The following is a 53996-nucleotide window of genomic DNA, read 5'->3' as shown; positions in this document are numbered from 1 at the left end:
CAGCCTGGCGCGCGCTCCACGCCGGGGAGCTGCCGACGGCCACTCGACTGAGCGCATCCGCCGTCGTCTGAGCCTTGCGGTGGCACGCGCTGGCACACCTGGCTGGGAGTCGGCGCGCTTGACGGCTCGGCGCATCCGCGCTTCCGTTGGGCCCATGTCTGTCATCGGCTTCCACTGCTCGCACGAGCAGATCCCGCCCAGCACGCTCCTCCGCGACGTCATCCACGCGCACGAGGCCGGCTTCCAGGCCGCCATGTGCTCCGACCACCTCGCGCCCTGGCTCGACGCGCAGGGCGAGAGCGGGTTCGCGCTGTCGTGGCTCGGCGCCGCGCTCGCCTCGACGCCGCTCACGTTCGGCGTCGTGCACGCGCCCGGCCAGCGCTACCACCCCGTCGTCTCGGCGCAGGCGATCGCGACGCTCGGCGAGATGTTCCCCGACCGCTTCTGGGCGGCGCTGGGCTCGGGCGAGAACATGAACGAGCACGTCACGGGCGACGCCTGGCCCGACAAGCCGACCCGCGAGCGCAGGCTGCTCGAGAGCGTCGACGTCATCCGCCGGCTGCTGGCCGGCGAGGAGGTGTCGCACGAGGGCACCTTCTCGGTCGACCGCGCCCGCGTCTGGTCGCGGCCGGCGACGCCGCCGAAGCTCATCGGCGCGGCCATCACGCCCGAGTCCGCCGCGCGGCACGCGCAGTGGGCGGATGGGTTCATCACCGTCGCAGGCGACATCGCGGCACTGCGCGACGTCGTGGCGGCCTACCGCGACGCCGGCGGTCGCGGCCCGGTGTCGGCGCAGCTGCACCTCTCGTGGGCGGAAGACGAGTCGGAGGCGCTCGCCATCGCCCGCGACCAGTGGCGCAGCGGCACCGTCTCGCCGCCCGAGGCGTGGGACCTCGCGTTCCCCGACGACTTCGACCGGCGCACGAAGGACGTCTCGGAGGAGGCGATCCGCAAGGCGGTCACCGTCTCGAACGACCTCGCCGTGCACGAGGGGCGCATCGCCGAGATCCTCGGCACCGGGGTCGACGCCGTCTACCTGCACCACGTCGGCCAGGAGCAGACCGCCTTCATCGACGCGTTCGGCGAGCGCGTGCTGCCGGCGCTGCAGGTCGCCTCGTGAGTCCCAGGCCGATCGAGGCCGCCGACAGCTGGTGGCGCAACGCCGTCTTCTACTGCCTCGACGTGCAGGTGTTCCAGGACTCCGACGGCGACGGCATCGGCGACCTGCAGGGGCTGGTCTCGCGCATCCACACCCTCGCCGACCTCGGCGTCACGTGCTTGTGGCTCATGCCGTTCTTCCCCACCGCCGACCGCGACGACGGCTACGACATCACCGACTTCTTCGGCGTCGACCCGCGGCTCGGCACGCTCGGCGACCTCGTGGAGGTCATCCGGGTCGCTCGCTCGCAGGGCATGCGCGTCATCATCGACTTCGTCATGAACCACACCTCGGCGGAGCACCCGTGGTTCCGCTCCTCCCGCTCGTCGCGCGAGTCGCCGCACCGCGACTGGTACGTGTGGCGGGATGAGCCGCCGGCGCAGCAGGACGCGCCCGTCTTCCCCGGCGAGGAGGACTCCACCTGGACGCAGGACGAGCGCACAGGCCAGTGGTACCTGCACCACTTCCGGGCGCACCAGCCCGACCTCAACATCGCGCATCCGCCCGTGCAGGTGCAGATCGAGCGCAACCTCGGCCTCTGGCTCGAGCTCGGCGTCTCGGGCTTCCGCGTCGATGCGGTGCCATTCCTGTTCAGCACCGACCCCGCGCACGGCACCGAGACCACCGGGCGGGCGCCCGACTACCGGGGCGCCGATCACCTGCGGGCCATCCAGCGCTTCGTCTCGCGCCGCAACGGCGAGGCGATGCTGCTCGGCGAGGTCAACCTGCCGCACGAGCAGCAGCTGCAGTGGTTCGAGGCCGAGGGCGAGGCGAGCGGACTGCACCTGCAGTTCGACTTCGTCTCGATGCAGGCGCTGTTCCTGTCGCTCGCCCGCAAGGACGCCCGTCCGCTCGCGAAGGCGCTGCGCGACCGGCCCGAGCTGCCGCCGGCGAGCCAGTGGGCGAACTTCGTGCGCAACCACGACGAGCTCACCCTCGACAAGCTCGCGCCCGACGAGCTCGAGGAGGTCTTCGAGGCGTTCGCGCCGGACGAGGGGATGCGGCTGTACGGCCGCGGGATCCGGCGGCGGCTGCCGACGATGCTCGGCGACGACCGCGCCGTGCGGCTCGTCTACACGCTGATGTTCTCGCTGCCGGGCTGCCCGGTGCTGTTCTACGGCGAGGAGATCGGCATGGGCGAGGAGCTCGAGGTACCCGGCCGCTACGCGGTGCGCACGCCGATGCAGTGGGAGCCGGATGCGAGCGGCGGCTTCTCGGCAGCGCCGCAGCGCAGCTGGACGCGGCCGCCGACGCGCGGCGAGCTCGGCCCGCAACGCGTGAACGTCGCCGACCAGCAGCGGGATCCGACGTCGCTGTGGCGCCACATCCAGCAGCTCACCGACCTCTACCGCGACACCCCCGAGCTCGCGTGGGCGGAGCTCGAGGTCGTCGGCGTGCGGCAGCGGTCGGTGCTCGCGCACGTGTGCCGGGGTGACGACTGGACGATGCTCGCGCTCCACAGCCTCGGCGACGAGCGGACGGCGGTGAAGCTCGAGCTCGCCTCGGAGGAGGGGCCGGTGACGCTCGTCGACCGCTTCGACCAGTCGTCGATCACGGTGGACGGCTCGCTCGAGCTCGAGCTCGAGCCCTACGGCTGGCGCTGGCTGCTCGTCTCCCCGGCGGACGCGACCGTCCGGCGGGTCTAGCCGTCGCCGGAGGCGCATCCGCGCCGGAACGACGAAGCCCCCGACCTCGCGGTCGGGGGCTTCGTGCGAATCAGGTGCTTACCAGCTCGACTTGGTCACGCCGGGCAGCTCGCCCCGGTGCGCCATGTCGCGGAAGCGCACTCGCGAGATGCCGAACGCGCCGACGTGGCCGCGGGGGCGGCCGTCGATCGCGTCGCGCTTGCGCACGCGCACCGGCGAAGCGTTGCGGGGCAGCTTCTGCAGCCCGAGTCGAGCGGCCTCGCGCTCGTCATCGGTGCTCTTGGGGTCGACGAGCGCCTTCTTGAGCGCAGCGCGCTTCTCGGCGTAGCGGGCGACGATGATCTTCCGCTGCTCGTTCTTGGCGATCATGCTCTTCTTGGCCATTATCGCTCCTCTCGGAACTCGACGTGCTGACGCACGATGGGGTCGTACTTCTTCAGCACAAGTCGGTCGGGGTTGTTGCGACGGTTCTTCTTCGTCACGTACGTGTAGCCGGTGCCCGCCGTGGAGCGCAGCTTGATGATCGGACGGACGTCCTGGGACTTCTTCGCCATCAGAGCTTCACCCCCCGAGCCTGCATGTCACGGACGACGGCCTCGATGCCACGGGCGTCGATGACCTTCATGCCCTTGGCCGAGACGTTCAGCGTGATGTTGCGACGCAGCGACGGGACGAAATAGGTCTTGCGCTGCACGTTCGGGTCGAAGCGTCGCTTCGTGCGCCTGTGCGAGTGCGAGATGTTGTGTCCGAAGCCGGGAATGGCTCCGGTCACCTGGCATACGGCTGCCATTGGTGCCTCCATGTGGTTACCGTGGGCCGGAGCCCACCCAAGATCACTTGCCTGCGCACGCTGAACCCGATCCTTGCGGGGTTGGGAGGCACGTGCGCTGCGCGGTCGAGACCGCACCAACGAGCAATCCTACGCCATGCGGATGCCTAGCGGCAATACCGAGTCCACCCGCTGGTTGAGCCGGTCCGCGCGCGCAGCGCGCTGAGCGCGTCGAAACCATCGAGGTCAGCGCGGCCCGTCAGCGGCTCGGCGGGAACGCAGGCTGGCCGTCGGGGCCCATGGGCAGCGGTGTGCCGTCGGCGTACGTCGGCCAGGGCAGCAGCCCACCCGTCGGCGGCGCAGGCGGCGGCTGCATGGGATGGCGCTGCATCGACTGTGGGGGCATCGACTGCGGCGGCACCGACTGCGGCGGCACCGACTGCGGGGGCATCGACTGCTGCGGCCACGGCTGCTGGCCCGGCCACGGCCCCGCCGCTGCGGTCGCGACGGGGCGCACGTGCTCGCCGCGAGCCTCCGCCTCCTGCCAGTCGATGTTGCGGCGGTTCCAGTAGAGGAGCACCGTGATCGAGGCGGCGAGGGCCGTCACCACGATCGCGGCGACCGTCGCGCGCCAGTACCACTCCCCCACGTCGAAGCCGAAGGCGTCGATCGCGAAGTGGAGCGTGAGCAGCACACCCACGAGCCCGAGGAGGCTCGCGGCGACGAGCCCGATGACCCGAGCCATGGATGCGCGCCCGCGGTCGCCGAGCCGGATGAGGCCCCACGCGCCCGCGGCGGCCGCGCGCACGACGAGGATCGTCAGCAGCACGACGCCGAACAGCTCGGCGAACAGGAAGTCGTCCTCCCACGGCTCCCGCCCGCCGCCGGCACCGCTCATCCAGATGGCGATCATGAGCACGGCGAGCAGGTAGACGTTCGCGGCGACCCCGATGACGAGCGGTGTCGCGGAGCGGCGAGCGAGCACGAGGTCGAGCGCGAGCAGTGCGGTGAAGGCCAGGAAGACCACGACGGTCCAGACGACGCGCGCGGCCTGGCTCTCGAAGTCGCCGACGAAGATCAGCACCACCGTGATGATCGTGACGATCGCGAGCAGGCAGATGCCGACGAAGAGCACCGGCTGGATCCCGAGGATGCGCCGGGGTCGAGCGCTGGCGGCTGGCACGCTCGCGGGCTGCTGCTCGCTGTAGGCGCTCGGCTGGTTCGTCACGGTGGCCTCCTGAGGTCGTTGCGACATCATCACAGGGTTGCCTGGGTCGCGCCCGCGCGCGAGCCGCGCCTGGGGACGCGTCCGTGCCGACGCGCTGTCACATGCGCCGAGATCGGCAGCCGCTGTCGAGCCTGCGGCGGAGTACCGTGCCGAGCACAGGTCGCTGCAGGAGGGATGCATCATGGCACGAGCCGAGCGTGGCGTCTCCCTGGCTCCGCCGCCTCCGCCCGCTGTACTGCGGGCGATGAACGTCGTCATGAGGCCCCTGCTGGCGTCGCCGTTGGGTCGCCGTCTCCCCGGCGTCATGCTCTTGGCCTTCCAGGGCAGGCGCACCGGTCGCCGGATCACCGTGCCCGTCAACTTCTTGCTCGTCGATGGCGCTCCGGTGGCGATGACGGGCGCCGCTTGGCGCTACAACTTCGAGGGCGGTGCACCCGTCACCGTCACCTACCGGGCCAGAGCGTTCCGCACCCGGGGGACGCTCGTGCCGATGACGCCGGGCGAGATGGGCGAAGCCGTCCGCAAGGCGCTCGACGCAGGCGGGTCTGCGCAGCGCATGGGCATCAGGACTGCGCCCGGCCATCACCCGACGGCGGGCGAGCTCGCCGCACTCGGCCCCGACCTCGGCACATCGGTGATCAGGCTCGACTTCGACCCCTCGGTCAGCTGAGCGGGCGCGAGTCCCTCTCAGGGGCCGCGACCTGCGCGGCGCACTCGCCGCAGAGGCCGAAGATGTCGACGACGTGCTCGGGCTCGACGAAGCCGTGCGCCGCAGCGACCTGCCCGGCCCACCGCTCCACCGCGGCCGCCTCGAGCTCGACGGTGCGACCGCACCGGCGGCAGATGAGGTGATGGTGGTGCGTCGGGGTGCAGGCGCGGTAGAGCGACTCGCCACCGGACTGGAGCGCATCCGCCTCGCCGTCCTCCGCGAGCGCCGCGAGCGCCCGGTAGACGGTGGCGAGCCCCACGGTCGAGCCCGACTGCCGCATCGACTGGTGCAGCGCTTGCGCCGAGACGAACTCCTCGCTCGCGGCGAGCGCCTCGCGCACGGCCTCGCGCTGCTTCGTCGTGCGGCGCGGGGCCGCGTCGGCGGCGTCGGTGGTGGGGTCTGCGTGGGTCATGGTGTCCTCGCCTCGATCGTCCCACGAACCGGCGCGGACCGCCCGGTCGCCTGCCGCGTCCGCCGGCCGCCGACGGCCCAGGCGGCGGCGTACAGCAGCGCCGCGACGAGCGCGATCGCCCCGCCCGCCGCGATGTCGAACCAGCGGGAGGCGAGCAGTCCCGCGACGCCCGACGCGATGCCCATCACGGGCGCGAGCACGAGCATCCACCGCCAGTCGCGCACGACGAGCCGGGCCGCCGCCGCGGGCGCGACGATGAGCGCGACGCCGAGGATCGCGCCGACGACGGGCATGATCGCGACGACGGTCGCGGCGATGAGCCCGAGGGACACGGCCTCGGGCACCCACGGCCGCAGGCCCGCTCGCCGGTAGCCGGCCTCGTCGGCGCTCGAGAAGACCAGGTGCGGTCCGGCGATCGCCCACACGGCCACGGCGACCGCGAGGAGCACCCCGGTGAGCGCGATGTCGGCACCGGTGACGGCCAGCACCTGCCCGATCAGGAACGACTCGACGTCGATCGCGAGCGGCGCGAGCGACTGCAGCAGCGCGCCGAGCGCGAAGCCCGCGGTGAGCATGACGCCGGATGCGACGGCCGGACCCTGGGAGCGGATGCGCCCGATGCCGACCGCGACGGCGATGAGCGCGACGGCGGCGACCGCCGCGCCGAGCGGCACGGAACCGCCGAGCATGGCGGCCGCGACGGCCCCGGGGAACGTCGCGTGCGTGAGCGACATCGTGAAGAAGGCCCGCTCGCGCAGCACGACGAGCACGCCCACGAGACTCGCGAGCGCACCGGCGAGCACCACCTCGAGCATCGCGAGGCCGAAGAAGTCGAGCTGCGGCATCAGCGCGCCCCCGCCGTCGCGATCGCGGCCGAGCCCTGCGAGCGGCCGCGCAGCCCCCGGGCGCGCACCGAACCGGCCGCCAGGGCGAGCAGGTAGCCACCGATCATCGTGAGCGCGACGGTCGCGCCGGGCGCAGCGTCGACGCCGAGCTGGGCCAGCTGCACGACGAGCCACAGCCCGAGCCATCCGGTGACGGCGCCGAACATGATCGCGACCACGACCGCCGTGCGCAGCGAGCGCGTCACCGCGCGCGCCGCGGCGGCGGGCACGATGACGACGGCGAGCGCGAGCAGGGTGCCGACCGAGGCGGAGGCGGCGACCACCACGAGCGCGACCGCGACCGTGCCGACGGTCTCGAGCGCGAGCACCGGCAGCCCGGCGCGACGCGCCCCGGCGGCGTCGAACGCCGCGAACAGCTGCTGGCCCGCGGTCGCGACGACGAGCGCGACGCCGATCGCGATGAGCACGAGCGCGACTCGCAGGTCGCCCCAGGTGATGGTGAGGAGCCTTCCGAAGAAGAAGTCGGAGAGGCTGCCTGCGACGCCCTGCGAGGCGGAGACGAGCACGACGCCGAGCGAGAAGAAGCTCGTGAGCACGATCGCGACCGCCGTGTCGCGCGGCTGGCCGCGGCGCGAGATGAGGGCGAGCACCACTGCGGCGACGAGCGCTGCGCCGATGGCCCCGGGCAGCAGGCCCGCGGCCCCGCCGAGCGCCGCACCGATCGCGAGGCCGGGGAAGACGGCGTGCGTGAGGCCGTCGGCGGAGAACTCGAGCCGGCGCAGGTGCACGAGCACGCCGACCGTGCCTGCTGCCACGGCGAGCGCGATGAGCAGCAGCAGCGGCCGGGCCAGGAAGGGCGCCGCGAACGGCGTGAACGGGTCGAGCAGCGCCGCGATCGCGGGCTGGCTCATCGGGCGTCGCGCGGCTCGCGGGCGCCGTCGGCCTGCAGCAGGTGCTGGTGGCGGTCGGCGTGGTCGGCCTCGTGATGCTCGGTGGTGGCGAGCGTGTGCCCGTCGATCTCCATCACGTGCGACGCGAACGCGGCCTCGACGCGCTCGAGCGTCAGGACGCATCCGGTGTCGTCGAAGGCGATCTGCCGCTGGTTGACGAGCAGCGTGCGGTCGCAGACGGCACGCGCGAGGTCGAGGTCGTGGGTCGTGATGATGAGCGCGACGCCGCGCGCCTTGAGCGCGGCGATCGTGTCGAGCAGCGCGTCGCGCGAGCCCTGGTCGAGCCCATTGAAGGGCTCGTCGAGCAGCAGCAGCCGCGGCTCGCTCGCGAGCGCCCGCGCGAGCAGGCCGCGCTGCCGCTGCCCGCCCGACAGGTCGCCGAAGCGCGTGCGCCGCTGCTCGGTGAGGCCGACGGTCGCGATGGCGTCGGCGACGATGCGCCGGTCGCGGCCGCCGGGCCAGCGCAGCCCGAGCCGCGGCGTGCGGCCCATCGCGACGACCTGCTCGAGCGTCACGGGGAAGGCGGGGTCGATCTCGCTCGACTGCGGCAGGGAGCCGATCTCGCCGCGGCCGGTCGGCACCCGGAAGATGCGAGCGTCGTGCTGCGCGAGTCCGAGCAGTCCGGCGAGCAGCGTCGACTTCCCCGCCCCGTTCGGGCCGATGAGCGCGACCGCCTCACCCGCCTGCACCTCGAAGCTCACGTCGCTGAGCACCGGCGGGCCGCCGTAGTCGAAGGCGGCGTCGGCGATCTCGACGACGGTGCCGGTGCTCGCTGGGTTCACGACAGCGATTCTGGCACCGGCAGCGGCTCGCCGCCCCACGCGCTCACCATCGCGGTGGTGTTGTGGATCTGCGAGCCGATGTAGCTGCCGGTCGGGGTGCCCTCGCGGCCGAGCGCGTCCGCGGCGAGCGCGTCCTCGCCCTGGCGCAGCTCGACGCCGGCCTCGCGGGCGATGGTCGCGGCCAGCTGCGGGTCGATCGCGTTCTCGCTGAAGACGACGGGCGCTCCGCTCTCGCGGATCTCGGCGACGAGCTCGTCGATGTGCGCCGCGCTCGCATCGGCGCTGTCGTCGAGGCTCGGCAGCACCGTGCCCACCACCTGCACGTCGAACGCGCGCTCGAGGTAGCCGAAGGTGTCGTGCGTCGTGACGACGAGGCGCTCCTCGACCGGCACCTGCTCGATCGACGCGCGCATCCATTCCTGCAGGGCGCGCAGCTGCGCGAGGTAGGCATCGGCGGATGCGTCGATGTCGGCATCCGGGTCGGCCGCCACCACGGCGTCGCGCACGGCCTCGGCCTGCAGGATGGCGTTCGCCGGGTCGGTCCAGACGTGCGGGTCGAAGGCGCCGTGGTCGTGGCCCTCGTGGCCCTCCTCGGCGTGGCCATCCGCCTCGTCGGTGTGGGCCGCGTGCTCCTCGGCCGTCTCGCCCTCGTGCGCCGCGTCGTCTCCGGGGTGACCCTCGTGGTCGTGGCCCTCGTGCGGGTCGTCCTCGGCGGCGATGAGGTCGAGCCCCTCGGAGGTGTCGACGAGTGTGCCGGCGAAGCCCGCGGCCTCGACGGTGCCGTCGAGCCACGACTCGAGGCCGGCTCCGCTGATCACGAGCAGGTCTGCCGAGGCGAGGGCCGTGAGCGCGGAGGGACCGGGGTCGAAGGCGTGCGCGGAGCTGCCGGGCTCGAGCAGGCTCGTGACGGTGGCCGCGTCGCCGACGACGCCGCGCGTGATGTCGGCGAGCTGCGTCGTCGTGGCGACGATCTCGAGCCGGTCGTCGGTCGCGTCGGCACCCGTCGCCGTGCTCGCGCATCCGGTCAGGGCCAGGGACATCGCGCCGATCGCGCCGATCGTCCGGAGGTTCCGCATGTGATTCCTTGTCCAGCACCGCGCTCTGCCGTGCGGTGCAACGGTACGCGCTGTTGAGAACGATTGTCAATGTCGGCTCGCACACGGCTGTGAGGCGCCGGGGCTAGGCTTCCCGCCATGGATCGCTCCTCACGCACCTCGCAGTCCGACATCATCGCCGCCCTGGGCGCGCAGCCCTCGATCGACCCGGCGGCGGAGCTCGAGCGCCGCATCGCCTTCCTCGTCGACTATCTCGAGGCCACCGGCGCGAAGGGCTACGTGCTCGGCATCTCCGGCGGGCAGGACTCGACGCTCGCCGGACGCATGGCGCAGCTCGCGGTCGAGCGCCGTCGCGCCGCTGGGCACGAGGCCTCGTTCGTCGGCGTGCGACTGCCCTACGGCGTGCAGCACGACGAGCAGGACGCGCAGCTCGCGCTCAGCTTCTGCAGCGCCGATCGCGAGGTCGTCGTCGACGTGAAGCCGGGCGTCGACGCGCTCGAGCGCGAGGTCGAGGCGGCGATCGGCGAGGTCGTCGACTACCACAAGGGCAACGTCAAGGCACGGGCGCGGATGGTCGTGCAGTACGCGATCGCGGGGCAGCTGGGCATGCTCGTGCTCGGCACCGACCACGCCGCCGAGGGCGTCACCGGCTTCTACACGAAGTACGGCGATGGCGGCGCGGACGTGCTGCCGCTCGCGGGGCTCACGAAGAGCCAGGGCAAGGAGCTGCTGCGGGAGCTCGATGCGCCCGAGCGCCTGTGGCAGAAGGAGCCGACGGCCGACCTGCTCGACGGCAAGCCGGGGCAGGCGGACGAGCACGAGCTCGGCGTCAGCTACGAGGAGATCGACGCGTTCCTGCGGGGCGAGGAGGTGCCCGCCGATGTGGCTGAGGACATCACCACGAAGTACGAGCGCACCGAGCACAAGCGGCGGATGCCGGTGACGCCCGACGACGAGTGGTGGCGCTCCTCGTCCGTCGAGTAGCACGGCGAAGCCGCGCGTATCGAGACGACGCCGGCTCGACGAGAGCAGCCCGATCTCGATACGCGGCCGGGCTGGCGCCCGGCAGCTACTCGATCAGCGGGAGGGGCGGGCCAGGCTCGCGCCGGGCAACTACTCGATCCTCGGGTGCGGCGGCTCGTCGCCAGCACGGCGGCGGCGCCCCTCCCCCGCTCGTCGAGTAGCACGGCGAAGCCGCGCGTATCGAGACGAGATCCGCCGGCCGGGGTAGCCCGATCTCGATACGCGGCCGGGCTGGCGCCCGGCAGCTACTCGATCCACGGAAGGGGCAGGCCGGGCTGGCGCCCGGCAGCTACTCGATCAACGAAACGCGCACGCCGGGCTGCCGCCCGGCAGCTACTCGATCAGCGAAAAATGCACCCTGCCGTCACTCACCGACGGCGCAGCACTGCTCCTCGGTGATCTCGACGACATCGCCGTGCGCGGCGAGCGCGGCGAACCGGGGATCCTCGGGATCCGTCACGCCAGCCGTGATCACGCCGCGCTCGAGGTCGAAGCCGAGGGCCACCAGCATCGGCCCCTCCTCGGGATTGCCCTCCATGAGCGCCCACGCGTCCGTGTAGGCCGCGCACTGCTCGGAGAACGCCCGACCCTCGGGCGCCACGACCTCCACCGATCCGAGCGCCGCCGGCACGTCGACGTCGATCCCTGTCAGCGCGGAGAAGGCGGCGGCGAGCGTCTCGTCGGTGATCTCCTCGCCTGCCGCGGGCACGACCGTGAGCCACGGAACCGTCGCGTCGAACGTGAGGCGGGCGACGCGCTCCGGGACCGCGCTCAGCAGTGACCGCCTCACGTCGGCCACCGCGGCTCGCAGATGGTCGAGCGGCGCTGGCGAGCCGCGACCGAGGAAGAAGCTGCCCGCCGGCTCGACCGAGCGGTCGAGGCAGAGGTCGAGCTGCTCCGGGGTGAGCGTCGTGCCATCCGTGCTCGGCGCGACGATGGGTGCTGTCGAGGCAGGCGCGGGCTCCGAGCCGGGAATGGCGCCCGATGTGGGCGCGGGGCCCTCGTCGCCCGCACACGCGCTGAGCGCCGCGATGATGCAGAGCGCCATGGCAGCACGCACGATCGAACGGGGCCGCGAGCGCATGCGCCCATCCTCCGCGCCTGCGACCGTGCGCGCCATCCCTCAGTCGAGGAGCAGCGCTGGCTCCTCCAGGATCGAGGCCACGTCGGCCACGAAGCGGCTGATGACGTCGCCGTCGATCGCGCGGTGATCGAACGAGCCGCCAACGGTCGTCACCCAGCGCGGCCGCACCTCGCCGTCGACGACCCAGGGCTTCTGCCGGATCGTGCCGAGCGCGATGATGCCCGTCTCGCCCGGGTTGAGGATCGGCGTGCCGGTGTCCATGCCGAAGACGCCGATGTTCGTGATGGTGAAGGTGCCGTGCTGCATGTCGCCGGGCTGTGTCCGGCCCTCACGTGCGGTGGTCGTGAGCTGCTGCAGCGCCTTCGCGAGCTCCAGCAGCGACATGCTCTGCGCGTCCTTGACGTTCGGCACGAGCAAGCCGCGCGGGGTGGCCGCGGCGATGCCGAGGTTGACGTAGTGGTGCACGACGAGCTCGTCGCCCGTAAAGGTGGAGTTCACCTGCGGCGACCTGCGGATCGCCCACAGGATGGCCTTCGCCATGATGAGCAGCGGCGAGACCTTCACCTCGGCGAAGTCGGCCGACCCCTTCAGTCGCTGGACGAACTCCATCGTCCGCGTCGCATCCACGTCGGTGAACACCGACACGTGCGGGGCCGTGAACGCGGAGTCGACCATGCCCTGCGCGATCACCTTGCGCACGCCCTTGACCGGGATGCGCTCCTCGCGGCCGCCCGACCACTCGGGCGCCTCGAGGTTGCGGAACACGCTCGCCTGCTTGGCCGACTGCACGACGTCGTCGCGCGTCACCTCGCCGGCGAGGCCGCTGCCCGACACGAGCGACAGGTCGACGCCCAGGTCCTTCGCGAGCTTGCGGATCGGTGGCTTCGCGATCACCGGAGACGCGGATGCCGCGGGCACCGACGCCGGAGGGTTCGGCCGGCCGCCGCTCGCACGCGCCGGCGCGGGCACGTCGCGCACGGTGTGGGGCTTGCGGCGTCGCGTCTCCGCACCGCCGCGCACGCCGTAGCCGACCAGCACGGCGCCGCCGTCCTCGTCGCGGTCGACGGTCTGCTGCGTGTCGAGCGTCGTCTCGACCGCGTCGGCGTCGCCGCCGGAGACGCGGATGATGGGGGTGCCGACCTCGACGGTCTGCCCCTCCTCGACGAGCAGCGCCTCGACGGTGCCGTCGAAGGGGCTCGGCAGCTCGACGAGCGACTTGGCCGTCTCGACCTCGAGCAGCACGTCGTTGACGTGCACCGTGTCGCCCGGCCGCACCCGCCAGGTCACGATCTCGGCCTCGGTGAGCCCCTCGCCCGGGTCGGGCAGCCTGAACTCCTGCATGGTGCGTCCTTGTCTCAGTAGGCCAGCGAGCGATCGACCGCATCGAGCACGCGGTCGGCGTCGGGCAGGTAGATGTCCTCGAGCTGCGCCGGCGGGAAGGGTGTGTCGAAGCCCGAGACCCGCAGCACCGGTGCCTCGAGCGAGTAGAAGGCGCGCTCGGCGATCGTCGCAGCGACCTCGGAGCCGACCGACACGTGACCCGGCGCCTCCTGCGCGACGATGACGCGACCGGTGCGCTGCGCCGACTCCACGAGCGGCGCCCAGTCGATCGGGGACAGCGAGCGCAGGTCGATGACCTCGCACGAGGTGCCCTCGCCCTCGGCGATGTGCGCCGCCTGCAGCAGCACGTGCACCATCGCGCCGTGGCCGATGAGCGTCACGTCGCTGCCGGGCTTCGCGACGACCGCCTGGTGCAGCGCGGCCGCCGGTGCCGGCAGCACCTCACCCTTCGACCAGTACTTCGACTTCGGCTCGAGGAAGATCACCGGGTCGTCGCTCTCGATGGCCTGCCGCAGCATCCAGTGCGCGTCGTTCGCGGTCGACGGGCTCACGACCCGGAGGCCGGACGTGTGGGCGAAGTACGCCTCGGGGCTCTCCTGATGGTGCTCGACGGCGCCGATGTGGCCGCCGTAGGGGATGCGGATCACGACGGGCATCGACAGGCGCCCGCGGTGGCGGGCGGTCATCTTCGCGAGCTGCGAGACGATCTGGTCGAAGCCGGGATAGACGAAGCCGTCGAACTGGATCTCGATCACCGGCCGGTAGCCGCGCATGGCGAGCCCGATGGCGGTGCCGATGATGCCGGCCTCGGCGAGCGGGGTGTCGAGCACGCGGTCGTCGCCGAACTCGGCGTGCAGGCCGTCGGTGATGCGGAAGACGCCGCCGAGCGGGCCGATGTCCTCGCCCATCAGCAGCACCTTGTCGTCGGCCCGCATGGCCTCGCGCAGCGCCGAGTTCAGCGCCTTCGCGATGGGCATGGTGACGGATGCGGCCGGTTGCGACGGCTGCACCGGCTGCACCGGCCCGGGCTTCGCGGTCTGGGTCTCGCTCGTCATGCATCGCCTCCGAAGCCGGCCTCGAACTCCGCGAGCGCCCGCTTCTGCTCGAGCACGAGCGGGTGGGGCTCGCTGTACACGTGGTCGAAGATGTCGTCGCTCGCGGCGGTGCCGGCCGCGAGCGTGCGGCGTCGCATGTCGGCGGCGAGCTCCGTCGCCTCCCGGTCCTGGTCGACGAGCGTCGCGTCGTCGACGCCGAGCTCGCGCAGGTGCGCTGCCAGGCGCGCGATGGGGTCGCGGCGGCGCCACGACTCCTCCTCGTCGGAGGGCCGGTAGCGGGTGGGGTCGTCGCTCGTCGTGTGCGCGCCCATCCGGTAGGTGTCGGCCTCGACGTAGCCGGGGCGTCCCTGCCTGGCCGCGTCGAGCATCCGCCGGGTGACCGCGAACGACGCGAGCGGGTCGTTGCCGTCGACCCAGGCGGCGTCGAGCCCGAAGCCGCGGGCGCGCTCGTGCAGCGGGAAGCGGCTCTGCCGCGACGACGGCACCGAGATCGCCCACTTGTTGTTCTGCACGAAGAAGACGATCGGCGCGTCGTAGCTGGCCGCGAAGACGAGCCCCTCGCTCGCGTCGCCCTGGCTCGCCGCCCCGTCGCCGTAGAACGCCATCACGGCCTCGTCGGTCGACGCATCCCCGGTGCCGCACTTGCCGTCGAAGCGGATGCCCATCGCGTACCCGGTCGAGTGCAGCGCGTGCGTGGCGATCACGAGCGAGTAGATGCGCATGCCGCGCGTCTCGAGCGGGTCCCAGCCGCCGTGCACGGCGCCGCGGAAGATGTCGATGATCTGCAGCATGTCGACGCCGCGGTGCAGCGCGATGAGGTGCTCGCGGTAGGAGGGGAAGAGCGTGTCCTGCTCGCGCGAGGCCCAGGCGGCGCCGACCTGCGCGCCCTCCTGGCCGATCGACGGCACCCACAGGCCGAGCTTGCCCTGCCGCTGCAGGTGGCCGGCCTCGATGTCGAAGCGGCGCGTGCGCAGCATCTCGCCGTGCATCGCGAGCCGGTCCTCGGTCGTCAGCTGCGCCGCGAGCTCGCGCCACTCGGCGTTCGCGTCGGACTCGACGAGCGAGCCGTCCGCGTCGAGCAGACGGATGGGCTCGGTCGCGACCTCGGCCGGGGTGTCGGCCCGCGTCACTGCAGCGCCTGGATCGCGACGGCGGCCGCGACGATGTGGTCGTCGGCCTCGGGCTCCCCCACCGAGATGCGCACACCGTCGGCGAAGACCTTCGCGACGATGTGGTTGGCGGTCAGGATGTCGTGGATCGCCTCCTCCTGGCCCGGCTGCGACGGCACCCAGACGAAGTTGCCGAACGGTCGAGGCACGGGCACGCCGGCGTCGACGAGGCGCTCCCAGAGAGCGTCGCGCTGCGCGATCAGCACCTCGATGCGGGCGTAGGTCTCGTCCCGGTGCGCGAGCGCGGCGAGTGCGGCGGCGGAGGCGAGCGCCGTCTGCGACAGCGGCACGCCGCAGAGGTCGGCGCCGCGCAGCACCTGGGGGTCGCCGACGGCGTAGCCGACGCGCAGGCCGGCGAGGCCGTGCGCCTTCGAGAACGTGCGCAGCACGACGACGTTCGCGTGCTCGCGCTGCAGCGCGATCCCGTCGATCGCCGACTCCTGCACGAACTCGATGTACGCCTCGTCGAGCATGATGAGCACCTCGGCGGGCACCCGGGCGATGAACGCGTCGAGCGCCGCGGCGTCGACGATCGTGCCGGTGGGGTTGTTGGGGCTGCAGACGATGACGGCGCGCGTGCGGTCGGTGATGGCGGCGGCCATGGCGTCGAGGTCGTGCGCGTGCTCGGCGTCGACGGGCACCTCGATCGCGGTCGCGCCGCCCGTGCGGACGAACAGCGGGTAGGCGTCGAAGGAGCGCCACGCGTAGACGACCTCGTCGCCGGGGCCCGCGACCGCGTGGATGAGCTGCTGCAGCAGGGTCGCCGAGCCGTCGCCGATGAGGATGCGTCCCGCGTCGACGCCGAGCTCGGTCGCGAGCGCCGCCTTGAGGTCGGGCGCTCCCGGCCGGGGGTAGCGGTTGACGCGCAGCGCCTCGCGCTGCACCGCCTCCACGACCGCGGGCAGCGGCGGGAACGGGTTCTCGTTGCTCGAGAGCTTGAAGCCCCCCTCGGGCGCCGGCCGGCCCTGCTGGTAGGGCGGCACGGCCGCGATCTCGGGTCGAAGTCGCACAGTCACCGGTTCAGGCTATTGCGCGCCGTGGCTCCCTCGGGGATATGGATGCGATGATCACCCCATGCGCTTCCTGCTCCGTGTGGTGTTCACCGCCCTGGCGATCTGGCTCGTGACCCTGTTCGTGCCGGGCATCCGCATCGAGTCGATCGGCAGCGCGTGGTGGGAGGTCGCGCTCACGACGCTCGGCGTCGCGCTGGTGTTCGCGCTCGTCAACGCGACGATCGGCAACCTCATCCGGATCGTGGCGTTCCCGCTCTACATCCTCACGATCGGCATCGTCGCCCTGTTCGTGAACGCGTTCCTGCTGATGATCGTGCACTGGCTCTCGGAGATGGTCGGCTTCGGCATCCACGTCGAGACGTTCTGGTGGGGCATGCTCGCCGCCGTCTGCATCGCCTTCCTCACCTGGTTGATCACGATCGTCACGCGCCCGATCTTCGGCAAGGAGCGGCCGCGGGAAAGGTGACCTCTCTCACGCTCGTCGAGTAGGTCGCGCAGCGCCCGTATCGAGACGGGGCCGGACGACGAGCCGAGCGGACGTGATCTCGATACGCGGGGGCTACGCCCCTGCTACTCGATCACCGGGGGTGCGGGGGCTGCGCCCCTGCTACTCGATCACCGGGGTGGGCGCGGGCTGCGCGTGAGCTCCACTCCCCACCCCGCCACCCCCTCCCCGCCGGCGGTCGACTCGCGCAGCCGCTCCGTGAAGGCCGCGACGAAGAAGTCGTCGCGCTGCGCCCGGATCAGCGTCTCGGCGTACTCCTCCCCCGAGTGCCGCGCGGCGAACCCGGAGCCGTGCCCGCCGGCGCTCTCGAGCGTCACCGTCACGGGCCCGTCCCCGTCGCCGATGCCGTCCATCGCCGCGGTCGGGTCGCCCACGTGCGCCACCGAGAGCACGGCGACGCCGGGTGGCAGCTCGGCGCCGGCCACTGGCCCGCCCACGAGCATCGCCGTCTCGATGCGGAAGCGCTCGCTCGCCGCGGCGTTCGCGGCCGCAGCGGCCCCCTGCGAGTAGCCGAACAGGTCGACCGGGTCGTTGGCGTCGATGCCCGCGGCCGCCATCGCCTGGGCGAGCGCCGCATCCGACCCGAGCAGGGTGCGGGGCGTCGATCCCGCGTTCTCGAGGTTCGCCGGCCCGTCGAGCCCGGTCGCGGAGTCCGGCAGCCACGACTCGGTGCCCCGCACGAACACCTGGAAGCGCCGGCTGCCGTCGCGCATGCGGTGCTCGTGGATCGTCACCTGGTCGTCCTGGCTGAGGATGACCCGCATCGCCTCACCGGGCGCCGACACGGGTCGCGAGGGCGTCGGCAGCGGCCGCACGGCGCCGGCCCGGACCGGCTGCAGCCCGGCGCCGGCCCGCAGGCCGAGGCCCGCGCCCGCGGCCAGCGCCGCGAACAGCTCGTCCTGCCCGATCATCGCCTCGAGCTTCGCGGCCGCCGGCTCCGGGATGCGCAGCAGCCCCGCGAGCGCCTCGTCGGTCGACTCCACCGCGAGGGCAAGCGCCGGCACGAACCCCGGCGTCGCGAGCAGCGCCTCCCCTGCGCGATCCCAGAAGTCGGCGGCCTGCGCCATGAACCGATCGAGCGGCACGCCGGCCGTGCGCGCGTGCCCGACGAGCGCGGCGACGTGCTGGGGATGCGTCACCGCGAGTCGAGCGACGAGCGGCACGGTCACGAGGCCGGCGGCGACCGCGGCGCCGGCGCCCAGCAGCAGCAGCGGGGACGACAGACCAAGGGCTGCTGCGACGAGGGCGGGCGTCGCAGCCCCGAGCCCCCAGGCGACCGAGGCCGCGACCTCCTCGACGAGCCGCAGCACCGCATCGGAGGCGAGCTCGTATGCGCGGCCGGCGAGCATCGTGTCGTCGTGGAGCCGCTCGAGCTCGACGACGAGCGCCGTGCCGGCGGCGATGCGCGCGTCGAGCTCCGCCGAGCACGCCCTGAGCCCGGCGACGTCGATGCCCGGAGCCGGGTCGAGTGGCAGCGACGGCGCCGCGCGCAGCGCGACCACGGCGCAACGCGCCGTCCAGCCGGCGTCGCGCAGCCGGGCGCAGGCGACGCCCGTGACGGTCTGGTCCCAGGCGACCGTCCTCGCGCCGAAGTCGCCCCCGCCGCCCACGCGCTCGATCGTCGTCATGCCTGCGCCACCGAGGTCATGCCGCCCCCTCGATCGCGAGCGCCAGCATCCGCAGCTCGTGCTCCTCGGCCGCGAGCCGGTCGTGCAGGGCGAGCCCGCGCGCGTCGAAGGCGTCCCTCGCCGGCCCCAGCCAGCCGTCCTGGCCCCGCAGCAGCACGAGCGCGCCCGCGTCGTCGAGCAGCCGCGCGGCCCGTCGCACCGCTGCCGCGACCGCGTGCGCCTCTGCCGCGGCCTTCGCCCCGGCAGCCGCGGCAGCCGCATCCGTCATCGTCCTCGTCACCTCCCGAGCACGGACCATCGCACCTCCGCCGCCTCGCGCGGGCGACGTCGAGCGCCGGCTGTGGAGGGATCCACGCGCACCCGCGCCGGCACGGGCCCCGCGTTTGCCACAATGGGCGCGTGACCATCCACCGGGAGTTCGCCGATGCGACGCGCTTCCGCGTCGTGTTCGTGTGCACCGGCAACATCTGCCGCTCCCCGATGGCCGCCGCCGCGTTCGAGCGGCTCGCGCAGCGGCACGGCGTCGCCGACCGCCTGCTCGTCGCGAGCGCGGGGATCAGCGAGTACCACGTGGGCGAGACCGCCGACCCGCGCACGCTCGCCGTGCTCTCCGCGGCGGGCTACGAGGGCGGCGCCCATCGGGCCAAGCAGTTCAAGCCGCGCTGGCTCGACGACTTCGACCTCGTGATCGCGTTCGACCGCGGTCAGGAGCGGGCGCTGCGCTCGCTCGCGCGCGGCGACGAGCAGCTCTCGAAGATCCGCCTGCTGCTCTCGTTCGACCCCGACGCCGCCGGGCAGGACGTGCCAGACCCCTACTACTCGGAGGACGCCTTCTTCGGCACCGTCCTCCGCCAGATCGAGACCGCCGTCGGCAGGCTGTTCCGCCAGATCCAGCCCGCCATGCGCCCCTGAAGGAGCCCCATGCCCCTGCCCATCCAGCCCCTCTCCCCGCTCGACGGCCGCTACCAGCGGCAGACGTCGGCGCTCGCCGAGCACCTCTCGGAGGCGGGCCTCAACCGGGCGCGCGTGCACGTCGAGGTGGAGTGGCTGCTGTGGGTGGCGGAGCACCGCCTGTTCGGCGCGACGCCGGTCGAGCCGGCCGATGCCGAGGCGCTGCGCGCGTGGGCCGCAGGCTTCGGGCAGGCGGAGATCGACTGGCTCGCCGCGAAGGAGGCGGTCACGCGTCACGACGTGAAGGCCGTCGAGTACCTCGTCCGCGACCGCCTGCAGCAGCAGGGGCTCGAGCGGCTCTCCGAGGCCGTGCACATCGCCTGCACGAGCGAGGACATCAACAACCTCTCGTACGCCCTCACGATCAGCGCGGCCGTGCGCGACGTCTGGATGCCCGCCTTCCGAGCCGTGATCGACCGGTTGCGCGAGCTCGCGCTCGAGCAGCGCGACCGCCCGATGCTCTCGCTCACGCACGGGCAGCCCGCGACGCCGACCACGCTCGGCAAGGAGCTCGCGGTGGTCGTATGGCGGCTGGAGCGGCAGGCGAAACGCATCGAGCAGGTCGAGGTGCTCGGCAAGTTCGCCGGCGCCACCGGCACGTTCTCGGCCCACGTCGTCGCCGAGCCCGGCGCGGACTGGCCGGCCACCGCATCCGCCTTCGTCGAGCACCTCGGCCTCACCTGGAACCCGCTCACCACTCAGATCGAGTCGCACGACTGGCAGGCCGAGCTGTTCGGCGCCATCTCGCACGCCGGCCGCATCCTGCACAACCTCGCGACCGACGTGTGGACGTACATCATGCTCGGCACGTTCACGCAGATCCCGGTCGAGGGCGCGACGGGCTCGTCGACGATGCCGCACAAGATCAATCCCATCCGCTTCGAGAACGCCGAGGCGAACCTCGAGATCGCCTCGGCGCTGCTCGAGTCGCTCTCCGCGACGCTCGTCACGAGCCGCCTGCAGCGCGACCTCACCGACTCGTCGACGCAGCGCAACGTCGGCGTCGCGCTCGGCCACTCGCTGCTCGCGCTCGACAACCTCCGTCGCGGGCTCGGCGAGATCGCCGTGTCGGATGCGTCGCTCGACGCCGCGCTCGACGGCAACTGGGAGGTGCTCGCCGAGGCGATCCAGACGGTCATCCGTGCCGAGGTGCTCGCCGGCAGCTCGTCGATCGACGACCCGTACGCGCAGCTGAAGGAGCTCACGCGAGGACAGCAGGTCGGGCAGGAGCAGCTAATCGCGTTCGTCGACGGCCTCGACATCTCGGATGCGGCGAAGGACCGGCTGCGCCGCCTCACGCCGGCGGCGTACACGGGCGTCGCGAGCGAGCTCGTCGACCGCCTGCCGTAGCGAGCGCGGCCGGCGCGGCCGGGGCGGCCGCCGCGTGCCAGGCTGGAGGCATGCGAGCGACGATCCTGCACGGCCCCGGCGACATCCGCGTGGAGACGTGGGCCGACCCATCCATCGAGCGTCCGTCCGACGCGATCGTGCGAGTGGTCGCCGGGTGCGTGTGCGGCTCCGACCTCTGGCCGTACCGCGGCGCGAATCCCGTGCACGAGCCGAGGACGATCGGGCACGAGGCCATCGGCGTCGTCGAGGCCGTGGGAGCCGAGGTCGCGCGCGTCCGCGTCGGCGACTTCGTGATCGTGCCGTTCGACCACTGCTGCGGCCGCTGCGTGCACTGCCTCGCCGGCCAGACGCAGGGCTGCGTCGAGCTGGCCATGACCGCGAGCGGCCAAGCCGAGCTGACGCGCGTCACGAACGCCGACGCCACGTGCTTCGTGCTCGACGAGGCGCCCGACGCCGAGCAGCACGCGGCCGTGCTCGCGCTCAGCGACGTGCTGCCGACCGGCTACCACGCGGCTGTCTCGGCAGGCGTGGCGCGGGGCTCGACGGCGGTCGTCGTCGGTGACGGCGCGGTCGGCCTGTGCGGCGTGCTCTCGGCACGCCGGCTCGGAGCCGAGCGCATCATCGCGCTCTCGCGCAACCCCGCGCGGCAGCGCCTCGCCACCGAGTTCGGCGCCACCGACCTCGTGGCCGAGCGCGGCGACGACGCCGTCGAGGCGGTGCGCGAGCTGACCGACGGGGTGGGGGCGGATGCCGTGCTCGAGTGCGTCGGCACCGAGCAGTCGATGCTCACGGCGTTCCGCGTCGCACGCCCCGGCGCGACCGTCGGCTTCGTCGGCGTGCCGCACGGCACGCAGATCCCCTGGCCGACCGCCTTCCGCGGCAACATCGGCCTGCGCGGCGGCATGGCGCCCGTCGTCCGCTACCTGCCCGAGCTCGTGCCGGCGGTGCTCGCGGGCGAGCTCGACGCATCCGCCGTCTTCGACCTCGAGCTGCCGCTCGACGACACCGCTGACGCCTACCGCGCGATGGACGAGCGGCGAGCGATCAAGGTGCTGCTGCGCCCCTGAGGCTCGAGAGGGTCGACGCCGCGATCGGCGAGCGCACGCAGGGAGGCGATGCGTAGGGTCGAGCCGTGATCGAGATCCCGGACTTCGTCCCGCGCGCTCCCGTGCCCCCCGACCTGATCGACGCGTACCGCGACCGCGTTCCGGAGGACCTGGTCGAGCTGTGGCGGCGGTACGGCTTCGGGACGTTCGCCGAAGGCTTCGTGCGCATCATCGACCCTCGGGTCTACGAGGCGGGCATCGGCGACATCCTCGGCAAGGTCACGGGACGGCGCATCGCCATCCCGATCATGGCGACCGGGCTCGCCGACGTGATCACCTGGGATCCGGGCGATGGCGTCACGGGCATCAGGTACCGCAAGGAGGACACCACCGGCCTCGGCTCGAAGGTCTCGACCTTCGTGAAGCTCACGGTGGGCGGTGGCGCGCAACACCTCGAGCGGAAGTTCGACTGGGCGCTGTTCCCGCAGGCGGTGGCGAAGCACGGCGCGCTCGCCTTCGACGAGTCGTTCGTGTTCGTGCCGCTGCTGTCGCTGGGCGGACCGAAGGACGTCGATCACCTGCAGCCGCGCAGGACCATCGAGGCGATCCGCACGATGGTCGAGTTCCAGGGCATCATCGAGCACTGACCGGGGCGAGCGGCTTCGCTCCGCGCGCGGCCAGGTGCTGGCCGCGGGCCCGACGCATGGCGGCCCGCCCCGGCGATCCGGGGCGGGCCGCGTGCAGCGGTCGGCCTAGAAGACGGCGGGCGCGCGCACCGGCTCGGACGCGAGCGACGAGCGCGGCTCCTCGATGGGCGTCAGTCCGGCCTCGACGAGCGCACCGAGCGCCGCATCGACGTTCTTCCAGTACTGGATCGCGCGCTCGCGGATCTCGGGCACGCGCGTCTTGCCGACGTGGCCGACGATGTTCGCGATTAGGCGCTCGCGCTCGGGGATCGTCAGCACCTCGCGCACGAGCGTGCCGGCCTGGCCCCAGTCGTCGTCCTCGGGGTGCAGCGTGACGGCCGAGCGCACGAGCTCGCCGTCGTTCTGCCACCCGCGGTCGTCACCGGCCGCGCCCGCATCCGCCGCCGGTCCGCCGAAGGAGTTCGGCGCGTAGACGGGCGTGCTCGGCGAGGCGAAGGTGTGGCGCAGCTGGCCCGCCTTGTCGTACGACTGCACCTCCGCGGCCCGTGCGCGGTTGACCGGCAGCTCGGCGTGGTTGGCGCCGATGCGGTAGCGCTGCGCGTCGGCGTAGCTGAAGATGCGCGCCTGCAGCATCTTGTCGGGGCTCGCCGCGATGCCGGGCACGAAGTGCGCTGGCGAGAACGCCGCCTGCTCGATCTCGGCGAAGTAGTTCTCCGGGTTGCGGTCGAGGATCATCTGGCCGACCTCGATGAGCGGGTAGTCGCCGTGCGGCCAGACCTTCGTCAGGTCGAACGGGTTGAAGCGGTAGGTCGCCGCGTCCTCGTAGGGCATGACCTGCACCGACAGCGTCCACGACGGGAAGTCGCCGTCCTCGATCGCCGAGTACAGGTCGCGGATGTGATGATCGGCGTCGCTGCCCGCGAGCTGGTCGGCCTCCTCCTGCGTGACGAAGTCGTTGCCCTGGTTCGTCTTGAAGTGGTACTTCACCCAGAAGCGCTCGCCCGCGGCGTTGATCCACTGGTACGTGTGCGAGCCGAAGCCGTCCATGTTGCGCCACGTCTTGGGCAGGCCGCGGTCGCCCATGAGCCACGTCACCTGGTGCGCCGACTCGGGCGAGAGCGTCCAGAAGTCCCACTGCATGTCGTTGTCGCGCAGGTTCGAGCCCGGCAGGCGCTTCTGCGAGCGGATGAAGTCGGGGAACTTGATGCCGTCGCGGATGAAGAAGACGGGGGTGTTGTTGCCGACGAGGTCGTAGTTGCCCTCGCTCGTGTAGAACTTCAGCGAGAAGCCGCGCGGGTCGCGCCACGTGTCGGGGCTGCCCTGCTCGCCGGCCACGGTGGAGAAGCGGGCGAGCATCTCGGTCTCGACGCCCTGCTGGAACAGCGCGGCGCGCGTGTAGCGCGAGACGTCGTGCGTCGTGACGAAGCGACCGTAGGCGCCGCCGCCCTTGGCGTGCACCACCCGCTCCGGCACGCGCTCGCGGTTGAAGTGCGCGAGCTTCTCGACCAGGTAGTGGTCGGTGAGCGCGATCACGCCGTCGGCGCCGACGCTCTGCGAATGCGCGTCGCTCGCGATCGGTGTGCCGACGCTGTTCGTGGTGGGAGTCGTCATGCTTCCTCTTCCTCTTCGTGTCTCGGTGGGTCCGCTGAGCGGGTCTGTGGGCACGGCACGGCGACGCCGTGCACGGCGGGTGGATGGGCGACGGTGCCCGGGCGGGATCGGTGCGGTGCGCGTCAGGCCGACTGGGCGCAGTCCGCGCACAGGCCGACGAACGTCACCTCTGCCGCCTGCACGGTGAACCCGGGGGGCGCATCCGCGTGCATGCAGGGCGCCTCGCCGACGACGCAGTCGACGTCGTCGACTCGCCCGCAGCTCGAGCACACGGCGTGGTGGTGGTTGTCGCCGACCCGCCGCTCATAGCGCGCGGCGGAGCGGGCGGGCTCGAAGCGGCGCACGATGCCGGCGCCCGTGAGGTCGCCCAGCACGTTGTGCACCGATTGCACCGAGGTCTCATTGCCCGCATCGGCGAGCGCGCGGTGCACGCCCTCCGCGTCGGCGTGCGGCAGCCGATCGAGCACGCCGAGCACGGCGAGGCGCCCCTGCGTCACGCGCAGGCCGCGCGCTCGCAGCAGTTCGGCATCCGGCTCGGTCATGCCTCCACCGTAGCCGCTATCGTGAATCAGTCAAAAGAATCGGCGGCTGCGGCGTTTCGCGCTCCGCGGGTCGTCCGGCCCCCGTCGCGACCGGTCGACCGGAGTCGCGACGGCCCCACTCCGACCACGAGCCGTCGTAGACGGCCGCCTCACGACCGGTCAGCGTGGCGGCAAGCGCGAGCACGGCGGCCGTGACGCCCGAGCCGCAGCTCGCGATGATCGGCCGCTCGCCCGCCGCGTCGCGCAGCCGGGCGGCCAGCTCCTCGGGAGGCAGCAGGCGGCCTGAGGGTGCGATGGCCGCGTAGTGCAGCGAGCGCGCGCCGGGCATGTGACCGGCGCGCACCCCTTCTCGCGGGTCCGGCTCCGCGCCGGTGAAGCGGCTGGGCGAGCGGGCGTCGAGCACCGCGGCCTCGCCGGTCGCGAGCGCCGCGGCCGTGGCGTCGGCGTCGACGAACGCCGACGCATCCCACGCCACGGTGACGTCGCCCTCACGACCGAGATCGCCCGCGACCGGGGCGAGCGGATGCCCTGCGGCGACCCAGGCGGGCAGTCCCCCGTCGAGCACGGCGGCGTCGATGCCCGCCGCCCGCAGCATCCACCAGGCTCGGGCGCTCGAGAACATCCCGGCAGCGTCGTAGGCGACGACGCGGTCGCCCGTGCGGATGCCGATCGCGCGGAGCGCGCGCTCGAACTCGTGGGGCGCGAGCATGTCGTGCACGCCGACCGGACCGAGGCCGTCCGTCTCGTCGCTCCTCGACATCGCGCCCTCGATGTCGAACCGGACCGCGCCCGGGATGCCGTCCACGGGCAGCGGCTCGTCAGAGCCCGGGGGCGCCATGCTGGCGTCGACGACCACGAGGTCGCCTTCGCCGCTGTGCTCCGCCAGCCAGTCGACGGAGACGAGATCGCGCATGCGCCCCATCGTGCCAGGCGCGGCTACTTCTTCTTGTCCTTCTTCTCGTCGACGATGCCGCCGATCAGGCCACCGATCGCTCCGCCGAGGGTGGCTCCCGCGGGCCCGCCGATGAGCGCGCCGATCCCGGCGCCGATGCCCGCGAGGCTCGAGCCGTAGCTCTGCCGCGCGATCGTCACCGTCGTCGATCCGTCGTCGCCGGGTGACACCTCGAACGAGCCGACGGCGGCCGACGCGACGACCAGCGCGACCGGGCTCGCAGTGCCGCTCGCGGCCATCCGGTCGTAGATGCTCCGCGACTCGAAGAACGCGCGCTGCGCGTCGCCCTTGCCCTCGCCGGCCTCGAAGCCGATCCGGTACAGGTCCAGCAGCGTCCTGGCCTCGTCGCCGCTGATGAGCTCGGCCGTCTGCAGCCGGTCGAGGATGGCCTCGTGGTCGGTGACCAGGTCGCCCTTCGACGACTCCATGACCCGCCGCGCCTCCGCGCGGGTCGCGTGCATCAAGCCGGCGATGTCGGTGCCCAGGTACGGGCCCTGGTGCCAGCCATGGTGCGGGCCCTGGTCCATCGTGCTCATCGGGTGCCTCCTCATCGAGCCTGGGCTCAGTGAAGCACCGCGGATCGGGTCGGGATAGGGGCGAGTCGGGTGCCGACATCGAGCGCCCGGTCGATCGCGAGAGCGCCTACCGTTGCCCCATGGATGTCGGATTCGGCCTGCCGGTCTCCGGGGGTTGGGCGACCCCGGAGAACGTGCTCACCGTCGCCAGACGGGCGGAGGAGCTCGGCTACTCGACGCTGTGGACGTTCCAGCGCCTGCTGGTGCCCGCGGCGACGCCGCTGCCGCCGGTGTACACGAGCGTCCTCGATCCGGTGGTGACGCTCGGATACGCCGCGGCGATCACCGACCGCATCGAGCTCGGGACCGCGATCGTCAACGCACCGTTCCTCGCGCCGGTCGTGCTCGCCAAGCAGCTGGCCACCCTGGACGTGCTCGCGCGCGGCCGGGTGCTGGCAGGGCTCGGCCTGGGCTGGGCGCGGGAGGAGTTCGCAGCGGTCGGCGTCCCCTTCGAGCAGCGCGGGGCCAGGGCCGAGGAGTATCTGCGCTGCCTGGACGCGATCTGGTCCGACGACCCGGTGCGCTTCGACGGCGAGTTCTATCGGGTGCCGCCGTCCACGATCCTTCCGAAGCCCGTGCGGCGCCCGCCCGTGCTGCTCGGCGGCGATGCGCCTCGAGCGCTGGACCGGGTCGGTCGCATGGCCGACGGATGGATCAGCCGCAGCCAGTTCGACCTCCGCGAGCTGGGCCCCGCCGTGGCTCGGGTGCGGGCCGCCGCCGAGCGCGCAGGCCGCGACCCCGAGGCGCTCCGCTTCGTGTGTCGGGGCGTCGCGGTGGTGGGTCCCCGGAGCCGACTGCTCACCGGGACCCTCGCAGCGATCCGCGACGACCTTCCTGCGTTGGCGGCGCAGGGCATGACGGAGGTGTTCATCGACCTGAACTTCGATCCGGCGGTCGGGCACCCCGACGTCGACCCGGAGGACGCGCTCCGCCACGCGCTCACCGTGCTGACGGCGCTCGCTCCCGGCTGACCGACCGTCGCACGGGCGTCAGCGCTGCTCGTCGGGGAACGACGTGATGATGTGGCCGCTGCCGAGTCCGACGCCGACCGTCACCATCCAGGACCGCTCCGCGCGGCCGCCGTCGATGTACTCGACCAGCACGTCGTAGTTGACGATGTTGTCGCGGTACGGCTCGACGCGCGTCGGCTGCTCCAGCGCGCGGTCGATCGCGAACCACGCGACGTCCTCCCAGCCCACGCCCACGAGCGCCGCCAGCTCGTCGAAGTCGCCGGTGTGCCCGTCGGCGATGTGGCGCCAGCCCGCGCCGTCGGCATTGCCGCACCTGAGCTCCGCGTCACCCGCTGGCACGTCGAGCGCCGCCCATGCCGCGCGGTCGAACGTCTCGAGCGTCTCGCGACCGCCCCGGCCGTCGCAGACCTCGGTGCCGCCGACGTCGTCCGCGACGGGGTCGAGGATGCGGCCGCCCGCGGCGAGGTGCGGACCCTCGGGAGCGAGCTGCGGAGCGGACTCGCCCGAGGTCGGCAGGGGCGCGACGGTGCGCTCGGCCGCGGTGGGCAGCGGCGAGCATCCGGCGATCGCCACGACGGCGAGGGCGCCGAGCAGCGCCGCGGGCCTCACGGTTCGAAGCCCTCGCGCTTGTCGAGGTCGGCGGCCGAGCGGCCCTTGGGCTTGATCGCGAGCATCAGCGTCGCCGTGATGAGCAGCGTGCCGATGAAGGCGACGCCGAAGAAGATGAGCGCGAGCACGATGTCGCGCATCGACAGCAGCACGACGAACCCCACGAAGACGCCGGCGGCGCCCGCGAACGCGAGGTACTCGAAGGGCTTGAGCTGCTGCCGTCGCGTCGGCTGGATGGGACCGTCGGGACGGCGGTGATCCTTGCCGTCCGATCGCTGGCCGTCCGGTCGCTGGTCGTCGGTCATGCCTTGCTCCGCTCCGTGGTGGTGCGCGCGGGGCGTGCGGAGAGCGCCGCGAGCGCGTGATAGACGCCGACGATGACGGCGTAGGCGCCGAGCAGGCCGGTCAGGGTGACGGCGTCGCGGACGAACAGGAACACGACGCCGAGCAGGATGGTGAAGACGCCGACCGCTCGCCAGTCGCGGGCGAGCCGCAGCGCGCGCGGCTCGGTCTCGGCGCGCATCCGCCACCAGCCGAGCAGCTCGAGCGCGCCGGCTGGCACGGCCCACGCCCCCACCGTGAGCGCCAGGGTCAGCTCGCTCGCATCGAGCACGGCGACGGCGATCGCGATGCATGCGAGCAGCGCCGTCCATGCGGCCGTGACCGCGGGCCAGCGACCTGCCTGCGCCGGCACGAGGGATCGACCGAGCCAGAGGGCGGCCGCGGTGCCGACGAGCAGCACGATGAGCGCGATGAATCCGACGATCGGCGAGTGCAGCTGGATGAACGGCAGCGGCAGCCCGACGGCGAGCGCGGGGACGGCTCGCATCGCAGGGAGGTGCCAGGGGTGCCATCCCTGCGAGGGGCTCGGCGTGGCGGTCACGGCTCTCCTCACAGTTCCCCTCGATCCTACCGGTCGCCCTGCAGGGCCCCGCGGGCGGTCGCGGCGTAGCCTGGCCGCATGACGCTCGAGAACCACCGCCCGTTCATCGAAGACCTCTACCGCGAGCTGCACGCGAGCCCCGAGCTCTCGAACCGCGAGCACCGCACCGCTGCCCGCATGGCGGAGCTGCTGCGCGAGGCGGGCTTCGAGGTCCACGAGGGCGTGGGCGAGTCGACGGGCGTCGTCGGGGTGCTGCGGCGCGGCGAGGGGCCGACGGTGCTGCTGCGCGCCGACATGGACGGCCTGCCGGTGACCGAGGTCGAGCAGGTGCCCTACCGGTCGACGGCGACCGACGTCTTCGACGGCCAGAGCATCGGCGTGATGCACGCGTGCGGCCACGACACTCACATGGCGGCGCTGCAGGGTGCGCTCCGGATCCTCGTCGACCAGGACGACTGGTCGGGCACGGTCCTCGCGGTGTTCCAGCCCGCCGAGGAGACGATGGACGGGGCGCTGGGCATGCAGGCGGCGCTCCGCGAGCGCTTCCCCGAGGGCATCGACGTGGCCCTCGGCCAGCACGTCATGCCGGGCGCCGCCGGCGAGGTGCGCAGCGCCGCCGGACCCGTGATGGCGGCGAGCGACCACCTCATCGTCACCGTGCACGGCCGCGGCGGTCACGGCTCGCAGCCCGAGAAGACGATCGATCCGATCGTGCTCGCGGCGACGATGGTGGTTCGGCTGCAGACGATCGTCTCGCGCGAGGTCGCGCCCTCCGACCGCGCCGTCGTCACGGTCGGCACGTTCCACGCCGGCACGAAGCAGAACATCATCCCCGACTCCGCCCGCTTCGAGATCAACACCCGCACCTTCGAGGAGCCGGTCCGGCGGCGCATCCTGACCGCGATCGAGCGCATCGTGCAGGGCGAGTGCCACGTTGCGGGTGCGCCGCCTGCCACGATCACGCGCGGCGACATCGCCCCGCTCACGATCAACGACGAGGCGGCGGCGGCGCGCGTCGGCGAGGCGTTCGACGCCGCCTTCGGCGACCGGCACGACGTGCAGCAGCCGCTGCTCGGCTCCGAGGACTTCAGCTACCTCGCCGACGCCTGGGGCGCGCCGTACGTCTACTGGATGTACGGCGGCTTCGATCCCGAGATCGTGGCTGCCGCCCGCGAGCGCGGGACCTTCGACGTCGACGTGCCGTCGAACCACTCCCCCGACTTCATCCCGGTGCTGCAGCCGACGCTCGACACCGCGACGACGGCGATGGTGACGGCGGCGCGCGCGTTCCTCGCCTGACATCGCCGACGGTCGGCTGGCGCGGCGGGAATATCTGACATCCGACAGCGCGTTGGCCCTGACGGCGCACAGAGCTGAGCGCCGTCCCCGCACCACTTCCTCGAGGAGACTCATGTCTGCACGCGCCCAGATCGGCATCATCGTCGGCAGCACCCGTCCCGTCCGCGTCGGTCGACCCGTCGCCGATGAGATCGCGACGCTCGTCGGGACCGCCGGCGGCGACGCCGTCATGCTCGACCTGGCGGAGATCCGCCTGCCGCTGCTCGACGAGGCGCTGCCGCCGGCCTCGGGCGTGCGCACCCAGCCGCACACCATCGCGTGGGCCGAGCAGATCGAGGCGCTCGACGGCGTGATCTTCGTCACGCCCGACTACAACAGCGGCTACCCGGCCGCGCTGAAGAACGCGATCGACTACCTCAAGACCGAGTGGAGCGCGATGCCCGCGCTCGTCGTGTCCTACGGTTGGGCCGGCGGCGCGTCCGCTGCCGCGCAGCTCACGTCGGTGCTCAGCTACATCGGCCTCCAGGTGCAGGGCGACGGCGTGCAGATGCCGTTCCAGCCCACCGACTTCGACGAGTCGATGCAGCTGATCGACGCCGCAGCGTTCGTCGGCCGCTCGGCCGAGGCGCTCGCCGCCGCGGTCGCCCAGGTCGTCGAGGTCTCGGCGCACGAGCTCGTCTCCGCCTGACCCGAGCACCCTCGAGGGGCGGATGCGCGGCCGACCGGCCGTCGCATCCGCCCTCGCTCGTCGCGCGACACCTAGGCTGAGGACATGATCGCCGTCATCCTCTCGTTCACCGACGACCCCGCCCGCCTCGAGCTTCGCCCCCGCCACCGCGAGCTCCTGGGCGAGATGCACGAGCAGGGGCTGCTGGTCGCCGCCGGCCCCTTCGCCGACCAGTCCGGCGCGCTGCTGCTGTTCGAGACCGACGACGTCGCAGAGGTGAAGACCGCGCTCGCGCGCGACCCGTACTACGGCGCACCCGGCGTGCAGATCGTCACCATCCAGCCGTGGACGGTCGTGACGGGAGCCGTCTGATGACCGCCCGGCTCGACACCGATGTGCTGGTGGTCGGCTGGGGCAAGGCCGGCAAGACGCTCGCCCGCACGCTGGGATCTGCGGGCAGACGCGTCGTGCTCGTCGAGCGCGACGACACGATGGTCGGCGGCACCTGCATCAACGTCGCGTGCGTGCCCACGAAGGCCCTCGTGCACCAGGCGGAGGGCCGGCGCGAGGACGACGACGCCGACGCCTACCTCGCGCGCGCCATCGCGTCGCGCGACGGGCTCGTCGAGCGGCTGCGCGCCGCCAACCACGGCATGCTCGCGACGGTCGACGCCGTCACGCTCGTGCGCGGGGAGGCGGCATTCACCGGCGAGCGGACCGTCCGGGTCACCGGTGGCGAGGAGCGGCTCGAGATCGTCGCCGACCACGTCGTCGTCGGCACGGGCACCATGCCGCGCCGTCCGGGCATCCCCGGCGATGACGGCCCGCGCGTGCACGACTCGACGAGCATCCAGCACCTCGATGCGGTGCCCGAGCGGCTCGCGATCGTGGGCGCCGGCACCGTCGCGCTCGAGTTCGCGAGCATGTTCGCCCGCTTCGGCAGCGCCGTGACCGTCGTCGCGCGCGGCGCCGGCATCCTGCCGCGTGAGGACGACGACGTGCGCGCGTCGATGGTGGATGCGCTCACGGATGCGGGCGTGCGGATCCTGGTGCACGCGGACCCAGAGCGGATCGACGACGACGGCGCTGAGGCGACGGTCGTGACGAGCGCGGGCACGGTGGCCGCCGATGCGGTGCTGCTCGCGACCGGTCGGACGCCCGCGACCGCGGCGCTCGACCTCGCGGCCGCCGGCATCGACGAGGACGAGCGCGGCTACATCGTCGTCGACGAGCTGCTGCGCACGAGCGCCGACGGGGTGTGGGCGGTCGGCGACGTCAACGGCGGCCAGCAGCTCACCCCCGTCTCGCTCGACGACCACCGCATCGTGCTCGCGCAGCTGACGGGCGGTGCGCCGCGCGACCGGGACGACCGGATCGCCGTGCCGACGACCGTCTTCACGACCCCGCCGCTCGGTCGCGTCGGCGTGACCGAGCGCGAGGCCCGCGAGCAGGGCCGCAGTGTCGTCGTCGGCGCGAAGCCGGTGGCGTCGATCGCTGCCATGCCGCGGCCGAGAGCCGTGGGCGAGACGCACGGCATCATCAAGCTCGTCGTCGACGCCGAGACGGATCTCGTGCTCGGCGCCGCCCTGCACACGATCGACGCGCAGGAGGTCATCAACCTCGTCGCGCTCGCCATGCGGGCCGGCGTGACGGCGACGCAGCTGCGCGAGGGCATCTGGACGCATCCGTCATCGACCGAGGCACTCAACGAGGTGCTCGCCGACCTGCGCTGAGCATGATCCGATGGCTTCCCCGCGGCCCGCTCGCAGTCGACAATGGCGCACGAGTGGCGGGCCGGACCGAGGAGCGGGCTGAACATGATCGCACGGATGTGGATCGGCGTGGTCGCGCGAGCGGACCGCGACGCCTACGTCGCCTACGTTGAGGAGACCGGGGTGGGCGAGTATCGCCGGTCGCGGGGCTGCACGCTCGCGACGATCCTCACGCGCGACCTCGATGGGTCGCGCACCGAGGTGACCGCGTTCAGCCTGTGGGAGAGCGTCGCCGACATCCAGGCGTTCGCGGGGGACGACATCTCGGCGATGGTCATGTACCCGGAGGACGTGCGGTACCTGATCGGAGACTCGGAGCTGCGCCACTACGAGGTGGCGAGCCTGCCAGATGGCAGCCGACACTCGGGAGGTCTTCCGTGAACAACGACGAGGTCGCTCGCGCGTTCTCGGGCCACAGGTTCGAGGAGGCCTTCGACCGCCTCGCGGAGGACGTGGTCTGGAACCTCGTGGGCGAGGCGCGACTCGAGGGCCGAGCCGCCGTGATCGCGGCGTGCCGGGAGACGACCGACGGACTGCGGGGCGCGACGGTCACGTGGCTCCGGTTCGTCTCCACCGGTGACGGCGACGCCGTCGCGGTGGACGTCGTGGGCCGGTACGCCGAGGAAGCGGGCGTGTCGGCCGTCTCGTCGTGCGACGTCTTCGAGTTCTCCGACGGCATGATCAGCGCGATCACCTCGTATGCCGCCGAGCTCGCTCCGGACGACCCGCAGCTGACCGCGGTCGCCCGCGCGTGACCGGTCAGCGGCGCACGCCGAGCCGCGACAGCACCCGATCGGCGAGGATCTTGCCGCCGGTCTGGCACGTCGGGCAGTACTCCAGGGTGCTGTCTGCGTAGATGACCTGTCGCACGACGTCGCCGCACACGGGGCACGCCTCGCCCTTGCGGCCGTGCACGCGCATCCCCTGCCGCTTCTCGCTCTTGAGCGACGACGCCTTCACTCCGTGTGCCCGCTCCACGGCGTCGCCCAGCACGTCGCGCAGCGCGGCGTAGAGACGGTGCACCTCGTCGGGGGGCATGGATGCCGGATGGAACGGCGACATGCGAGCGGCATGCAGGATCTCGTCCGAGTAGGCGTTGCCGATGCCCGCGATGCGCTGCTGGTCGCGCAGCACCCCTTTGATCTGCGCCCGGCCCGCGTGCTCGAGGATCGTCGCGAAGCGCTCCTCGGTGAAGGATGCGTCGAGGGGCTCGGGTCCGAGGGTCGCGATCGACATGACCTGGTCAGGATGCGCGACGACGTGGATCGCGAGTCGCTTCTGCGTCGCCTGCTCGGTCACGTCGAACCCGTCGCCGCCGATCCCCTCGTCGCCGTCGGGGCGCTCGAGGATGAGCCGCGCCGCGAGCGGCCCCCTGCCCTTGCCTGCGGTCGGCGTGGGCGCCGCGGTGCGCCACCGGATCCAGCCCGAGCGAGCCAGGTGCAGCACGAGGTGCAGCGCGCGTGGCTCCTCCTCGCGCTCGACGTCGATGACGAGGTGCTTGCCTCGGCGGCCGACTCCCGTGATGACGCCGCGCTCGAGCGCATCGATGGGCGGATCGAAGGTCTTGAGCGCGGCGACCTCGGCGATCTGCACGCGCCGGATCGTGCGGCCGACCAGGCGCTCGCCGAGGTCGGTCGCCAGCGCCTCCACCTCTGGCAGCTCCGGCATGGGGTCATCCTGCCCGATGCCGGTGACCTGCGCACGCGACGGCGGTCAGTCGGGTCGGCGCAGGTCCGGCTCGGTCTTCGGGAACGTCGACTTCGCAGTTCGCTGCAGCGTGGACGCGACGACGTGCTCACGCAGGTAATCCCGCAGGTACGGCAACGTGAACTCCACCTTCCCCCACCCTGCGCCGTCGATGAGCCCTGCGGTGATCAAGCGGTGGCGATACACCGACGCGTACTTCGTCTCGACGCCCATGCGATTCGCGACATCGCCCAGCCTCGACGGCCCCTCGTCGTGGGCCATGGCCGCGAGGAACGTGCGATCAGTGGCGGACAACTTGGTCAGGGACGGAGCATGGATGTTGCTCCCCATGGTGCGATGTGCGCGACGCGAGGCGGCGCGCACTGCCACTGGCGTGATCTCGTCCTCCTCCGGAGACTCCGCCCAGGCGTACGAGCCGATCGCCTGCACCAAGAACGGATACCCGCGAGACGCAAGGGCGGCCTGCTCGAGCGCCTCGGCGGCGATCGTCCGTCCCGCCGTGTGGATCGGCTCGCGCAACGCCCGCATCGTCTCGTCGAGCGTCAGCGAGTCGAGCTCGATGAGCGTCGCGCGGCGAAGGAACGTGGTCCCCTTGTCCTGAAGCACCTCGTCGATGCTTCCCGGCAGACCGGCGCCGACGAACGCGACGTCGAACTCCTCCCGTTGCAGGTGCTGCAGCGCGATCGTCAGTGGCCTGATCTGGTCGACGACGTCTCCATGGATCTCGTCGAGCGTGATCAGCACTCCCACGCGCTGATCGGCCGCGACTCTGCAGAGCCGCGTCAGCTGATCGCGGAGGTCCTGCTCTGGCCGGTGCTCCTCCGCTACCCGCGTGCTGAGCGAGACGCTGGAGATCCCACCGCCGATGAGGTGCCGGGTGAGCCCGTCTGGGTCGTGTTCACGCAGCAGGCGCGGAAGGACCGTTCGAGTGAGGCTGTCGACGAGATCGAGCCGTGCCGTCTCCGAGATGACGAACCACCCAGCGCCCCGCGCAGCATCCTCGATGGCGTTGAGCAGCACGGTCTTGCCGATTCCCCTCAGTCCTCGAATCAGGCTGGTGCGCTCGGGCGCCCAAGCGCCGCTCGTGAACGTGTCCGCGAACCGCGCCACGAGATCGTCGCGGCCGGCCAGGACCGGCGGAGTGCGCCCAAAGCTCGGGCGGAACGGGTTATCGCTCACGCACCGATCGTAGCTTTAGAGTCTTTAGAAAGACACCTGTCTTTAGACGCTTTAGAAGCGGACCCTCGCCGCCTCCGTGACGCATGCCGAAGTGGCCTCAGTCTCCCTTCAGCTGCAGCAGTCGCGCCTGGCCCTCCTCGCGCATGTCCACGACGTCGCCCCTGGCGGTCACGAAGTCGGTGAACGAGCGGTGGCCGAGCGACTTCTCGTTGAACACGGGGTCCATGCGCTTCATCTGCTCCTTGACGACGTTCGCGTGCAGCCACTCGTCGTCGTTCTTCTGGTGCAGGATGCGCATGGCTCGCTCGAGCAGTCCGGTCGCGGCGTCGCCGCGCTGCGCAGTGGTCATCGCGACCTCGTCGGTCTCTGCCGCGACGGATGCGCTCGACGCGCGCCGGCTGCGGCGACCCCGCTTGGGCGCCTCCTCGGCGACCTGCTCGGCCTCCGCCACGATCACCTCCGCCTCGGCGGGGGTCGGCTCGGGCGCATCCACCTCGGGCTCGGGCTCGTCGATCTCGACCGGCTCGATGCCGGGCAGCGCGTCGTAGTCGGCGAACTCGTCGCAGGCGGCGGCGAGCGACTTCGACGTGGAGCCGGCGACGCCGATGCCCACCATGAAGCGGCCGAGCCGCTTCGTGCGCTGGGCGAGGGCGATGTAGTCGCTGTCGCCGGCGACCACGACGACGTGCGTGATGTGGTCGAGGCGGAAGAGGTCCTCGACCACGTCGATGGAGAGGCGGATGTCGGCGCCGTTCTTGAGCGAGCGCGTGGTCGGGAACATCTGCACGAGGTCGACGGCGCGGCCGAGCAGCTGGTCGCGGTACGCGGCGTGCGCGGGCACCGACCAGTCGGCGTAGGCGCGGCTGAGCACGATCGAGCCGTAGCTGGATGCGTAGTCGATGATGGCGCCGAGGTCGACGGTCGCCTGCGAGAAGCGGGTGCGGGCCTTCGACTCGCGGCCGTCGGTGGCGAGCGTGCGCACCTTGTCGGAGTGGAAGGCGCCACGACCGTGGATCTGGTCGTAGCGCGAGATGAGGATGTTGTCGAAGTCGATGTAGACGGCGACACGCGCCTCGGTGTCAATGGGCATGCAGCCAGTCTGTCAGCCCACCACACGGTTCCCTGCCGGAAGACATCGGCGGAGTCGACGCAGAAGGGGGCGAGCCGCCGCTGGCGGGATTGCCCATCGTCACGGCGCCGACACGCCCGACCGGCCATCGCGGCTTGCGATCTGCCCGCATCCTCGGCATCGTGGCCGGCTCGCCAACGGAGAGGAGCAGCCATGCTCACCCTGACCGAGAACGCCCAGTCCATCATCACCGGCATCGTCGACGGCGCGCAGGCGCCGCAGACCGGCGGCATCCGCATCGCGCAGGATGTCAGCGGCGCGGGGCTCAACGTCACCGTCGCCGAGGCGCCGCAGGCCGAGGACCAGGTGGTCGAGACGTCGGGCGCGAAGGTCTTCCTCGACCCGTCGGCAGCGGTCGCCCTCGACGACAAGGTGCTGGACGCCTCCGCGACCCCGGACGGGCGAGTCGACTTCGCGATCGGCCAGCAAGCCTGATCCGCACGTGAGAAGGCCCGGGTCGGATGTCGACCCGGGCCCTCTCGCGTGTCAGCCCTCGACGGGCGGCGGCGGGCCGTAGGGGATGCCGCCGAAGGGCGTGCCGCCGGGCGCCATGCCCGAGCCGCCGTCGCCGCCCATGCCGGGCGCGATGTCGACGAAGCGGGCAAGGTGGCCGTGGAAGGCGACCGGGATCGTCTTCGTCGGGCCGCCGCGGTGCTTCGCGACGATGATGTCGGCCTCGCCGGGGCGGATGTCGCGGTCGTACGCGTCTTCGCGGTGCAGCAGCATCACGATGTCGGCGTCCTGCTCGATCGAGCCGGACTCGCGCAGGTCGCTGATCGCTGGCTTCTTGTCGCCGCGCTGCTCGGGACCACGGTTCAGCTGCGACAGCGCGATGACCGGCACCTGCAGCTCCTTGGCGAGCAGCTTGAGCGAGCGGGAGAACTCCGAGACCTCCTGCTGGCGCGACTCGACCTTCTTGCCGCTCGTCATCAGCTGGAGGTAGTCGACGACCACCATCTTCAGGCCAGCCTGCTGCTTGAGCCGGCGGCACTTCGCACGGATCTCGACGAGCGTGAGGTTCGGGCTGTCGTCGATGTAGAGCGGGGCGTCGTTGATGCGACCGCGCACCTGCGCGAGCGTCGTCCAGTCGCGGCCCTCGATCGCTCCCTTGCGCAGCTTCTGCAGCAGGATGCTCGACTCCGCCGACAGCAGCTTCATCGCGATCTCGGTGCGGCCCATCTCGAGCGAGAAGAAGACCGACGGCATGTCGTTCTTGATCGAGCACGAGCGCACGAGGTCCATCGCCAGCGTCGACTTGCCGAGGCCGGGTCGCGCCGCGACGACGATGAGCTGCCCGGGGTGCAGTCCGTTCGTGAGCTCGTCGAGCTCGCGGAAGCCCGTCGGCACCCCGGTCATGACGCCGTCGAGGCCCTTCGCGGCCTCGATCTCCTCGATCGCCGACTCGACGGCGAGGCTGAGCGGCACGTAGTCCTCGGACTGGTCCTCCCCCATCACCGAGTAGATCTCGGCCTGCGCGTGGTTCACGAGGTCGGTGACCTCGCCCTCCGAGGCGTAGCCCATCTGCACGATGCGGGTGCCCGCCTCGACGAGCCGACGGAGCACGGCCTTCTCGGCGACGATCTCGGCGTAGTACCCGGCGTTGGCCGCCGTCGGCACCATCGACGTGAGCGAGTGCAGGTACTGCACGCCCCCGGCGCGCGAGAGCATCGCGGTCTTCGTCAGCTCGTCGGCGACGGTGATGACGTCAGTCGGCTCGCCCCGCGAGTACAGCGACAGGATCGCCTCGTAGACGATCTCGTGCTTCGGCTGGTAGAAGTCGTTGCCGCGCACGGTCTCGAGGCAGTCGGCGACGGCGTCCTTCGACAGCAGCATGCCGCCGATCGCCGACTGCTCGGCGAGCATGTCGTGCGGCGGGGTCCGCTCGCTGTAGCGGCTCTCGTCGAGGCCGATCTCCGCAAGATCCGTCATGCACATCCCCCTCGTCCGCCCGACCATGGCGCAGGCCGCCCACGCCGATCGATCGAGGGAGCCTCGCACAGGCTAGGAGGGCTGGTGGGCCACGTCGAATCGGCCCTGTGGAGAGCCCTGTGGAGGGCTGTGGACAAGCGGGCGAAACGCCGAGGCATGGAGCAGTCCTGTTCTCCACCCCTGTGGACAAATCTGTGGAATCGAACTGTGGATAGCGACGCAAACAGCCTCTGACCGGGCATTTCTCTTTCCACATTCAGTGTGGGACGGATGGCTTCAAGTGCACGTTGAGGGTTGCCTGGACGTCGGGCCGCCGGGGCTGTGAGAGCCACTCGAGGGGATGCGAAGAGGCCCGCATCCACAGGGGATGCGGGCCTCTCCACAGGGACGCGAGGCGTCACTTCGCGGCGACCACCTTGAGGGTGATCGTGGCGAAGATGTCGTCGCGCAGTCGAGCCGTCGCCTGGTGGTCGCCCACCGAGCGGATCGGCGTCGGGATCTCGATGACGCGCTTGTCGACGGTGCCGTGACCGGCAGCCGCGACCGCGTCGGCGATGTCCTTCGTCTGGATGGAGCCGAACAGGCGCCCCTCGGCGCCGGCCTTGGCCGTCAGCGTGACGGGGTTGGCCTCGAGGCGGGCGCGGAGGTCCTGCGCCTCCTCGATCGTGGCGTGCTCGCGTGCGACGCGGGCTGCCTTGATCTGCTCGACCTGCTTCTCGCCACCGCGCGACCACATGACCGCGAGGCCCTGCGGGACGAGGTAGTTGCGAGCGAAGCCGGTCTTGACGTCGACGACGTCACCGGCGGACCCGAGGCCGGAGACCTCGTTCGTGAGAATGAGCTTTGCCATGGTTCAGCCCCCTCAGCGTCCGGCGCCGGAGTAGGGCAGGAGCGCCATCTCGCGCGCGTTCTTGATCGCCTTCGCGATCAGACGCTGCTCCTGCACCGACACGCCAGTGATGCGACGGGCACGGATCTTGCCGCGCTCCGAGATGAACTTCTTCAGCGTCGCGACGTCCTTCCAGTCGATGACGCCGACCTTGATCGCCTTCGCCGGAGCGAGCGGCTTTCCGCCCTTCGGGCCCCGCGGCTTGCGGTTGTTCTGCGGCTTGCCAGCCATGTGTCCTTCTTTCGTGCTCGGGACTGCCGTCCCGTGAGTGCTTGGTGCCGAGAAGCCTTAGAAGGGCGTCTCGTCGTTGTACGAGGTGCCGGGAGCGCCCCAGACGTCGCCGCCTGCGGCGGGCTGCGCCTGCTGCGCAGGCTGGCCCCAGGGCTCCTCCGCGACCTGCTGCGGCTGGCCGAAGCCGCCGCCGCCCTGGCCGCCGGAGCTGCGGCCTGCGCCGCCGCCCTGCGCTCGCGTGACCTGCGCGGTCGCGTAGCGGAGCGAGGGGCCGATCTCGTCGACCTCCAGCTCGATGACCGTGCGCTTCTCGCCCTGCTGCGTCTCGAACGAGCGCTGCTTCAGGCGGCCCTGCGCGATGACGCGGGAGCCCTTCGACAGGCTCTGCGACACGTGCTCGGCGAACTCGCGCCACACCGACGCGCGGAGGAACAGCGCTTCGCCGTCCTTCCACTCGTTCGCCTGGCGGTCGAACGTGCGGGGGGTCGACGCGATCGTGAAGTTCGCGACTGCGAGCCCGTTCTGCGTGTAGCGCAGCTCAGGGTCAGCCGTCAGGTTGCCGACCACCGTGATGATCGTCTCGCCTGCCATGGCTACTCGGCCTCGACCTCTGCGGGCGCCTCAGCGGCTGCCGGGGCTGCGGGGGTCGCGTCCACCGGGGTCGCAGGCGCGGCGGGTGCCGCGGCGGCCTTCGCGGCGGCCCGAGCGGCCTTCGCGTCGTTGTGGCGCTTGGAGTCGCCGGTCTGCGAGACGGCGGTGTCGGCGCGCAGGACCTTCGTGCGCATGACGGCCTCGGAGAGACCCAGCTGGCGGTCGAGCTCGTCGGTGGTCTTGGACTCGGCCGAGAAGTTGACGACGGCGTAGATGCCCTCGGTCTTCTTGTCGATCTCGTAGGCCAGGCGGCGACGGCCCCAGATGTCGACCTTGTCGATGGTCCCGCCATCGTTGCGGATGACGTTGAGGAACTTGTCGAGCGACGGAGCGACAGTGCGCTCGTCCACCTCCGGGTCGAGAATCACCATCAGTTCGTACTGCTGCATGCTTCACCCACCTCCTTCGGACTAGAACGGCTGCAGACGATCTGCAGCAGGAGGGTATGCATGTGCGGGATCAGAGTCCGCGCAACCTGGCGATCCTACCGCACCACGAGGTTCTGCCGCCATACCGGTCCGCGACGACGCGCTCACTCCTCCGCGACCGGGCTCCGCCGTCGTCGGCGTCGACCGACGCGTGCAGCGACGACCTGGCCGAGCACGGCGCAGAGGATCCCGACGATCGCCAGCACTGCGAAGAACCAAGGGTCCTCGATCTGCTCGCGGGTGATGATCCCGAAGCGGGCCAGCAGCGCGACGGCCAGTCCGATCACGAGGAAGCTCCCGACAGCGACGCCGACGCGGATCCCCTCAGCGGAGCGGTCCCCGTGGCGCACCTCGTCCCGCATCGAGCCGAGCAGCGTCCTTCCGAACGACTGGCGACTCGCGCTGCGCGCGCCAGGGATGCTCGCGGGATCGACCTCGCGTCGGACGAGCGCCGTGACGATCTCGGGCAGCCCCAGCGCCTCGACGATCGCCGCGGTCGTCACGGCAGGCGGATCGAGCGCGAGCAGGCGCTCGAGCGCCGCCCCGCGGCGCCCGAGCTGGAGCTCCGAAGCGACGGACTGCGGGAGCGCAGGCTCGAGTCGCTCGACCAGGTCGGACTGCGGGGCTCGCCACGCGGCGATGGCGTCGGCCGCCATGCCCGGGTAGCCCTCTGGCGGCATCACTCCCGCAGGTGGCGCTGCCCAGGTCATGGACCAGTCGGGCACCGGAGTCGGCATGAGGCGCCGACGGCTGCGCCCCGCGGCGTCGAGCCGCCGCTGGAGCCACGCGTGCAGCTGGATCTCCGACCCGACCTCCGCGATGCCGATGAGCGGCCGCAGCTCCGACGGCCACACCGCGAAGCGCCATGCGTCGCAGACGAGGAGCGACCGATCGCCGGCGGGGACGAGCACGACGTCGCCTGCGACCAGCGTCGCGAGCTCGGTCAACCAGCGGACCGCGATGTCCGCTGGCTCAGGCAGCACCGCGATCCACCGCACGCTCCTGCGGGCAGCGGCCTCCTCGCGTGCGGGAAGCACCTCCCACGGCGCGAAGTCCTGCGGCACCGACTCGGCGACGAGCGCATCCTCGTCGACCGACAGCTGCACAGCGGCATCGAGCCGGCGGTGCAGCCGCGCGGCCACCGTCTCTGGGTCGATCCCCACGGCGATGCCGTCGTCCCGCACCACCAGCGGGCGCCCGGCCGCGTCGCTGAGGAGCGAGGCGAAGCCCTGGCCGATGGACGCGGCGGCCTCGTCGTGCGCGACGACGCCGAGCAGTCGCTCGGCTCGCAGGCCGCTCAGGATCCGTTCGTGCACGGAGCCGGTCTCGTGCATTGCGCCGGTCTCGTCGCGCAGGGTCACGCCGACGGCGACGCTGGAGCCTGCAGCGACCGCCTCGTCGGTGGTCATGGGGGAAGCATAGGTCCCAGCCCGGTCAGGACAGGCTCACGCCGGGCGGGCAGCCCACCACTCGCGCAGGATCGCCTCGGCGCGATCGGGGCCGAGCGGCCCGTGCTCGAGGCGCTGCTCGAGCAGCATCCGGTACGCCTCGCCCACCTCGCGGCCGGGCTTCAGACCAAGGATCGCCATGATCTGCTCGCCGTCGAGGTCGGGCCGCACGGCGTCCATCTCCTCCTGCTCCCGGAGCTCCGCGATGCGGCGCTCCAGGTCGTCGTACGCGAAGTCGAGCCGCTCGGCCTTGCGACGATTGCGCGTGGTCACGTCGGAGCGGGTCAGGATGTGCAGCCGTTCGAGCAGCGGGCCCGCGTCGCGCACGTAGCGGCGCACGGCGGAGTCGGTCCACGCCTGCTCCCCGTAGCCGTAGAAGCGCAGGTGCAGCTCGACCAGCCGGGCGACCGCCTTCACGGTGTCGTTGTCGAAGCGCAGCGCCTTCAGCCGCTGCTTCGCGAGCCTGGCGCCCACGAGATCGTGCTGGTGGAACGTGACGGTGCGGCCCTCGATGCGGCGGGTCGCGGGCTTGCCGATGTCGTGGAGCAGACCGGCGAGCCGCGAGACCAGGTCGGGCGCGGCATCCGGGTTCCGTGACGCCTCGAGCTCGATGCCCTGCTGCAGCACGGTGAGCGAGTGCTCGAACACGTCCTTGTGGTGCGCGTGCTCGTCTGCCTCGAGCCGCAGCGCGGGCACCTCCGGCAGCACGATGTCGAGGATGCCCGCGTCGGTCAGCAGCCGGAGCCCCGGCACCGGGTCGTCGGTGAGCAGCAGCTTCGACAGCTCGTCGCGCACGCGCTCGGCCGAGATGTCGCGGATGCGCTCGGCGAGCGCGGCCATCGCGCTCAGCGCGCGCGGCGCGACGTCGAAGCCGAGCTGCGCCGCGAACCGCGCGGCTCGCATCATGCGCAGGGGGTCGTCGTCGAAGGAGCGCTCCGGAGCCATCGGCGTGTCCAGCACGCCCTCGAGCAGGTGCTCGAGACCGCCGCCGACATCGACGAGCTGCGGCACCGTCGCCTGGCTGCCGTCCCGGCGGGGCGTGATGACGAGCGCCATCGCGTTGACGGTGAAGTCCCGGCGCTCGAGGTCGTCCTCGAGCGAGTCGCCGAAGGCGACGGATGGCTTGCGCGAGACGCCGTCGTACGTGTCGGCCCGGTAGGTGGTGATCTCGACGTCCGCGCCGCCGATCCGCGCCGCGATCGTGCCGAACTCGCGGCCCACGTCCCAGGTCGCGTCGGCGAGCGGTGCGACGAGTGCGAGGATCTCGTCGGGCGTGGCGCTCGAGGCGAAGTCGAGGTCGGTGACCGGGCGATCGAGGAACGCATCGCGCACGGGGCCGCCGACGAGCGCGAGCTCGTGCCCCGCCGCGGTGAAGACCTCCGCGAGCTGCGCCGTGGGCGCGGTTGCGACGAGCGCGTGCAGTCGCGCGGTCGCCTCGGCCATGTCGGTCACGACGGATCATTCTGGCACGGGCGCGGCGGCGCCCTGAGGCGCTCATCGGCAGCGCGCCTACACTGTCAGCCATGCTGTCGGCAGGTCGCGTCGCGCGCCGGCGCGCGTCCGCGTGCGCCGCCGTGGCTGTGGCGACGGCGCTCCTGGCCGCCCCGATGCTCGCTCCGAGCACCGCGCACGCCGCCGCCCCGGCGATCGCCCCGGAGGAGGCGCCGACGCTCAGGCTCGCGCCGGTCGACCCGCTGCTCAGCACCGGTGAGGCGCTCGACGTCGAGGTCATGCTCGAGAACCCCGGTCGCGAGAGCATCCCCGCCACCACCATCGAGCTGCTGCTGACCACCGCTCCCATCAGCACCCGCTACGGGCTCTCCCGCTGGTTCGACGGGCAGGGGATCCTGGCGAGCTCCGTCGTCGCGATGGTCGACCTCCCCGCGGTGTCGGCGCTCGGCCGCACGTCGACGACGGTGAGCGTCGCACCGGACGTCCTGGGCCTCGACGACGCACCCTGGGGCGCGTACGGCCTCGCCGCATCCGCCCCCGACATGCAGGGCGGCACGAGCGTCGTCGTGCGGGATGCCCCCGGCGAGGCGAGTCCCACGCGGCTGGCGATCGCCGCCCCCATCGAGGCAGGCGTCGAGGAGTCGGGACTGCTGCCCGCCGATGAGCTCGAGTCGCTCACCGAGACCGGCGGCGCCGCACGCGACGCGCTCGACGCCGCACTGGCGGCCGGCGCGACCATCGGCGTCGACCCGGCGATCGGTGCGAGCGCCGAGGCACTCGGTGACGATGCGCCCGAGGCGGCCGACGAGTGGCTCGAGCTCGCCGACACATCCGACACCTATGCCCTGCAGTACGCGAACGCCGATCCGATCGCCCAGGTGCGCGCCGGCGCCTTCCCGCTCCGACCGCTCGGCATCCCGAGGGAGGACGACGTGCCCCTGCCTCCCGGCACCGGCACCGTCGGCGCGAGCGCGCCGGTGATCGACGCCACCCAGGCGGTGATGCAGCAGGCGGACCTCGAGGGACTCGCCGACGCGGGCACGATCGTGCTGTCGACCGCGAACCTCGACGAGACGCTCGAGGGCAGCACCCCGAACGCGCACGTGACCGTCGGGGGCGTCGACGTGCTGGCCGCCGACGCCGAGGTGCAGGAGCGGGTCCGGGACTCGGCGGCGACGGACGCGGATGTCGCAGCACAGGCGCGGGCAGAGCTCGTCGCCCTGCTCGCCACGATCACGCGCGAGCGGCCGAGCGACCCTCGCACGCTCGCCGCGGTGCTGCCGTCGACGACGCAGCAGTCCCCCGTCGCCGTGCTCCGGATGCTCGACGAGGCGGGCTTCGTCGACACCGTCGCGATCGACGACGCGCTCGACGTGCCCGCTCGCCCCGCCGATCTCGCCGCCGCTGACGACCCCGATCGCGATGCGGGGGCCGGACTCGTCGCGGCCGCGCTCGAGCAGGAGGCCGAGGCGGCGCGAGTGGCGAGCATCGTCGAGGAGCCCGCATCGCTGCTGGCCGGGCTGCGCCTCGCGCTCCTCGCAGCGCTCCCGGATGCCGGCCGTCCGGTGACCGACGCGGACCGCGCCGCGATCGAGAGCCTCGGCGGAGAGCTGAGCCAGGTGGGTGAGGCCGTCCACATCATCGGCGGCAGCGACATCCGGGCTGTCGGCGAGAGCGTCGGGCTGCCGATCACGATCGCCAATGAGCTCGGCGTGCAGGTGGAGGTGGTGCTGTCGGTGCGACCGCTCAACGCGCTCGTCACCGTGCCGCAGCCGCGCACGGACCTCACCCTCGCCCCGACCACGCAGCAGCGCGTGCAGGTGCCCATCGACGTCGTCGGCACCGGCACCGTGCTGATGGTCGCGCAGCTGCACACGCCCGACGGCGTGGTGCTCGGACCGCCCCAGACCATGCGCATCACCGCGCAGCCCACCATCGAGACCGCGGTCGCGGTCGCGCTGGGCATCGCGATCGTGCTGCTCATCGTGTTCGGCATCTGGCGCTCGGTGCGCAAGCGTCGACGAGGCGAGGCGCGCGGCGACGCAGACGATGCGGGCGACCGCGAAGCGGTCGACCGACCCGTGAAGGAGACCCTGTGAGCACAGGCAAGGCCAGCGCCATCATCGCGGCGGGCACGATGGTGTCCCGACTGCTCGGGTTCGCGAAGATGGTGCTGCTCGCCGTCGCGATCGGCCAGTCGGGGTCGCTGGCGGCAGAGGCGTTCGGCATGGCGAACCAGCTCCCGAACAACGTCTACGCGCTCGTCGCCGGCGGCGTCATGAGCGCGGTGCTCGTGCCGCAGATCGTCAGGGCGTCGAAGGGTGCCGACGGCGGAGCGTCGTACGTGTCGAAGATCGTCACGCTCGGCGGCACCGTCTTCCTGCTGCTGACGGTCGTCGCGACGCTCATCGCGCCGCTGCTCGTCGACGTCTACGCCGTGAGCGCCGGGGCGGACGGTCGCGGCTTCTCCGCGGAGCAGATGGCGCTCGCCGTGGCGCTCGCCTACTGGTGCATGCCGCAGATCTTCTTCTACGCCATCTACACGCTGCTCGGCGAGATCTACAACGCGCGCAGCCAGTTCGGGCCGTACACGTGGGCGCCGGTCGTCAACAACCTGGTGTCGATCGCCGGTCTCGGCGTGTTCATCCTGATGTTCGGGAACGACAAGATCAATCGGAGCATCGACGTCTGGGACTGGGATCGCGTCACGGTGCTCGGTGCCGTCACGACCGGCGGCGTCGCCGTGCAAGCGCTCGTGCTCGTGCTGTTCTTCCGCAAGACCGGCCTGGACTTCAAGCTCGACTTCGGCTGGCGGAGCGTCGGCCTCGGCGCGACGGGCAGGGCCGCGTCGTGGCTGTTCGGCATCGTGATCATCGGGCAGATCAAGGGCATCGTGCAGTCGCGCGTGGCCTCGCTCGGCGAGGGCGCGAACATCGCGACGATGCAGAACTCCTGGTACATCTTCTCGCTGCCGCATTCGATCATCGCGGTCTCCATCGCGATCGCGTTCTTCACGCGCATGTCGCACCACGCGGCGCGCACCGACATGCCGGGGATCCGGCAGGACCTCTCGAGCGCGCTGCGCTCGGTGGGCATGCTGACGACGATCTCGGCGCTCGTGCTCGCCGTCATCGCGGTGCCCTTCTCACGCATCCTGGAGGGCGGCTTCGATCCGACCCTCGCGATGCCGTTCACGATCTGGGCGTTCCTCGTCTGCCTCGTGGCATTCAGCGCCGAGTACGTGCTGCAGCGCGTCTTCTTCGCGCTCGGCGACACCCGCACGGCGTTCGTCTACGCGTGCGTCGGCATGTTCATCACGTTCGCGCTGCTGTGGTGGGCGTCGACGCTGCCCGCCGAGTGGGTCATCGCCGGCACAGCGCTCGCCGTCTCGATCGCCAATCTCATCTCGTGCGCCGTGTGGCTCGTGCTGGTGCGCCGGAAGATCGGCCAGTTCGGCTTCAAGCTCATCGGGCTCCGTCACATCCAGTACCTCGCGTACGGACTCGTGTCGGCGGCCGCCGGCTTCGGCGTCGTGCTCGCGCTCGGCGGCTACCGCGCCGGCGGCTTCGGCACCGTGAACATCGCGGGCGCCGTCACGACGTGCATCGTCGCCGGGGTGGTGATGGGCGCGATCTACTTCGGGCTGCTGTTCATCACGCGCAACCCCGACTTCCGAGCCACCGTCGGCATCGTGCTCGACAAGTTCCGCCGCGGACGCCCCGCGCCGGAGGCCGTCGAGCCGGTCTGAGGGCCGCCCCGCCGCTGGGCAAGCCCACAAGCTCGACGTCTAGCATGGGCGGCCCGGCACCGTCGTTGGCGCCGGTGATCGTCGCAGGGGGGATCCCATGGCCGTACGGCTCATCCGCGTCGCCGCACCGCTGCTCGTCGGCGCCGCCGCCGCCGTCGGCGCCATCGTCGGCGCCACGCTCACGCGCGAGCGCAAGCAGCACCTCGAGCTGGAGTCGGCGCCCCGGCCGCTCGCGGTCGAGGGATGGTGGTCGTCGGATGCGTCGTCGTCGCTCGCGCACGCCCACCCAGCCGTGCTCATCGTCGACGCCGACACCGCGCAGCTGGTCGACTCGTGGGACCGACGCAGCCGCGGGCGCGTGCACCGGCCCGTCGTGCGCAGGACTCCGGAGTGGCCGGCGACCGGGCTCATCGTGGTGGACGCCGCCACCGGCGACCTGCTGACGGTGCTCGACGAGCGCGGGCGCGCGGGAATGCCCGCCACCTAGAATCGGTTGACCCCAAGGATCCGCCCTCGACTCAGGAGACAAGAGTGCACGACCTCATCATCATCGGCTCCGGCCCCGCCGGCTTCACCGCCGCCATCTACGCGGCTCGGGCGAACCTGAAGCCGATCGTGCTGGCCTCGAGCGTCGAGATGGGGGGCGACCTGATGACCACGACCGACGTCGAGAACTTCCCCGGCTTCCCCGAGGGCATCCAGGGTCCCGACCTGATGTTCGCGATGCAGCAGCAGGCCGAGCGCTTCGGTGCGGACGTGCGCATGCAGGACGTCACCGAGCTCGAGCTCGACGGCGAGGTGAAGCGCGTGCACGTCGGTGACGAGGTGCTCGAGGCGCGCGCCGTGATCTTCGCGACGGGGTCGGCCTACCGCAAGCTCGGGATCGAGGGCGAGGAGCGCCTGTCGGGCCACGGCGTCTCGTGGTGCGCCACCTGCGACGGGTTCTTCTTCAAGCAGAAGCAGCTCATCGTGGTGGGCGGCGGCGACTCTGCGATGGAGGAGGCCAACTTCCTCACGAAGTTCGCCGACAAGGTCACGATCGTGCACCGCTCGGAGAACTTCCGCGCCAGCCAGGTCATGCTCGACCGCTCGAAGCTCAACGAGAAGATCGAGTTCCTCATGAACACCGTCGTCGAGTCGATCGAGGGCGACGCGCAGGTGAAGGCCGTCACCCTGCGCGACACCGTCTCGGGGAACACGTGGGAGATGCCCGTCGACGGCGTGTTCGTGGCGATCGGCTCCGACCCGCGCACGCACCTGGTGCACGACAAGCTCATGCTCACCGCCGAGGGCACCATCGCCGTCGACGGCCGGACGTCCCGCACCTCCGTCCCGGGCGTCTTCGCCGCCGGTGACGTGATCGATCCCACCTACCGCCAGGCCGTCACGGCCGCCGCGTCCGGCACCGTCGCCGCACTCGACGCGGAGCACTACCTGACCGCGCACGCCGTGCCGGTCCTCGTCGCAAGCCCTGAGGAGGCAGCACTGTGAAGGAAGTCACCACCGCATCGTTCGAGCAGGACGTGCTCAACGCCGACAAGCCCGTCCTCGTCGACTTCTGGGCCGCCTGGTGCGGTCCCTGCCGTGCGGTCAGCCCCATCCTGGAGCAGATCGACGGCGAGACCGAGAAGCTGGACGTGGTCAAGGTGAACGTCGACCAGGAGCCCGACCTCGCCATGCGCTACAACATCACGTCGATCCCCGCGATGAAGCTGTTCCAGGGCGGTCAGGTCGTGAAGGAGCTCATCGGCGCTCGTCCGAAGCCGGCGATCGAGCAGGAGCTCGCAGCCTTCCTGTGATCTGTCGCGAAGGGCCCCGGGGACGCGTCCTCGGGGCCCTTCGTCGTCGCTGCGTCAGTCCTGCGCTGCGGCGAGGCTGTCGCCGACGCCCCGCTCCCCCAGCTCGCTGAGGATGCGGTTGAGGTCGCCGACCGTCGCGAAGTCGATCGTCAGCTGACCCTTCGAGCGGCCGAGCGCGATGCGCACGCGGGTGTCGAGCCTGTCCTCGAGCCGGGTGGCGATCTCGTCGAGCCCGTGCTGCACGGCGCCCTTCGTGGGCGTGCGCCGCGGGCTGCGTGTCTGGACCAGACCGGCGGCCGCCTCCGCCGCGCGAACTGAGAGATCTTCATTGATGATCTTCGCCGCGAGCTGCTCCATGGCTTCCGTGGTCGACAGCGACAGGATCGCGCGCGCGTGACCGGCGGAGAGCACGCCGCTCGCGACGCGCGTCTGGATCGACTCCGGCAGCTTCAGCAAGCGGATGGTGTTCGAGATCTGCGGCCGGCTGCGGCCGATCCGCTTCGACAGCTCCTCCTGCGTGATGGAGAAGTCCTCCATCAGCTGCTGGTAGGCCGACGCCTCCTCGAGCGGATTGAGCGATGCTCGGTGCAGGTTCTCGAGCAGCGCGTCGCGCAGCATCGCGTCGTCGGGGGTGTCTTTGATGACCGCCGGGATCGTCTCGAGTCCGGCGCGCTGGCTCGCGCGCCAGCGCCGCTCCCCCATGATGAGCTCGTAGTGCGTGCCGTCCTCGCCGAGCGCCACGGGGCGGACCACGATCGGCTGCAGCACGCCGAACTCGCGGATCGAGTGCTCGAGCTCCGCCAGATCGTCCTCGTCGAACACGGAGCGCGGCTGGCTGGCGTTCGGTCGGATGTCGCTCGGCGCGACTGCCCCGAACGTCGCACCGGGAATCGCGAGGAGTCCCTCTCCCTCGTCCTCCTCGCCCGAGAAGAACACGTCGACGGGTCGAGCGCCCGGCTTGGACGCGCGTCGCGCTCGTCGCAGCGTCGCGGTCGGCTCCGCCGCCGGCGTCTCGGCTGCGTCGTCGTCGCGCGGCTCGGCCTCCGCCACCGGAGCGGGACCGGTGGGGATGAGGGCGCCGATGCCGCGCCCGAGTCCTGCCCTCTTGCTCATGCCGTTCCTCTGCGTGCGATCTCCGCGGCCGCCTCGCGGTACGAGAGCGCGCCCGGAGAGTTCGGGTCATAGGCGATCACCGTCTGACCGTAGCCGGGCGCCTCAGAGACACGGACCGACCTCGGGATGATGGCGTCGAGCGTCTCCTGCGGGAAGTGCTTGCGAACCTCGTCCACCACCTGGCGCGACAGCAGCGTCCGCCCGTCGAACATCGTCAGCAGCACCGTCGACAGGTCGAGCGTCGGATTCAGGTGCGCCTTGATGCGCTCGATCGTGTCGAGCAGCTGGGAGACGCCCTCGAGCGCGTAGTACTCGCACTGGATGGGCAGCAGCACCTCGGTCGCGGCGGTGAACGCGTTGATCGTGAGCAGGCCGAGCGACGGCGGGCAGTCGATGAACACGTAGTGCGGTGCGTCGCGCACGTCCGACAGGTAGGCGTCGAGCGCCATGCGCAACCGGTGCTCGCGCCGCTCCATGCCGGCGAGCTCGAGGTCAGCGCCCGCGAGGTGGATCGTCGACGGCACCACGAACAGCCGCTCGTTCTGCGGGCTCACCGCGATCGCCGACGCGAGCGACTCTCCGTCGATCAGGACGTCGTACGTGCTGACCACGTCGGCATGGTGGTCGATGCCGAGCGCGGTCGAGGCGTTGCCCTGAGGGTCCAGGTCGAGCACGAGGACTCGAGCCCCGCCTTGCGCGAGCGCGGCAGCGAGGTTGACGGCCGTCGTCGTCTTGCCGACCCCACCCTTCTGGTTCACCACCGTGAAGATGCGCGTCCGCTGAGGCAACGGCAGCTCGACTGCCGACAGTGCCTGTCGTCGGCGCGCCATCGCCGCCAGTTCGCGGGCGATGGGAGTCGTGTCGAACTTTCCCGTGGTCACGCATGCCCTCCTGGTCGATGTTTCACGTGGAACATCGAGGCGTAGGTCGAGGTCCCGGGACGTGATCCGAGACATCCAGTCTGGCGTGGATCGGCGCGATCGCAAAGTCAGGGCGCACCTGGCGCCCCTGGACGAGCGCCAGGTGGCGACCGAGTTCTCCACAGGCCTGTGGAGAACGCCGTTATCGTTTCCTGGGCCTCCACTCGAGCGTGAAGCTTCTGGGGTACAACCAGAAATCCGCGGAATCACGCGGAAGTCTGGCCTCATGTAGCGCCCGGTGCCGCTCGATCACGCGGCGGCACACGCGATGGTTATCCACATCTCTCCACAGGGGCAACGATGCCCGCGGTGCAGGGAGCCGCCGTGCTTCCGGGCTCAGGGTGAAGATCCTTCATCGCGCACGCGCGGAGACTCCCAGCAGGGACCTTAGTCACCTCGGTACTGGCACAGCCGGCGATAGACGTCCCGACGAGGCGCCCGGGTCCAAGAGCGTGATTCACGTGGAAGAGCTCCGTCGGAGCCGGGACGCGGCGGCGGACGCGAGAACACCAGCGCTGGCGCAACGGCGCGCGAACACTGGTTTCACGTGAAACATCGCCTACGGCGGCGCGTACCCCGTGCTCCGCCTCCGGCCGTGCCGGAGATCAGGCGAATGAGTGCTGCAAAGAAACCGATCGCGCCCGGCACCTGGCGCGAGACGCCGCCCGACGTACCGCACCGTTCCACGTGAAACATCGCAGGCAGAGCGCATGCAGTTGCGCCGCATCCGTTGGCACTGTGTACCACCAAATCGCGCCAAACGGCCCCGGGTAGTCACCGGTCGAACGGTTCCACGTGAAACATCGCGCGACGGGCTCGCATCCACTGTCGGACGCGGCCCCCGTGCACACGGTTGCACCGCATGCGATGGTGACGGAGATGCGACTGCGTGCGCACTATGCACAACCGCAGCGCGCCAAGCGACTCGAGGTAGTCGCCGTTCGAGCCGTTCCACGTGAAACATCGCACGATCGCCGTGCATCCGGTTCTGCCGGCACCGGCGGCGCATGTGCACCGGCTGCGCGAGCACCCGTGTCGGGACGCCCAGGTTTCACGTGAAACAGTGCGCCGGTCGCGCTGCGCGCTGATGGGGCAAGCAGGACCCAGGTCCATCGCACCGATGACGCGCCGGGCGCCGCAAGACGGCCGACCGTGCTCGCGCAAGTCGAAGCCGGTCCGGTTCTTGGATCTCTGCCCGCGTGGGTCGGCAGACTGACGTCAGGAGTCCTGTCGTCAGGGGCGCACAACGCCGGTGCGCCCTCCGCGGTCGTGTTTCACGTGGAACAGCGCTAGCCGCCATGCTCAATAGTGACGGTGCGCATCGACTCCGTACTCCGACCGTCGGGTTGAGGAGCGACATCGCGCCGGAAGAGCACCGGAAGCGTCAGACCGCTCCGCGGCGTGCACATCCCAGCGGAGGTGTTCCACGTGAAACGCCGAGGCGACGGAAATCCCCCGACGACGCATCGCGGGGGCGGTCAGAGCCGAACGGCTCAGGGATCGACGACTGCGCGGACGACGCGCGTGACGTCCAGCCCGTGCTCGCCGCCGAGCTCGAGCACTTCCACCGACTCGAGGCGGTGCTTGCGGATCACCTTCTGCGCGGTGACGATCTCGTCGCCCGCGCGGCTGCCCTTCATCAGCAGCAGCTCGCCACCGCTGCGCACAAGACGCGCCGTCAGGGGAATGAGCGTGCGGAGGGCCGAGACGGCCCGAGCGGTGACCTGGTCGAGGGGGAGGAGCTCGCCCGAGCCGGGCAGGTCCTCGGCGCGGGCTCGGAGGACACGCACGTTGTCGAGCCCCAGCCGGTCCGCTTCAGACTGGAGCCAGTCCGTGCGGCGCTCCATCGGCTCGATCAGCGTCATGTGCACGTCCGGTCGAGCGATCGCGAGCACGAGCCCTGGCAGCCCCGCGCCGGACCCCACGTCGCCGACCCTGCCCGCGAGCAGCGGGGCGACGAGCGCAGAATTGAGAATATGTCGACTCCATAGCTGCGGCAGCTCACGCGGGCCGATCAGTCCGAGCGTCTCGCCGTTCTCCGCGAGCGACGCCGTATAGGCCCGCGCGAGCTCGATGCGCTCGCCGAACAGCAGGCGAGCAGCCGCCGGCTCATCCTCGAGCGCCGGGGGAGCGGCGTGCTCCATCCGTCAGGCGGGGAGGACGACGATGTGACGGCCGGCGCCCTCGCCCTCGGAGTCGCTCGACAGTCCCGCCTCGCGCACGAGGTCGTGCACGAGCTTGCGCTCGTAGGACGACATGGGCTCGAGGGCCACTCGCTGCTGACCGTTCTCGATCGCCGCGACGGCACCGTCGACCAGCGACTGCAGCTCCTCTGCGCGCGCATCGCGCGAGCCCGCCACGTCGAGCACCAGCCGCGAGAACTCACCCGTCTGCTGCTGCACGGCAAGCCTCGTCAGCTCCTGGAGCGCGGCGACGACCTCGGGCTTCGCCAGGCCGGCGAGGTCGTCACCCGCCTCACCCACCACGATCGTCGTGCGCGTCTCGGTCTGCTCGATCTCGATGTCGCCATCGAGGTCTGCGATGTCGAGCAGCGCCTCGATGTAGTCCGCGGCGATCTCGCCCTCGTCCTGCTGGTCCTGCCCCTCGACCTCGACGGTCGACTCCTGGTCCGTCATGCTCAGCCCTCTCGCTGCGACTTCGGCTTCTTGCCACGCGGCTGCTGGCGCTGCGTCCGCAGCTCGATCTCTGCGGCGGTCTCGGCGTGCTCCTCATCGACCGGCGGCAGGCCCATGCGCTGGCGCTTGCGGGCCATGCGCGCCTCACGGGCGAGTGCCGCCTCCGAACCGGGCGTGGGCAGCTTGTTGATGATGATGAGCTGCTGCACGAGCGTGTAGATGTTCGAGACCAGCCAGTAGAACATCGTGCCGAGCGGGAACAGCCAGGCTGAGACGAGCAGGAACACCGGGATGATGTACAGCAGGATCCGCTGCTGCTTGTACATCGGCGACTCCTTCATCGCCGGCGTCTGGTTCTTCGTCATGATCTGCAGCTGCGTGTAGAACTGCGTCGCGCACATGATCAGCGTGAGGATGATGGCGGTGATGATCACAGGGATGCTGCCCTGCTCGAATCCGGCGGCCATCGTCATGTGCAGTGGCACGACA

The 53996-nt window shown here is 71.6% G+C and carries 59 protein-coding genes and 2 pseudogenes (2 of these 61 running past the window's edge); 23 read left to right on the top strand and 38 right to left on the bottom strand.

Annotated features, from left to right (window positions below):
• The 3 genes from ACLQ21_RS05465 to ACLQ21_RS05455 form a co-directional block, all read left to right on the top strand.
• Positions 1–71: the final stretch of a PLP-dependent aminotransferase family protein gene (locus ACLQ21_RS05465; protein WP_425662237.1), read on the top strand. 1336 nt of this gene lie to the left of the window's left edge; 71 of the gene's 1407 nt are visible here — the last part of the coding sequence; its start codon lies beyond the left edge, outside the window; the stop codon is at positions 69–71.
• 83 nt (positions 72–154) lie between these two features.
• Positions 155–1120 (top strand): TIGR03885 family FMN-dependent LLM class oxidoreductase, encoded by a 966-nt coding sequence (locus tag ACLQ21_RS05460; protein WP_425662236.1) that lies wholly within the window; start codon positions 155–157, stop codon positions 1118–1120.
• Positions 1117–2805, top strand: coding sequence for an alpha-amylase family protein (locus tag ACLQ21_RS05455; RefSeq protein ID WP_425662235.1), 1689 nt, complete (start codon positions 1117–1119; stop codon positions 2803–2805). Before ACLQ21_RS05460 ends, ACLQ21_RS05455 begins: the two co-directional genes overlap by 4 nt.
• A 78-nt stretch (positions 2806–2883) precedes the next feature.
• Here the strand turns inward: ACLQ21_RS05455 and rpsN are convergent, their stop codons facing one another.
• The 4 genes from rpsN to ACLQ21_RS05435 form a co-directional block, all read right to left on the bottom strand.
• Positions 2884–3189 (bottom strand): 30S ribosomal protein S14, encoded by a 306-nt coding sequence (gene rpsN / locus ACLQ21_RS05450; RefSeq protein WP_425662234.1) that lies wholly within the window; start codon positions 3187–3189, stop codon positions 2884–2886.
• Positions 3189–3359, bottom strand: coding sequence for a 50S ribosomal protein L33 (gene rpmG, locus ACLQ21_RS05445; RefSeq protein WP_123696729.1), 171 nt, complete (start codon positions 3357–3359; stop codon positions 3189–3191). Before rpmG ends, rpsN begins: the two co-directional genes overlap by 1 nt.
• Positions 3359–3595, bottom strand: a complete 237-nt coding sequence (gene rpmB / locus ACLQ21_RS05440; protein WP_425662414.1) for a 50S ribosomal protein L28 — start codon at positions 3593–3595, stop codon at positions 3359–3361. Before rpmB ends, rpmG begins: the two co-directional genes overlap by 1 nt.
• A gap of 238 nt (positions 3596–3833) precedes the next feature.
• Positions 3834–4802: a hypothetical protein gene (locus ACLQ21_RS05435; protein ID WP_425662233.1), complete on the bottom strand. Its 969-nt coding sequence runs from the start codon at positions 4800–4802 to the stop codon at positions 3834–3836.
• A gap of 256 nt (positions 4803–5058) precedes the next feature.
• Here ACLQ21_RS05435 and ACLQ21_RS05430 point away from each other — a divergent pair, with 256 nt between their 5' ends.
• Positions 5059–5472 carry a hypothetical protein gene (locus ACLQ21_RS05430; RefSeq protein WP_425662232.1) on the top strand — a complete coding sequence of 138 codons (414 nt, stop codon included), beginning with the start codon at positions 5059–5061 and terminating at the stop codon, positions 5470–5472.
• On the opposite strand, the gene ACLQ21_RS05425 is transcribed toward ACLQ21_RS05430, so the two are convergent.
• From ACLQ21_RS05425 to ACLQ21_RS05405, 5 genes are read right to left on the bottom strand one after another with little or no spacing between them, the layout of a single operon-like run.
• Positions 5465–5923, bottom strand: a complete 459-nt coding sequence (locus ACLQ21_RS05425) for a Fur family transcriptional regulator (protein ID WP_425662231.1) — start codon at positions 5921–5923, stop codon at positions 5465–5467. The two genes, ACLQ21_RS05430 and ACLQ21_RS05425, sit on opposite strands and share 8 nt — an antisense overlap.
• A complete protein-coding gene (locus ACLQ21_RS05420; protein ID WP_425662230.1) occupies positions 5920–6768 on the bottom strand; it encodes a metal ABC transporter permease in 849 nt (282 codons plus the stop codon). The genes ACLQ21_RS05425 and ACLQ21_RS05420 overlap by 4 nt, the downstream gene beginning before the upstream one ends.
• Positions 6768–7679: a metal ABC transporter permease gene (locus tag ACLQ21_RS05415; RefSeq protein ID WP_425662229.1), complete on the bottom strand. Its 912-nt coding sequence runs from the start codon at positions 7677–7679 to the stop codon at positions 6768–6770. Before ACLQ21_RS05415 ends, ACLQ21_RS05420 begins: the two co-directional genes overlap by 1 nt.
• Positions 7676–8500, bottom strand: a complete 825-nt coding sequence (locus ACLQ21_RS05410) for a metal ABC transporter ATP-binding protein (RefSeq protein WP_425662228.1) — start codon at positions 8498–8500, stop codon at positions 7676–7678. The genes ACLQ21_RS05415 and ACLQ21_RS05410 overlap by 4 nt, the downstream gene beginning before the upstream one ends.
• Positions 8497–9576: a metal ABC transporter substrate-binding protein gene (locus ACLQ21_RS05405; RefSeq protein WP_425662227.1), complete on the bottom strand. Its 1080-nt coding sequence runs from the start codon at positions 9574–9576 to the stop codon at positions 8497–8499. Before ACLQ21_RS05405 ends, ACLQ21_RS05410 begins: the two co-directional genes overlap by 4 nt.
• Positions 9577–9693: 117 nt before the next feature.
• Between ACLQ21_RS05405 and nadE the strand changes: the two genes are divergently transcribed.
• A complete protein-coding gene (gene nadE / locus ACLQ21_RS05400) occupies positions 9694–10539 on the top strand; it encodes an ammonia-dependent NAD(+) synthetase (protein ID WP_425662226.1) in 846 nt (281 codons plus the stop codon).
• Between the two features lie 403 nt (positions 10540–10942).
• Here nadE and ACLQ21_RS05395 read toward each other — a convergent pair whose 3' ends face one another.
• The 5 genes from ACLQ21_RS05395 to ACLQ21_RS05375 all read right to left on the bottom strand — a co-directional run bounded on the left by ACLQ21_RS05395 (position 10943) and on the right by ACLQ21_RS05375 (position 16243).
• Positions 10943–11662, bottom strand: a complete 720-nt coding sequence (locus ACLQ21_RS05395) for a hypothetical protein (RefSeq protein ID WP_425662225.1) — start codon at positions 11660–11662, stop codon at positions 10943–10945.
• Between the two features lie 39 nt (positions 11663–11701).
• Positions 11702–13003, bottom strand: coding sequence for a dihydrolipoamide acetyltransferase family protein (locus ACLQ21_RS05390; protein ID WP_425662224.1), 1302 nt, complete (start codon positions 13001–13003; stop codon positions 11702–11704).
• A 14-nt stretch (positions 13004–13017) separates the two neighbouring features.
• On the bottom strand, positions 13018–13980 hold the full coding sequence (locus tag ACLQ21_RS05385; protein WP_425662413.1) for an alpha-ketoacid dehydrogenase subunit beta: 963 nt from the start codon (positions 13978–13980) through the stop codon (positions 13018–13020).
• A gap of 74 nt (positions 13981–14054) precedes the next feature.
• Complete coding sequence (locus tag ACLQ21_RS05380) at positions 14055–15188, bottom strand: thiamine pyrophosphate-dependent enzyme (RefSeq protein WP_425662223.1); 1134 nt, start codon at positions 15186–15188, stop codon at positions 14055–14057.
• Complete coding sequence (locus ACLQ21_RS05375) at positions 15185–16243, bottom strand: histidinol-phosphate transaminase (protein WP_425662222.1); 1059 nt, start codon at positions 16241–16243, stop codon at positions 15185–15187. The genes ACLQ21_RS05380 and ACLQ21_RS05375 overlap by 4 nt, the downstream gene beginning before the upstream one ends.
• Before the next feature lie 58 nt (positions 16244–16301).
• On the opposite strand from ACLQ21_RS05375, the gene ACLQ21_RS05370 reads away from it, so the two are divergent.
• Positions 16302–16706 (top strand): phage holin family protein, encoded by a 405-nt coding sequence (locus ACLQ21_RS05370; RefSeq protein WP_425662220.1) that lies wholly within the window; start codon positions 16302–16304, stop codon positions 16704–16706.
• 149 nt (positions 16707–16855) lie between these two features.
• Here the strand turns inward: ACLQ21_RS05370 and ACLQ21_RS05365 are convergent, their stop codons facing one another.
• Entirely contained in the window at positions 16856–18373 is a 1518-nt protein-coding gene (locus ACLQ21_RS05365) for a hypothetical protein (protein ID WP_425662218.1), read from the bottom strand.
• A 16-nt stretch (positions 18374–18389) separates the two neighbouring features.
• A complete protein-coding gene (locus ACLQ21_RS05360; protein WP_425662216.1) occupies positions 18390–18671 on the bottom strand; it encodes a hypothetical protein in 282 nt (93 codons plus the stop codon).
• A gap of 101 nt (positions 18672–18772) precedes the next feature.
• Here ACLQ21_RS05360 and ACLQ21_RS05355 point away from each other — a divergent pair, with 101 nt between their 5' ends.
• The 4 genes from ACLQ21_RS05355 (at position 18773) to ACLQ21_RS05340 (ending at position 22367) form a co-directional block, all read left to right on the top strand.
• A complete protein-coding gene (locus ACLQ21_RS05355) occupies positions 18773–19285 on the top strand; it encodes a low molecular weight protein-tyrosine-phosphatase (protein WP_425662214.1) in 513 nt (170 codons plus the stop codon).
• A 9-nt stretch (positions 19286–19294) separates the two neighbouring features.
• The gene (gene purB, locus ACLQ21_RS05350; protein WP_425662212.1) at positions 19295–20674 is read left to right on the top strand and encodes an adenylosuccinate lyase; all 1380 of its coding nucleotides are present in this window, start codon (positions 19295–19297) and stop codon (positions 20672–20674) included.
• A gap of 50 nt (positions 20675–20724) precedes the next feature.
• On the top strand, positions 20725–21741 hold the full coding sequence (locus tag ACLQ21_RS05345; RefSeq protein WP_425662210.1) for a zinc-binding dehydrogenase: 1017 nt from the start codon (positions 20725–20727) through the stop codon (positions 21739–21741).
• A 65-nt stretch (positions 21742–21806) separates the two neighbouring features.
• Positions 21807–22367 carry a GAD-like domain-containing protein gene (locus tag ACLQ21_RS05340; RefSeq protein WP_425662208.1) on the top strand — a complete coding sequence of 187 codons (561 nt, stop codon included), beginning with the start codon at positions 21807–21809 and terminating at the stop codon, positions 22365–22367.
• A 105-nt stretch (positions 22368–22472) separates the two neighbouring features.
• Here the strand turns inward: ACLQ21_RS05340 and ACLQ21_RS05335 are convergent, their stop codons facing one another.
• The 4 genes from ACLQ21_RS05335 to ACLQ21_RS05320 form a co-directional block, all read right to left on the bottom strand.
• Positions 22473–23978 carry a catalase gene (locus ACLQ21_RS05335; RefSeq protein ID WP_425662206.1) on the bottom strand — a complete coding sequence of 502 codons (1506 nt, stop codon included), beginning with the start codon at positions 23976–23978 and terminating at the stop codon, positions 22473–22475.
• Positions 23979–24100: 122 nt separating this feature from the next.
• Positions 24101–24520 (bottom strand): Fur family transcriptional regulator, encoded by a 420-nt coding sequence (locus ACLQ21_RS05330; RefSeq protein ID WP_425662205.1) that lies wholly within the window; start codon positions 24518–24520, stop codon positions 24101–24103.
• A gap of 16 nt (positions 24521–24536) precedes the next feature.
• On the bottom strand, positions 24537–25433 hold the full coding sequence (locus ACLQ21_RS05325) for a sulfurtransferase (RefSeq protein ID WP_425662203.1): 897 nt from the start codon (positions 25431–25433) through the stop codon (positions 24537–24539).
• Between the two features lie 23 nt (positions 25434–25456).
• The gene (locus tag ACLQ21_RS05320) at positions 25457–26008 is read right to left on the bottom strand and encodes a hypothetical protein (protein ID WP_425662201.1); all 552 of its coding nucleotides are present in this window, start codon (positions 26006–26008) and stop codon (positions 25457–25459) included.
• Between the two features lie 119 nt (positions 26009–26127).
• Here ACLQ21_RS05320 and ACLQ21_RS05315 point away from each other — a divergent pair, with 119 nt between their 5' ends.
• The gene (locus ACLQ21_RS05315) at positions 26128–27018 is read left to right on the top strand and encodes a TIGR03619 family F420-dependent LLM class oxidoreductase (RefSeq protein WP_425662199.1); all 891 of its coding nucleotides are present in this window, start codon (positions 26128–26130) and stop codon (positions 27016–27018) included.
• 18 nt (positions 27019–27036) lie between these two features.
• On the opposite strand, the gene ACLQ21_RS05310 is transcribed toward ACLQ21_RS05315, so the two are convergent.
• The 3 genes from ACLQ21_RS05310 to ACLQ21_RS05300 are packed head-to-tail and all read right to left on the bottom strand — an operon-like array spanning position 27037 to position 28510.
• Positions 27037–27627, bottom strand: a complete 591-nt coding sequence (locus ACLQ21_RS05310) for a hypothetical protein (RefSeq protein ID WP_425662197.1) — start codon at positions 27625–27627, stop codon at positions 27037–27039.
• Complete coding sequence (locus tag ACLQ21_RS05305) at positions 27624–27932, bottom strand: ABC transporter ATP-binding protein (protein ID WP_425662195.1); 309 nt, start codon at positions 27930–27932, stop codon at positions 27624–27626. Before ACLQ21_RS05305 ends, ACLQ21_RS05310 begins: the two co-directional genes overlap by 4 nt.
• The gene (locus ACLQ21_RS05300) at positions 27929–28510 is read right to left on the bottom strand and encodes a hypothetical protein (RefSeq protein ID WP_425662193.1); all 582 of its coding nucleotides are present in this window, start codon (positions 28508–28510) and stop codon (positions 27929–27931) included. The genes ACLQ21_RS05305 and ACLQ21_RS05300 overlap by 4 nt, the downstream gene beginning before the upstream one ends.
• Positions 28511–28588: 78 nt before the next feature.
• Between ACLQ21_RS05300 and ACLQ21_RS05295 the strand changes: the two genes are divergently transcribed.
• The 6 genes from ACLQ21_RS05295 to ACLQ21_RS05270 all read left to right on the top strand — a co-directional run bounded on the left by ACLQ21_RS05295 (position 28589) and on the right by ACLQ21_RS05270 (position 33003).
• Complete coding sequence (locus tag ACLQ21_RS05295) at positions 28589–29809, top strand: amidohydrolase (RefSeq protein ID WP_425662191.1); 1221 nt, start codon at positions 28589–28591, stop codon at positions 29807–29809.
• A 112-nt stretch (positions 29810–29921) separates the two neighbouring features.
• Complete coding sequence (locus ACLQ21_RS05290) at positions 29922–30497, top strand: NADPH-dependent FMN reductase (RefSeq protein WP_425662189.1); 576 nt, start codon at positions 29922–29924, stop codon at positions 30495–30497.
• Between the two features lie 84 nt (positions 30498–30581).
• Positions 30582–30848 (top strand): YciI family protein, encoded by a 267-nt coding sequence (locus ACLQ21_RS05285; RefSeq protein ID WP_425662187.1) that lies wholly within the window; start codon positions 30582–30584, stop codon positions 30846–30848.
• Positions 30848–32209, top strand: a complete 1362-nt coding sequence (locus ACLQ21_RS05280; protein WP_425662185.1) for a dihydrolipoyl dehydrogenase family protein — start codon at positions 30848–30850, stop codon at positions 32207–32209. The genes ACLQ21_RS05285 and ACLQ21_RS05280 overlap by 1 nt, the downstream gene beginning before the upstream one ends.
• Before the next feature lie 84 nt (positions 32210–32293).
• Entirely contained in the window at positions 32294–32629 is a 336-nt protein-coding gene (locus tag ACLQ21_RS05275) for a hypothetical protein (RefSeq protein WP_425662183.1), read from the top strand.
• Positions 32626–33003, top strand: coding sequence for a nuclear transport factor 2 family protein (locus ACLQ21_RS05270; protein ID WP_425662181.1), 378 nt, complete (start codon positions 32626–32628; stop codon positions 33001–33003). Before ACLQ21_RS05275 ends, ACLQ21_RS05270 begins: the two co-directional genes overlap by 4 nt.
• Before the next feature lie 4 nt (positions 33004–33007).
• On the opposite strand, the gene ACLQ21_RS05265 is transcribed toward ACLQ21_RS05270, so the two are convergent.
• The 3 genes from ACLQ21_RS05265 to ACLQ21_RS05255 all read right to left on the bottom strand — a co-directional run bounded on the left by ACLQ21_RS05265 (position 33008) and on the right by ACLQ21_RS05255 (position 36224).
• Positions 33008–33916: a DNA-formamidopyrimidine glycosylase family protein gene (locus ACLQ21_RS05265; RefSeq protein ID WP_425662179.1), complete on the bottom strand. Its 909-nt coding sequence runs from the start codon at positions 33914–33916 to the stop codon at positions 33008–33010.
• A 45-nt stretch (positions 33917–33961) separates the two neighbouring features.
• Positions 33962–35134, bottom strand: coding sequence for an ATP-binding protein (locus tag ACLQ21_RS05260; protein ID WP_425662177.1), 1173 nt, complete (start codon positions 35132–35134; stop codon positions 33962–33964).
• Positions 35135–35231: 97 nt separating this feature from the next.
• Positions 35232–36224 carry an NYN domain-containing protein gene (locus ACLQ21_RS05255; RefSeq protein ID WP_425662175.1) on the bottom strand — a complete coding sequence of 331 codons (993 nt, stop codon included), beginning with the start codon at positions 36222–36224 and terminating at the stop codon, positions 35232–35234.
• Between the two features lie 192 nt (positions 36225–36416).
• Between ACLQ21_RS05255 and ACLQ21_RS05250 the strand changes: the two genes are divergently transcribed.
• Positions 36417–36698 (top strand): Fe-S cluster assembly protein HesB, encoded by a 282-nt coding sequence (locus tag ACLQ21_RS05250; RefSeq protein WP_425662173.1) that lies wholly within the window; start codon positions 36417–36419, stop codon positions 36696–36698.
• Positions 36699–36842: 144 nt separating this feature from the next.
• Here ACLQ21_RS05250 and dnaB read toward each other — a convergent pair.
• The 7 genes and pseudogenes from dnaB to ACLQ21_RS05215 form a co-directional block, all read right to left on the bottom strand.
• Positions 36843–38192: pseudogene (gene dnaB, locus ACLQ21_RS05245) on the bottom strand (replicative DNA helicase); the annotation flags it as partial.
• 397 nt (positions 38193–38589) lie between these two features.
• Complete coding sequence (gene rplI, locus ACLQ21_RS05240; protein WP_425662171.1) at positions 38590–39042, bottom strand: 50S ribosomal protein L9; 453 nt, start codon at positions 39040–39042, stop codon at positions 38590–38592.
• 12 nt (positions 39043–39054) lie between these two features.
• Positions 39055–39312, bottom strand: a complete 258-nt coding sequence (rpsR, locus tag ACLQ21_RS05235; protein WP_123696691.1) for a 30S ribosomal protein S18 — start codon at positions 39310–39312, stop codon at positions 39055–39057.
• 57 nt (positions 39313–39369) lie between these two features.
• The gene (locus ACLQ21_RS05230) at positions 39370–39903 is read right to left on the bottom strand and encodes a single-stranded DNA-binding protein (protein WP_425662169.1); all 534 of its coding nucleotides are present in this window, start codon (positions 39901–39903) and stop codon (positions 39370–39372) included.
• Between the two features lie 86 nt (positions 39904–39989).
• A pseudogene (gene rpsF / locus ACLQ21_RS05225) lies at positions 39990–40352 on the bottom strand (30S ribosomal protein S6); the annotation flags it as partial.
• Positions 40353–40495: 143 nt separating this feature from the next.
• Complete coding sequence (locus tag ACLQ21_RS05220; RefSeq protein WP_425662167.1) at positions 40496–41800, bottom strand: hypothetical protein; 1305 nt, start codon at positions 41798–41800, stop codon at positions 40496–40498.
• 36 nt (positions 41801–41836) lie between these two features.
• Positions 41837–43291: a CCA tRNA nucleotidyltransferase gene (locus ACLQ21_RS05215; protein ID WP_425662165.1), complete on the bottom strand. Its 1455-nt coding sequence runs from the start codon at positions 43289–43291 to the stop codon at positions 41837–41839.
• A 71-nt stretch (positions 43292–43362) separates the two neighbouring features.
• Between ACLQ21_RS05215 and ACLQ21_RS05210 the strand changes: the two genes are divergently transcribed.
• From ACLQ21_RS05210 to trxA, 5 genes are all read left to right on the top strand, one after another.
• A complete protein-coding gene (locus tag ACLQ21_RS05210; RefSeq protein ID WP_425662163.1) occupies positions 43363–45390 on the top strand; it encodes a DUF6049 family protein in 2028 nt (675 codons plus the stop codon).
• Positions 45387–47039 carry a murein biosynthesis integral membrane protein MurJ gene (gene murJ, locus ACLQ21_RS05205; RefSeq protein WP_425662161.1) on the top strand — a complete coding sequence of 551 codons (1653 nt, stop codon included), beginning with the start codon at positions 45387–45389 and terminating at the stop codon, positions 47037–47039. Before ACLQ21_RS05210 ends, murJ begins: the two co-directional genes overlap by 4 nt.
• 97 nt (positions 47040–47136) lie before the next feature.
• The gene (locus tag ACLQ21_RS05200; protein ID WP_425662159.1) at positions 47137–47526 is read left to right on the top strand and encodes a hypothetical protein; all 390 of its coding nucleotides are present in this window, start codon (positions 47137–47139) and stop codon (positions 47524–47526) included.
• A 44-nt stretch (positions 47527–47570) separates the two neighbouring features.
• Complete coding sequence (gene trxB, locus ACLQ21_RS05195; protein WP_425662157.1) at positions 47571–48530, top strand: thioredoxin-disulfide reductase; 960 nt, start codon at positions 47571–47573, stop codon at positions 48528–48530.
• A complete protein-coding gene (trxA, locus tag ACLQ21_RS05190; protein ID WP_425662155.1) occupies positions 48527–48838 on the top strand; it encodes a thioredoxin in 312 nt (103 codons plus the stop codon). Before trxB ends, trxA begins: the two co-directional genes overlap by 4 nt.
• A gap of 54 nt (positions 48839–48892) precedes the next feature.
• On the opposite strand, the gene ACLQ21_RS05185 is transcribed toward trxA, so the two are convergent.
• The 5 genes from ACLQ21_RS05185 to yidC form a co-directional block, all read right to left on the bottom strand.
• On the bottom strand, positions 48893–49951 hold the full coding sequence (locus ACLQ21_RS05185) for a ParB/RepB/Spo0J family partition protein (protein WP_425662153.1): 1059 nt from the start codon (positions 49949–49951) through the stop codon (positions 48893–48895).
• The gene (locus ACLQ21_RS05180) at positions 49948–50781 is read right to left on the bottom strand and encodes a ParA family protein (protein WP_425662412.1); all 834 of its coding nucleotides are present in this window, start codon (positions 50779–50781) and stop codon (positions 49948–49950) included. Before ACLQ21_RS05180 ends, ACLQ21_RS05185 begins: the two co-directional genes overlap by 4 nt.
• A gap of 1583 nt (positions 50782–52364) precedes the next feature.
• Positions 52365–53015 carry a 16S rRNA (guanine(527)-N(7))-methyltransferase RsmG gene (gene rsmG / locus ACLQ21_RS05175; protein WP_425662151.1) on the bottom strand — a complete coding sequence of 217 codons (651 nt, stop codon included), beginning with the start codon at positions 53013–53015 and terminating at the stop codon, positions 52365–52367.
• A 3-nt stretch (positions 53016–53018) separates the two neighbouring features.
• Positions 53019–53507 (bottom strand): protein jag, encoded by a 489-nt coding sequence (locus ACLQ21_RS05170; RefSeq protein ID WP_425662149.1) that lies wholly within the window; start codon positions 53505–53507, stop codon positions 53019–53021.
• Positions 53508–53509: 2 nt separating this feature from the next.
• On the bottom strand, positions 53510–53996 hold the 3' portion of the coding sequence (gene yidC, locus ACLQ21_RS05165) for a membrane protein insertase YidC (protein ID WP_425662147.1). Its footprint extends 473 nt past the window's final position; only the last 487 of its 960 coding nucleotides appear in the window; its start codon lies off the right edge, out of view — the gene reads right to left on this strand; the stop codon is at positions 53510–53512.

It is taken from the genome of Agrococcus sp. DT81.2 (assembly GCF_049844935.1).
In the GTDB taxonomy this organism is placed as follows: Bacteria; Actinomycetota; Actinomycetes; order Actinomycetales; family Microbacteriaceae; genus Agrococcus.
Note: the sequence above shows the minus strand (reverse complement) of the source record. Positions and strands in the feature narration are given on the sequence as shown.

What these genes read in the sequence shown, in the direction of transcription:
- ACLQ21_RS05200 (WP_425662159.1), top strand. Translation starts at nt 47,137, where the DNA reads ATGGCCGTACGGCTCATCCGCGTCGCCGCACCGCTGCTCGTCGGCGCC.
- ACLQ21_RS05365 (WP_425662218.1), bottom strand. Translation starts at nt 18,373, where the DNA reads ATGACGACGATCGAGCGCGTGGGCGGCGGGGGCGACTTCGGCGCGAGG.
- ACLQ21_RS05345 (WP_425662210.1), top strand. Translation starts at nt 20,725, where the DNA reads ATGCGAGCGACGATCCTGCACGGCCCCGGCGACATCCGCGTGGAGACG.
- purB (WP_425662212.1), top strand. Translation starts at nt 19,295, where the DNA reads ATGCCCCTGCCCATCCAGCCCCTCTCCCCGCTCGACGGCCGCTACCAG.
- ACLQ21_RS05425 (WP_425662231.1), bottom strand. Translation starts at nt 5,923, where the DNA reads ATGACCCACGCAGACCCCACCACCGACGCCGCCGACGCGGCCCCGCGC.
- ACLQ21_RS05280 (WP_425662185.1), top strand. Translation starts at nt 30,848, where the DNA reads ATGACCGCCCGGCTCGACACCGATGTGCTGGTGGTCGGCTGGGGCAAG.
- ACLQ21_RS05305 (WP_425662195.1), bottom strand. Translation starts at nt 27,932, where the DNA reads ATGACCGACGACCAGCGACCGGACGGCCAGCGATCGGACGGCAAGGAT.
- ACLQ21_RS05220 (WP_425662167.1), bottom strand. Translation starts at nt 41,800, where the DNA reads ATGACCACCGACGAGGCGGTCGCTGCAGGCTCCAGCGTCGCCGTCGGC.
- ACLQ21_RS05295 (WP_425662191.1), top strand. Translation starts at nt 28,589, where the DNA reads ATGACGCTCGAGAACCACCGCCCGTTCATCGAAGACCTCTACCGCGAG.
- ACLQ21_RS05405 (WP_425662227.1), bottom strand. Translation starts at nt 9,576, where the DNA reads ATGCGGAACCTCCGGACGATCGGCGCGATCGGCGCGATGTCCCTGGCC.
- ACLQ21_RS05265 (WP_425662179.1), bottom strand. Translation starts at nt 33,916, where the DNA reads ATGCCGGAGCTGCCAGAGGTGGAGGCGCTGGCGACCGACCTCGGCGAG.
- rsmG (WP_425662151.1), bottom strand. Translation starts at nt 53,015, where the DNA reads ATGGAGCACGCCGCTCCCCCGGCGCTCGAGGATGAGCCGGCGGCTGCT.
- rpmB (WP_425662414.1), bottom strand. Translation starts at nt 3,595, where the DNA reads ATGGCAGCCGTATGCCAGGTGACCGGAGCCATTCCCGGCTTCGGACAC.
- ACLQ21_RS05315 (WP_425662199.1), top strand. Translation starts at nt 26,128, where the DNA reads ATGGATGTCGGATTCGGCCTGCCGGTCTCCGGGGGTTGGGCGACCCCG.
- ACLQ21_RS05325 (WP_425662203.1), bottom strand. Translation starts at nt 25,433, where the DNA reads ATGCGCGATCTCGTCTCCGTCGACTGGCTGGCGGAGCACAGCGGCGAA.
- ACLQ21_RS05290 (WP_425662189.1), top strand. Translation starts at nt 29,922, where the DNA reads ATGTCTGCACGCGCCCAGATCGGCATCATCGTCGGCAGCACCCGTCCC.
- ACLQ21_RS05170 (WP_425662149.1), bottom strand. Translation starts at nt 53,507, where the DNA reads ATGACGGACCAGGAGTCGACCGTCGAGGTCGAGGGGCAGGACCAGCAG.
- ACLQ21_RS05460 (WP_425662236.1), top strand. Translation starts at nt 155, where the DNA reads ATGTCTGTCATCGGCTTCCACTGCTCGCACGAGCAGATCCCGCCCAGC.
- ACLQ21_RS05390 (WP_425662224.1), bottom strand. Translation starts at nt 13,003, where the DNA reads ATGCAGGAGTTCAGGCTGCCCGACCCGGGCGAGGGGCTCACCGAGGCC.
- ACLQ21_RS05330 (WP_425662205.1), bottom strand. Translation starts at nt 24,520, where the DNA reads ATGACCGAGCCGGATGCCGAACTGCTGCGAGCGCGCGGCCTGCGCGTG.
- ACLQ21_RS05320 (WP_425662201.1), bottom strand. Translation starts at nt 26,008, where the DNA reads ATGAGCACGATGGACCAGGGCCCGCACCATGGCTGGCACCAGGGCCCG.
- ACLQ21_RS05335 (WP_425662206.1), bottom strand. Translation starts at nt 23,978, where the DNA reads ATGACGACTCCCACCACGAACAGCGTCGGCACACCGATCGCGAGCGAC.
- ACLQ21_RS05370 (WP_425662220.1), top strand. Translation starts at nt 16,302, where the DNA reads ATGCGCTTCCTGCTCCGTGTGGTGTTCACCGCCCTGGCGATCTGGCTC.
- rpmG (WP_123696729.1), bottom strand. Translation starts at nt 3,359, where the DNA reads ATGGCGAAGAAGTCCCAGGACGTCCGTCCGATCATCAAGCTGCGCTCC.
- ACLQ21_RS05210 (WP_425662163.1), top strand. Translation starts at nt 43,363, where the DNA reads ATGCTGTCGGCAGGTCGCGTCGCGCGCCGGCGCGCGTCCGCGTGCGCC.
- ACLQ21_RS05420 (WP_425662230.1), bottom strand. Translation starts at nt 6,768, where the DNA reads ATGCCGCAGCTCGACTTCTTCGGCCTCGCGATGCTCGAGGTGGTGCTC.
- ACLQ21_RS05275 (WP_425662183.1), top strand. Translation starts at nt 32,294, where the DNA reads ATGATCGCACGGATGTGGATCGGCGTGGTCGCGCGAGCGGACCGCGAC.
- nadE (WP_425662226.1), top strand. Translation starts at nt 9,694, where the DNA reads ATGGATCGCTCCTCACGCACCTCGCAGTCCGACATCATCGCCGCCCTG.
- ACLQ21_RS05360 (WP_425662216.1), bottom strand. Translation starts at nt 18,671, where the DNA reads ATGGTCCGTGCTCGGGAGGTGACGAGGACGATGACGGATGCGGCTGCC.
- ACLQ21_RS05395 (WP_425662225.1), bottom strand. Translation starts at nt 11,662, where the DNA reads ATGCGCTCGCGGCCCCGTTCGATCGTGCGTGCTGCCATGGCGCTCTGC.
- ACLQ21_RS05415 (WP_425662229.1), bottom strand. Translation starts at nt 7,679, where the DNA reads ATGAGCCAGCCCGCGATCGCGGCGCTGCTCGACCCGTTCACGCCGTTC.
- rplI (WP_425662171.1), bottom strand. Translation starts at nt 39,042, where the DNA reads ATGGCAAAGCTCATTCTCACGAACGAGGTCTCCGGCCTCGGGTCCGCC.
- ACLQ21_RS05180 (WP_425662412.1), bottom strand. Translation starts at nt 50,781, where the DNA reads ATGGCGCGCCGACGACAGGCACTGTCGGCAGTCGAGCTGCCGTTGCCT.
- rpsN (WP_425662234.1), bottom strand. Translation starts at nt 3,189, where the DNA reads ATGGCCAAGAAGAGCATGATCGCCAAGAACGAGCAGCGGAAGATCATC.
- ACLQ21_RS05255 (WP_425662175.1), bottom strand. Translation starts at nt 36,224, where the DNA reads ATGCCCATTGACACCGAGGCGCGTGTCGCCGTCTACATCGACTTCGAC.
- ACLQ21_RS05430 (WP_425662232.1), top strand. Translation starts at nt 5,059, where the DNA reads ATGAGGCCCCTGCTGGCGTCGCCGTTGGGTCGCCGTCTCCCCGGCGTC.
- ACLQ21_RS05385 (WP_425662413.1), bottom strand. Translation starts at nt 13,980, where the DNA reads ATGCCCATCGCGAAGGCGCTGAACTCGGCGCTGCGCGAGGCCATGCGG.
- ACLQ21_RS05250 (WP_425662173.1), top strand. Translation starts at nt 36,417, where the DNA reads ATGCTCACCCTGACCGAGAACGCCCAGTCCATCATCACCGGCATCGTC.
- ACLQ21_RS05185 (WP_425662153.1), bottom strand. Translation starts at nt 49,951, where the DNA reads ATGAGCAAGAGGGCAGGACTCGGGCGCGGCATCGGCGCCCTCATCCCC.
- ACLQ21_RS05230 (WP_425662169.1), bottom strand. Translation starts at nt 39,903, where the DNA reads ATGGCAGGCGAGACGATCATCACGGTGGTCGGCAACCTGACGGCTGAC.
- ACLQ21_RS05285 (WP_425662187.1), top strand. Translation starts at nt 30,582, where the DNA reads ATGATCGCCGTCATCCTCTCGTTCACCGACGACCCCGCCCGCCTCGAG.
- rpsR (WP_123696691.1), bottom strand. Translation starts at nt 39,312, where the DNA reads ATGGCTGGCAAGCCGCAGAACAACCGCAAGCCGCGGGGCCCGAAGGGC.